This window comes from Desulfovibrio sp. Huiquan2017 (assembly GCF_017351175.1).
In the GTDB taxonomy this organism is placed as follows: Bacteria; Desulfobacterota; Desulfovibrionia; order Desulfovibrionales; family Desulfovibrionaceae; genus Pseudodesulfovibrio.
The window spans coordinates 1-57,671 of record NZ_JAFMPN010000004.1 but is presented as its reverse complement, the minus strand read 5'-3'; the positions used below and the strand labels follow the sequence as shown (position 1 = coordinate 57,671).

At 63.4% G+C, this 57,671-nt stretch carries 48 protein-coding genes and 1 riboswitch (1 of these 49 running past the window's edge); of the genes, 15 read left to right on the top strand and 33 right to left on the bottom strand.

The window, feature by feature from the left end; all coding sequences use genetic code 11:
- The 3 genes in view from J0909_RS04035 to J0909_RS04025 are tightly spaced (at most 9 nt apart) and all read right to left on the bottom strand, a layout consistent with a single transcriptional unit that may run on beyond the window.
- Nucleotides 1-1,243, bottom strand: the 5' portion of a protein-coding gene (locus J0909_RS04035; RefSeq protein WP_207260718.1) for an FtsX-like permease family protein. It extends 3,641 nt beyond the left edge of the window; the window shows 1,243 of its 4,884 coding nt (coding positions 1-1,243); the start codon lies at nt 1,241-1,243; its stop codon lies off the left edge, out of view.
- Nucleotides 1,244-1,246: 3 nt separating this feature from the next.
- Nucleotides 1,247-2,011: an ABC transporter ATP-binding protein gene (locus J0909_RS04030; protein WP_207260716.1), complete on the bottom strand. Its 765-nt coding sequence runs from the start codon at nt 2,009-2,011 to the stop codon at nt 1,247-1,249.
- A 9-nt stretch (nt 2,012-2,020) separates the two neighbouring features.
- Nucleotides 2,021-2,680, bottom strand: a complete 660-nt coding sequence (locus J0909_RS04025; protein ID WP_207260714.1) for an ABC transporter permease — start codon at nt 2,678-2,680, stop codon at nt 2,021-2,023.
- A 423-nt stretch (nt 2,681-3,103) separates the two neighbouring features.
- Between J0909_RS04025 and J0909_RS04020 the strand changes: the two genes are divergently transcribed.
- From J0909_RS04020 to J0909_RS04010, 3 genes are read left to right on the top strand one after another with little or no spacing between them, the layout of a single operon-like run.
- On the top strand, nt 3,104-3,709 hold the full coding sequence (locus tag J0909_RS04020; RefSeq protein ID WP_207260711.1) for a hypothetical protein: 606 nt from the start codon (nt 3,104-3,106) through the stop codon (nt 3,707-3,709).
- 2 nt (nt 3,710-3,711) lie between these two features.
- A complete protein-coding gene (locus J0909_RS04015; RefSeq protein WP_207260708.1) occupies nt 3,712-4,641 on the top strand; it encodes a hypothetical protein in 930 nt (309 codons plus the stop codon).
- Entirely contained in the window at nt 4,619-4,996 is a 378-nt protein-coding gene (locus tag J0909_RS04010) for a PqqD family protein (RefSeq protein ID WP_286181756.1), read from the top strand. The genes J0909_RS04015 and J0909_RS04010 overlap by 23 nt, the downstream gene beginning before the upstream one ends.
- Before the next feature lie 27 nt (nt 4,997-5,023).
- Here J0909_RS04010 and J0909_RS04005 read toward each other — a convergent pair whose 3' ends face one another.
- Both J0909_RS04005 and J0909_RS04000 read right to left on the bottom strand, forming a co-directional pair.
- Nucleotides 5,024-5,233: a DUF4911 domain-containing protein gene (locus J0909_RS04005; RefSeq protein ID WP_353616733.1), complete on the bottom strand. Its 210-nt coding sequence runs from the start codon at nt 5,231-5,233 to the stop codon at nt 5,024-5,026.
- A gap of 142 nt (nt 5,234-5,375) precedes the next feature.
- Nucleotides 5,376-5,768 carry a 3D domain-containing protein gene (locus J0909_RS04000; protein WP_207260700.1) on the bottom strand — a complete coding sequence of 131 codons (393 nt, stop codon included), beginning with the start codon at nt 5,766-5,768 and terminating at the stop codon, nt 5,376-5,378.
- Between the two features lie 120 nt (nt 5,769-5,888).
- On the opposite strand from J0909_RS04000, the gene J0909_RS03995 reads away from it, so the two are divergent.
- Nucleotides 5,889-6,671 (top strand): substrate-binding periplasmic protein, encoded by a 783-nt coding sequence (locus J0909_RS03995; RefSeq protein WP_207260697.1) that lies wholly within the window; start codon nt 5,889-5,891, stop codon nt 6,669-6,671.
- Nucleotides 6,672-6,681: 10 nt separating this feature from the next.
- Here J0909_RS03995 and J0909_RS03990 read toward each other — a convergent pair whose 3' ends face one another.
- The gene (locus J0909_RS03990) at nt 6,682-7,398 is read right to left on the bottom strand and encodes a glutamine amidotransferase (RefSeq protein ID WP_207260695.1); all 717 of its coding nucleotides are present in this window, start codon (nt 7,396-7,398) and stop codon (nt 6,682-6,684) included.
- A gap of 164 nt (nt 7,399-7,562) precedes the next feature.
- On the opposite strand from J0909_RS03990, the gene J0909_RS03985 reads away from it, so the two are divergent.
- Nucleotides 7,563-8,894, top strand: a complete 1,332-nt coding sequence (locus J0909_RS03985; RefSeq protein WP_207260693.1) for a M48 family metalloprotease — start codon at nt 7,563-7,565, stop codon at nt 8,892-8,894.
- Between the two features lie 159 nt (nt 8,895-9,053).
- Here the strand turns inward: J0909_RS03985 and J0909_RS03980 are convergent, their stop codons facing one another.
- Together J0909_RS03980 and J0909_RS03975 are read right to left on the bottom strand one after the other, a co-directional pair.
- The gene (locus J0909_RS03980) at nt 9,054-10,139 is read right to left on the bottom strand and encodes a linear amide C-N hydrolase (protein WP_207260689.1); all 1,086 of its coding nucleotides are present in this window, start codon (nt 10,137-10,139) and stop codon (nt 9,054-9,056) included.
- Nucleotides 10,140-10,435: 296 nt separating this feature from the next.
- Nucleotides 10,436-11,002, bottom strand: a complete 567-nt coding sequence (locus tag J0909_RS03975) for a TetR/AcrR family transcriptional regulator (protein ID WP_207260687.1) — start codon at nt 11,000-11,002, stop codon at nt 10,436-10,438.
- A gap of 119 nt (nt 11,003-11,121) precedes the next feature.
- On the opposite strand from J0909_RS03975, the gene J0909_RS03970 reads away from it, so the two are divergent.
- Nucleotides 11,122-11,655: a dihydrofolate reductase family protein gene (locus J0909_RS03970; RefSeq protein WP_207260686.1), complete on the top strand. Its 534-nt coding sequence runs from the start codon at nt 11,122-11,124 to the stop codon at nt 11,653-11,655.
- A gap of 579 nt (nt 11,656-12,234) precedes the next feature.
- On the opposite strand, the gene J0909_RS03965 is transcribed toward J0909_RS03970, so the two are convergent.
- Entirely contained in the window at nt 12,235-14,487 is a 2,253-nt protein-coding gene (locus J0909_RS03965; RefSeq protein WP_207260684.1) for a vitamin B12-dependent ribonucleotide reductase, read from the bottom strand.
- A gap of 383 nt (nt 14,488-14,870) precedes the next feature.
- Nucleotides 14,871-15,083: a hypothetical protein gene (locus J0909_RS03960; RefSeq protein WP_207260682.1), complete on the bottom strand. Its 213-nt coding sequence runs from the start codon at nt 15,081-15,083 to the stop codon at nt 14,871-14,873.
- On the opposite strand from J0909_RS03960, the gene J0909_RS03955 reads away from it, so the two are divergent.
- A complete protein-coding gene (locus J0909_RS03955) occupies nt 15,082-16,254 on the top strand; it encodes a pyridoxal phosphate-dependent aminotransferase (protein WP_207260680.1) in 1,173 nt (390 codons plus the stop codon). The genes J0909_RS03960 and J0909_RS03955 overlap by 2 nt on opposite strands.
- A 138-nt stretch (nt 16,255-16,392) precedes the next feature.
- Here the strand turns inward: J0909_RS03955 and J0909_RS03950 are convergent, their stop codons facing one another.
- Nucleotides 16,393-17,829 carry a sigma-54-dependent transcriptional regulator gene (locus J0909_RS03950; protein ID WP_207260678.1) on the bottom strand — a complete coding sequence of 479 codons (1,437 nt, stop codon included), beginning with the start codon at nt 17,827-17,829 and terminating at the stop codon, nt 16,393-16,395.
- A 185-nt stretch (nt 17,830-18,014) separates the two neighbouring features.
- On the opposite strand from J0909_RS03950, the gene J0909_RS03945 reads away from it, so the two are divergent.
- Both J0909_RS03945 and J0909_RS03940 read left to right on the top strand, forming a co-directional pair.
- Nucleotides 18,015-20,123 (top strand): glycosyltransferase, encoded by a 2,109-nt coding sequence (locus tag J0909_RS03945; protein ID WP_207260675.1) that lies wholly within the window; start codon nt 18,015-18,017, stop codon nt 20,121-20,123.
- Nucleotides 20,104-21,669 carry a glycosyltransferase family 2 protein gene (locus tag J0909_RS03940; RefSeq protein ID WP_207260672.1) on the top strand — a complete coding sequence of 522 codons (1,566 nt, stop codon included), beginning with the start codon at nt 20,104-20,106 and terminating at the stop codon, nt 21,667-21,669. Before J0909_RS03945 ends, J0909_RS03940 begins: the two co-directional genes overlap by 20 nt.
- Nucleotides 21,670-21,746: 77 nt before the next feature.
- Here J0909_RS03940 and J0909_RS03935 read toward each other — a convergent pair whose 3' ends face one another.
- Entirely contained in the window at nt 21,747-22,076 is a 330-nt protein-coding gene (locus tag J0909_RS03935) for a carboxymuconolactone decarboxylase family protein (protein WP_207260669.1), read from the bottom strand.
- Nucleotides 22,077-22,362: 286 nt separating this feature from the next.
- Nucleotides 22,363-24,891, bottom strand: a complete 2,529-nt coding sequence (locus J0909_RS03930) for an ATP-binding cassette domain-containing protein (protein WP_207260666.1) — start codon at nt 24,889-24,891, stop codon at nt 22,363-22,365.
- A 164-nt stretch (nt 24,892-25,055) separates the two neighbouring features.
- Between J0909_RS03930 and J0909_RS03925 the strand changes: the two genes are divergently transcribed.
- Complete coding sequence (locus tag J0909_RS03925; RefSeq protein WP_207260663.1) at nt 25,056-27,656, top strand: SpoIIE family protein phosphatase; 2,601 nt, start codon at nt 25,056-25,058, stop codon at nt 27,654-27,656.
- 18 nt (nt 27,657-27,674) lie between these two features.
- Complete coding sequence (locus J0909_RS03920) at nt 27,675-28,007, top strand: STAS domain-containing protein (RefSeq protein WP_207260660.1); 333 nt, start codon at nt 27,675-27,677, stop codon at nt 28,005-28,007.
- 253 nt (nt 28,008-28,260) lie between these two features.
- Here J0909_RS03920 and ada read toward each other — a convergent pair whose 3' ends face one another.
- The 7 genes from ada to radA form a co-directional block, all read right to left on the bottom strand.
- The gene (ada, locus tag J0909_RS03915; protein ID WP_207260658.1) at nt 28,261-29,370 is read right to left on the bottom strand and encodes a bifunctional DNA-binding transcriptional regulator/O6-methylguanine-DNA methyltransferase Ada; all 1,110 of its coding nucleotides are present in this window, start codon (nt 29,368-29,370) and stop codon (nt 28,261-28,263) included.
- Nucleotides 29,367-29,735: a hypothetical protein gene (locus tag J0909_RS03910; protein ID WP_207260656.1), complete on the bottom strand. Its 369-nt coding sequence runs from the start codon at nt 29,733-29,735 to the stop codon at nt 29,367-29,369. Before J0909_RS03910 ends, ada begins: the two co-directional genes overlap by 4 nt.
- A 137-nt stretch (nt 29,736-29,872) precedes the next feature.
- Nucleotides 29,873-30,349, bottom strand: a complete 477-nt coding sequence (locus J0909_RS03905; protein ID WP_207260654.1) for a LysM peptidoglycan-binding domain-containing protein — start codon at nt 30,347-30,349, stop codon at nt 29,873-29,875.
- A 52-nt stretch (nt 30,350-30,401) separates the two neighbouring features.
- The gene (locus J0909_RS03900) at nt 30,402-31,172 is read right to left on the bottom strand and encodes a hypothetical protein (protein ID WP_207260652.1); all 771 of its coding nucleotides are present in this window, start codon (nt 31,170-31,172) and stop codon (nt 30,402-30,404) included.
- Between the two features lie 26 nt (nt 31,173-31,198).
- Entirely contained in the window at nt 31,199-32,620 is a 1,422-nt protein-coding gene (locus J0909_RS03895) for a sensor histidine kinase (protein WP_207260651.1), read from the bottom strand.
- A 4-nt stretch (nt 32,621-32,624) separates the two neighbouring features.
- Nucleotides 32,625-33,965 (bottom strand): phosphoglucose isomerase-related protein, encoded by a 1,341-nt coding sequence (locus J0909_RS03890; protein ID WP_207260649.1) that lies wholly within the window; start codon nt 33,963-33,965, stop codon nt 32,625-32,627.
- Nucleotides 33,966-34,093: 128 nt separating this feature from the next.
- On the bottom strand, nt 34,094-35,416 hold the full coding sequence (gene radA / locus J0909_RS03885; protein ID WP_207260647.1) for a DNA repair protein RadA: 1,323 nt from the start codon (nt 35,414-35,416) through the stop codon (nt 34,094-34,096).
- Between the two features lie 123 nt (nt 35,417-35,539).
- Here radA and J0909_RS03880 point away from each other — a divergent pair, with 123 nt between their 5' ends.
- Complete coding sequence (locus tag J0909_RS03880) at nt 35,540-36,235, top strand: AzlC family ABC transporter permease (protein WP_207260645.1); 696 nt, start codon at nt 35,540-35,542, stop codon at nt 36,233-36,235.
- Nucleotides 36,228-36,551, top strand: coding sequence for an AzlD domain-containing protein (locus J0909_RS03875; protein ID WP_207260643.1), 324 nt, complete (start codon nt 36,228-36,230; stop codon nt 36,549-36,551). Before J0909_RS03880 ends, J0909_RS03875 begins: the two co-directional genes overlap by 8 nt.
- Nucleotides 36,552-36,639: 88 nt before the next feature.
- On the opposite strand, the gene uvrA is transcribed toward J0909_RS03875, so the two are convergent.
- The gene (gene uvrA, locus J0909_RS03870; protein ID WP_207260640.1) at nt 36,640-39,402 is read right to left on the bottom strand and encodes an excinuclease ABC subunit UvrA; all 2,763 of its coding nucleotides are present in this window, start codon (nt 39,400-39,402) and stop codon (nt 36,640-36,642) included.
- 370 nt (nt 39,403-39,772) lie between these two features.
- Nucleotides 39,773-39,847: riboswitch (cyclic di-GMP riboswitch) on the top strand.
- 55 nt (nt 39,848-39,902) lie between these two features.
- Here uvrA and J0909_RS03865 point away from each other — a divergent pair.
- The gene (locus tag J0909_RS03865) at nt 39,903-40,913 is read left to right on the top strand and encodes an HD-GYP domain-containing protein (protein WP_207260637.1); all 1,011 of its coding nucleotides are present in this window, start codon (nt 39,903-39,905) and stop codon (nt 40,911-40,913) included.
- Nucleotides 40,914-41,083: 170 nt separating this feature from the next.
- On the opposite strand, the gene J0909_RS03860 is transcribed toward J0909_RS03865, so the two are convergent.
- The 12 genes from J0909_RS03860 to dnaE form a co-directional block, all read right to left on the bottom strand.
- Entirely contained in the window at nt 41,084-42,757 is a 1,674-nt protein-coding gene (locus J0909_RS03860) for a flagellar hook protein FlgE (protein WP_207260635.1), read from the bottom strand.
- A 71-nt stretch (nt 42,758-42,828) separates the two neighbouring features.
- A complete protein-coding gene (locus tag J0909_RS03855) occupies nt 42,829-43,617 on the bottom strand; it encodes a flagellar hook assembly protein FlgD (RefSeq protein ID WP_207260632.1) in 789 nt (262 codons plus the stop codon).
- Nucleotides 43,618-43,629: 12 nt separating this feature from the next.
- The gene (locus J0909_RS03850) at nt 43,630-45,390 is read right to left on the bottom strand and encodes a flagellar hook-length control protein FliK (RefSeq protein WP_207260629.1); all 1,761 of its coding nucleotides are present in this window, start codon (nt 45,388-45,390) and stop codon (nt 43,630-43,632) included.
- 127 nt (nt 45,391-45,517) lie between these two features.
- Nucleotides 45,518-46,924, bottom strand: coding sequence for a glycosyltransferase family 9 protein (locus J0909_RS03845; protein ID WP_207260626.1), 1,407 nt, complete (start codon nt 46,922-46,924; stop codon nt 45,518-45,520).
- Nucleotides 46,925-46,927: 3 nt separating this feature from the next.
- Nucleotides 46,928-48,142, bottom strand: coding sequence for a CgeB family protein (locus tag J0909_RS03840; RefSeq protein ID WP_207260623.1), 1,215 nt, complete (start codon nt 48,140-48,142; stop codon nt 46,928-46,930).
- 34 nt (nt 48,143-48,176) lie between these two features.
- Nucleotides 48,177-49,598 (bottom strand): sensor domain-containing diguanylate cyclase, encoded by a 1,422-nt coding sequence (locus J0909_RS03835; RefSeq protein ID WP_207260621.1) that lies wholly within the window; start codon nt 49,596-49,598, stop codon nt 48,177-48,179.
- 41 nt (nt 49,599-49,639) lie between these two features.
- The gene (gene dtd / locus J0909_RS03830) at nt 49,640-50,104 is read right to left on the bottom strand and encodes a D-aminoacyl-tRNA deacylase (RefSeq protein ID WP_207260618.1); all 465 of its coding nucleotides are present in this window, start codon (nt 50,102-50,104) and stop codon (nt 49,640-49,642) included.
- A gap of 3 nt (nt 50,105-50,107) precedes the next feature.
- Nucleotides 50,108-50,353: a hypothetical protein gene (locus J0909_RS03825; protein ID WP_207260616.1), complete on the bottom strand. Its 246-nt coding sequence runs from the start codon at nt 50,351-50,353 to the stop codon at nt 50,108-50,110.
- A complete protein-coding gene (queD, locus tag J0909_RS03820) occupies nt 50,353-50,733 on the bottom strand; it encodes a 6-carboxytetrahydropterin synthase QueD (protein ID WP_207260614.1) in 381 nt (126 codons plus the stop codon). The genes J0909_RS03825 and queD overlap by 1 nt, the downstream gene beginning before the upstream one ends.
- Nucleotides 50,733-51,092 carry a nucleotide pyrophosphohydrolase gene (locus tag J0909_RS03815; RefSeq protein ID WP_207260613.1) on the bottom strand — a complete coding sequence of 120 codons (360 nt, stop codon included), beginning with the start codon at nt 51,090-51,092 and terminating at the stop codon, nt 50,733-50,735. Before J0909_RS03815 ends, queD begins: the two co-directional genes overlap by 1 nt.
- Nucleotides 51,093-51,125: 33 nt before the next feature.
- Nucleotides 51,126-51,737, bottom strand: coding sequence for a hypothetical protein (locus tag J0909_RS03810; RefSeq protein ID WP_207260611.1), 612 nt, complete (start codon nt 51,735-51,737; stop codon nt 51,126-51,128).
- A 209-nt stretch (nt 51,738-51,946) separates the two neighbouring features.
- Nucleotides 51,947-55,501 carry a DNA polymerase III subunit alpha gene (dnaE, locus tag J0909_RS03805; RefSeq protein WP_207260609.1) on the bottom strand — a complete coding sequence of 1,185 codons (3,555 nt, stop codon included), beginning with the start codon at nt 55,499-55,501 and terminating at the stop codon, nt 51,947-51,949.
- Nucleotides 55,502-55,642: 141 nt separating this feature from the next.
- Between dnaE and J0909_RS03800 the strand changes: the two genes are divergently transcribed.
- On the top strand, nt 55,643-56,887 hold the full coding sequence (locus J0909_RS03800) for an SLC13 family permease (protein WP_207260608.1): 1,245 nt from the start codon (nt 55,643-55,645) through the stop codon (nt 56,885-56,887).
- The last annotated feature ends 784 nt before the right edge of the window (nt 56,888-57,671 follow it).

The following is a 57,671-nucleotide window of genomic DNA, read 5'->3' as shown; positions in this document are numbered from 1 at the left end:
AGGTCAGCCGTTTGAGCTTGATGCGCTCGTCGGCCAGGGTCTGGATGCGTTGTTGGTCGGCGGCTTCTTCTCCGGCCAGGAGGCGCAGGCGCATGAGTTCGCCGGTGATGTCGTCCTCGCGGTTGCGGACCACGGCCTTGAGCGCCCGCTTGAGCCGGGCCGCGTCGTTCGGGTCCGCCAGGTTGGCCGGGGCCAGGGGCTGGGGCGAGCGGAGCAGGGCCAGGGTGCGCTCCGTGCCGGTCACCCGCTCTCGAAGCCCGTCGCGCCGCGCCTTGAGGGCCTTGCCCTTGGTCACCAGGGCCCAGGTGAATTCGCGCATGCCCGCCTGGGCCGAGGACTTGCCCGCCGTGGCCAGGAACAGGACCGAGCGTTTGGGGCGGTGTGCGGCCAGGTCGGCGGCCAGGTCCATGAGGGCGACGATGGAGGCGCCCTCGTCCGCGCCCGGGGAATGCCCTTCCACCAGGGCTGTGGAGTCGTAGAACGCCTCCAGGATTACGGTCTGCCCGGAGAGTTCCGGGTCGGTGCCGGGGATGCGGCAATAGACGTTCTGCAACCGTTCGTTGCGCCACTTGCCCCGGGAGGTCAGCCTGCCCTGGCCGAGTTCGTGGGGCCCCCTGGTCGTGAGGTCTCGCCCGAACAGGGCTTCGGCCCGTTCGCGGGCGAGCCAGAACACGGGAAAGTCCACCGGGGTGAGCTCGAATTTGGAACTGAAGCGAGGCCTGGGGGCCGCGCCGCCGTCCCCGCCCTCGCCCACGAAAATCAACCCGCGTGCGCCGAGCATGGCCGCGTTGTTCCAGTTCTTGCCCGAGTCCATGTCCATGAGGACCAGGGCCCCCTCCACGTTCAGACCGTCGAAGTCGGCCACGGTTCCCGGGCCCGCGTAGAGCAGGGGGCCGTCGATGCCGGGCGGGGCCACGGCGCCGGGGGACAGGGCGTTGGCCCGCAATTGGCGCAGGGACTCGACCGCGCCTGTGGCCTTGACGGTCAGGGTCGCTCCCTCCTGGACCTGCACGGGCAGGTGGAAGGATTGGCGCCCCAAGGTTCCGTCCGGAAACAGGCGTGCGAATTCGGCCTCGACCATGTCCGCGGCCCGGGCCACGCCCGTGCTGCCCGGCGATCGGTCGCCCAGCGCGCTCAGGCGGCGCAGGAAGTCGGCACCGTCGGCCAGGGCCGGGCGCACGGACGCCGCGACCAGGAAAACGGCCAGGAGGGCGGTGAAGAGTTGCGGGCCGCGCCGGGTCATGAACTATGCCCCGGGAGTCCTGTGGCCGGTCAGCTTTTCGCCGATTCCGCCGATGGAGATGTCCAGTTCCTCGCGTCGCTCGACGCGGTCCACCTGGCCGTCGCGCACCCAGACGACGCGGTCGGACACGTTGAGCATTTTGTAGTCGTGCGTGGCCGAGATGACCGTGACCCCGCGCTCCTGGGAGAGCATCTGCAACAGCTCGATGATTTCCTCGCCCGTGGACAGGTCCAGGTTGCCGGTCGGCTCGTCGGCCAGGACGATGGCCGGGTCGTTGGCCAGGGATCGGGCCACGGCCACGCGCTGTTGCTGGCCGCCGGACAGTTCCAGCGGCTTGTGCTGGAATCGTTCGCCCAGCCCCACCAGCTTGAGCAGCTCGATGCCTTTTTCCTGGGCGTCGTCCGCGTTCATGCCCGCGAAGGTCATGGGCAGGGTGACGTTCTCCAGAGCGGTCATCACCGGGATGAGATTGAAGGTCTGAAAGATGTAGCCGATTTTGCGGTTCCTGAGCCAGGCCAGTTCGAAGGCGTCCAGTTGGGAGATGTCCACCTCGTCGATGAAGACCTTGCCCTCGGTGGGTTTGTCCAGGCCGCCGATCATGTTGAACAGGGTGGACTTGCCCGAGCCGGACGGCCCCATGATGGAGATGTATTCCCCGGCGAAGATTTCGAGGTCCACGCCCTTGAGGGCCTGAAGCTCCACCTTGCCCATGGTGAAGGTCTTTTTTACGCCGATGACGCGGACAATGGTGCGTTTGCCGTCACTCATAAGATATCCTCAATGTTCCGCCCGGATGGCCTTGATGGGGTCCATGCGCGCCGCCAGCCAAGCCGGGTAGAGCACGCCCAGCAGGCTCAGGCCGCAGCCCGCCAGGGTGGCCAGCCCCAGGGAACCGAGCATGGACGGGAGCGGCAGGCTCGAAAGGGCCGCGAAGCCGAAGCGCACGACTCCGGCCAACAGGGAAAACAGGCAGCCGAGCAGCGCCCCCGCAAAGGCCCCGGCCAGGCCCTGCATGCCCGCCTCCAGCAGGAAGAGGCGCAGGATCATGGAATCCAGCGCACCCAGGCACTTCATGACCCCGATTTCCGAGAACCGTTCGGTCACGGACATGAGCTGGGCGTTGACGATGCCCACGGCGCAGACCAGCAGGGACAGGATGACGATCCAGCGTTCCTTGGCCGACATGGCCACGGCCCCCTGGGCCAGGTCCACGTCGAAGCCCGCCTGGGACAGGGCCCGGGCCGCATCCCGGCCGCCATGCAGGAGTATGCCTTCCGCGATGTTCAGGTTGACCAGGACGAAGCTCAGGAACGACACGGCCAGAACCAGGCTTGAGACCGTGATCATGGAACGGAAAAAGCGCACCTTCAGGCTCTTGTAACTGATCTCGACGGATTTCGAGAATGGCAGCGAGATGAGTCGTCCCGGTTTGCTCATTGACGTCCTTTGTGTTCGAACTGGCTGGATTCGTTCATTCTCAGCATACTGTTTCGGGCTGTCGGAAACAAGCGGAAAGAAGAATCTGTGGACGGAAATAACACCGTTGTCGCAACGCTGCGGCCGGAGCCAGCCCGCCCTGGACGAAGGGAGCTCGGCGGTCGGGAACAGGAGAAGATGCGGTTGGAATCAAGCTCGACCCACGGGCCGGCCGTGGCCGCCGGTGTTGCCCGCAAAGGGAGAGGAGCCCGGCTCCCGCATGACGCTCTTTCGCCCCGTGCGGCCACAGTGGGAAAAGGGGCGCTTTGCGGTCATGTCCGGTTCGCCTTCGCCTCTTGCGGTTGCCTAGAGGAGCGATCTTGTTTAATCATAAGGAGTGTCCATTTTGCGGACAAGCCTTAATCCAAGCAAAGCGACGTATCTATGCGAAGAATCGTTTTCCTGATCATGACCCTGACGGTCCTGTTTTCGATGCCCGCCCAGGCCGCCGAGGGATTCCCCTCCACTCTGGCCGGGTTCACCCTGGGCGAGCCCGTGGAACACTATAAGAGCTACTGCCGCATGGAGCGGGCCGTCTCCGTGTCCGACGCGCCGTTTCTGTCCGAGGCCCAGCTCAAGCCCGACGCCCTGCCCGGGGTGCGCGGCGGCAGCCTGGCCTTCGGCAACTGCAAGAGTGAAGGACGGCTGGTGCGCATCAAGCTCAAGTTTCACGACCGGGGCCAGGGGCTCTTCAACAAGCTCTACGACCGTTATGAGGCCGCCTTCGGCAAGCCCGACAAATACGAGGGCGACGCCTTCCGCAACGTCATCGCCTGGCAGTGGTCCTTCGAAGACGGCAAGGGCGGGCGCGTCTCGCTGGTGCTCATGTGGAGCCGGGACAGGGAAATACGGCCCGGAGTTTCCATCAAAATGACCCAGGAGACCCTCCTGGACGAGGAATACGCGTGCTACAAAGCCTCCGAGCAGGGAGGCGGCATGGGCAGGGGCATGACCAAGATTCATTCCCTGGACGCCTATATGCCGCATTAGCCATGACCTCCATCGCTTGGAACGGCATCGGACTGGTCGCGCCCTCCGGTTGGGAGCCTTCGGCCGTGGAGCGGGACGGTCTCCTGCTGGCCGACGCGGACGGCCCGGTCTGCGAACTCAAGTGGAACCGCGTCCGGGGAACCTTCTCCTTTGACAAGCATATCGGGAAGTTGACCCGTGGCAACAAGTCCGCCGAGGTCCGGGGCGTGGACGACGCGGAGACCCCGCCCGCCTGGGCCGGAGCCATGGCCCGGCTGGCCGAGGCTGGCCTGCGGTCCAAAAGCTTTCTCTGGCGGGCCGACGGCCATCGCGGTCTGGGCGCGGCTTTGCATCATCCGGGCACGGGGCTGGCCTGTCTGGTCCAGTTCTTCATCCGCCGGGAAGACGACGAGCCCGTGGCCGCCGAGATCCTGGCCACCCTGCGCGACCACACCGGCGGCAAGACCGCGCCCTGGACCTTGTTCGGCCTGACCGCGCGCGTCCCCTCGGATTTCCTGCTGGACACCTTTTCTTTCCGCCCCGGGCATTACCGGGTGGCCTACTGGCGGCCCGCCTCGGGCAGGAATCCCGGACGCGCCCCCCTGGGCAAAGGGCCGGGCGCGCATCTCGATTTCGAACGCTTCGCCCCGGCCTCGGCCCTGCTCAAGGGCACGACCCTGGAGGACTGGTGCCGCGAACGCCTGGCTCATGCCCCGCCCGCCCGCGTCCCCGCGGAGAATGGGCCGGGTGTTGTTTCCTGGCGCGGTGCGGCCAGGACCTCGCTGTTGCGCCGGTCCCTGCGTCGGGAGGTCCGCACCTGCGGCCGGGCATGGCTCACGGATGCGGGCAATGCGCTGCTGGCGGTCACGGCCACGGGCATCGCGTCCCTTGACCCGTCCATCTTCAACGATATCTGCGGGAGTTTCGCCCTTGTTCCGGAAGAAGCGGCCTGAGCCGGTCATATCCCGCGCCGAGGCCTTGAATATGGTTCCGGTGCGCAATCGGGCCGTGGAGGAAACCGGGCAGGCCGACGGGCTGGTGCGGCTGGCCTATCCCCTGGCGGTCAAGCCGTGGTTCGGACGGTTGGCCGACCGGGTGGGGCTGTGGGACGGCAAACCCATGATCAAGCGGGTGGATCTGGACGAAATGGGCGCCTTCGTCTGGCGACGCATCGACGGCGAGCGCTCGGTCGGCGACATCGCCCGGGAATTTACCGAGGCCTACCAGGTTCAGTTGCGTGAGGCCGAATTGGCGGTGACCGCCTTCATCAAAACCATCGGCCAGCGCGGTATCATCGGCTTGAAGTGAGCGCGTCGTATCCGGCGCGGGGCCGCATCAGGAGGCCTTGCGCGGAGAGGGCAGGACGTCCACGTTCATTTCCGTGGCCGCGGCCTTGAGGAATGTCCGCATTTCGCGTCCCAGGTGCGGGCTGTAGCGCAGCAGCAGTATCCCCTTGAATTTGTTGACCACGGTGAATACGCCGAGGTTGTCGTATCCTTCCAGGAGAAAGCGGAAGAGTCCGATGTCCGAGGGGGCGATGCGCACGTAGGTCCGCTCGGACCACGCGGGGGCGGGGGGGCAGACCCGTTTTCGGGGTTTTCGACGGGATGGGGATGCCATGGGGCTGTCTAGCCTTCGTCGGGCGAAAAGGCAAATGCGTTTTCAGCGGCCGTCCGGGCGGCGGTCGTCAGCGCCAGTATATCCGCGCCTTGCGGTGGCCGAATTCGCGGGCGGCCTTGACGTCCTTGCCGAAATAGACATCGATGCGCCGTTCGTATCGTCGGTTCATCTTGTCCATGACCCGGTAGGGGCTGTCGAATCCCTCGATCCAGACTTCGGTTCCGTTGTCCAGGCCGAGCTTGAGCAGATCGCGGGAGACGGCCACCGCCTTCATGCCGGGTTTGAGGCGATTGTTCCAGGCCGCGCGGTGCGGGGTGCCGTCGGTCTGGGCGCGGGTGGAGTTGTAGGCCGTGACCGTGACCTCCATGCTGTCCCAGAACACCCGGTTGGGGCGGATCATGGCGTAGCCGAGCAGGATGAGCAGGCAGGCGGCGAACAGGGGGATGAGAACTCGCTTCATTCGTTTCTTTCTACCCGGATGGGAGCGGATGGGCAAGTCGGCCAGGTTTGCGCGGGAGAGCGGGCCACGGCCCCAAGGTTCTCTTTGCGCGTTCGGCCTTCGGTGTGGTATGTTTCCAAGGTGATCAACGCCGCTTTCCGCCTCGGACGGGCTTTCAGCCATGCCCAGGTCTGCCGATTTCCGCGTTTTGACGCGTCCTTTCTTCTTTGTTTCGTCTTCTGCCTGCTGTGGGCCGCCCCGGGCATGGCCCGGGAGCCGTACCGTATCGGCTTCGCCCAGAACGCGCGCATCCATCAGGAGGCTCGGACTCGGCTCGAAGCGGTCTACAAACGGGCCGGACTGCCCGTGGAGTTCGTGCCTCTGCCCCAGAAACGTTCCCTGCTCCTGGCCGTGGACGGCCTTCTCGACGGCGACGTCGGGCGCATCCCGGGCCTGGAGGAGACATATCCATCTCTGGTTCGGGTGGATGTCAAGCTCCTGGATTTGACCGGCGCGGCCTACGTGGTCCGGGGCCAGGATTTCGGCGACTACCGGGTGGCCTTGCTCGATTCCCTACGCGTGGGCGCGGTGCGCGGAGTCCTTTGGGCCGAAAAGCTCATGGGTGATCGCCCTATGGAAAAAGTCAATAATTATGAGACGCTGTTCGACATGCTCCTGGCGGGACGCATTGACTTGGCTCTGGGCAGCCGGTCAAGCGCCGAGGGGGTCCTGCGCGACGACCGGGCGCGCTACGGCTCCATTCGCATGATGGTTCCAGCCGCGTATCAGACGCCTTTCTACCACTACGTCAACAGGAAGAACGCGGACATAGTGCCGCTGCTCGAAAAAGCGTTGCGCGAACTGCATGCCGAGGGCGGCTGGCACGACGATGAAAGGGCCGCCGAGACGCAGGCCACGCCCTGACGCCTTCGCATCAGCGGGTCAGGCAATAGGCCGCGAAACGCTTGAGCAGCGTGGCCGACTTTGGTGTGTCGGCCGCCTCGATGCGCAGGGCCTCCGGGTTCCGGCCTTCGGCTATGGCCTTGTCGCGCTGGTCCCGGCGGTACAGGCGGATCACGTCGGCGTTGAACTCGGGATGGAATTGGACCCCCCACACATGTTTGCCGACGCGGTAGGATTGGTGCGGCTCGTGGCTTCCCGTGGCCAGCAGGGTCGCATTTTCCGGGAGCCGCAGCACGGTCTGGGAGTGCGCCATATTGCCTTTGAAGGACGGGGCCAGCGGTCCGAGGAGTACATCTTCGCGGCCCGCCTCGGTCACGGCGATGTCCACCACGCCCATCTCCAGGCCGTTGGGGTGGAAGCCCGACTCGCCGCCCAGGGCGGTGGCCAGGATCTGGTGGCCGAAGCAGATGCCGAGCATGGGCAGTCCCGCCTCCACGGCCCGGCGAATCCATGCCTCTGTGTCCCGCATCCAGTCCAGCCTGTCCGTGACCATGTCGTGGGAGCCCGTGATGACGGCCCCGGCATAGCCGTTCGGGGCGGGCAGGGTTCTCCCAGCCTGGACATTGACGCATTCCCATTGGTCGGGCGCAAGGCCCATGCCTGTGGCGGTCCAGTTCTCAAAGTCGCCATGGGATGCCGCATACTCCGCAAAGGTCCCACCCGTCTTCACGATCAGTATTTTTGCCATATTTGTCCTGCAAAAATGTAGTTAAGTTAATGTATTATGGAATGTTGTCATAAGGGGGACAGGTTGTCAACCGCCCCCCCCGCCGGGCGACGGCCGGGGCGGCGCGGGGTTGAACTCGGGGCCGTACCTGCGCTACAGACAGGGCAAAGCATCGGGAGACGCGAATGCAATCGATTAAACGACGTACCGGGATGTCCCGGCGGGAGTTCCTCAAGGCCGGGGCCATGACTGCGGCCGCTTTGGGGGTGACGGGGTGTGCCAAGAATCCGGTCACGGGCCAGAGCCAGTTCATGCTGGTCAGCGAGGACCAGGAGATCCGGATGGATCGCCAGGCCTCGCCGCAGCAATTGTCCAACGACTACGGCACCACCATGGACACCTCGCTGAACGACTACGTGTCCGGGGTGGGCCGGTCCTTGGCCGGGGTCTCCCACCGACCGCAGATGCCGTACAATTTTCACGTGGTCAACGCCAACTACGTCAATGCCTACGCCTTCCCCGGCGGGACCGTGGCCTGCACGCGCGGCATCCTGCTCAACGTGGACAACGAGGCCGAGATGGCCGGGCTGCTCGGGCACGAGATCGGGCACGTCAACGCCCGGCACACGGCCTCGCGCATGAGTTCGCAGATGGTCGTGGGCGGGCTGGCTTCCCTGGGCGGGGCGGCCATCGGGGCCAAGTACGGCGGGACCTTGGGGTCCCTGGCTGGCGGTCTGGGCGGGCTCGGGGCCGGGCTGCTCCTGGCCTCCTACAGCCGCGACGACGAGCGGCAGGCCGACGCCCTGGGGCTGGAGTACATGACCCGCGCCGGTTACAACCCCGAGGGCATGGTCGGGCTCATGGAGATGCTCAACGAACAGCATTCCCGCGAGCCGAGCGCCCTGGAGGTCATGTTCGCCACCCACCCCATGAGTTCCGAACGGTTGGCCACGGCGCGTCAGGCCGTGAGCAAGAAATATTACGGGGCCAAGAAGTACGCTTTCTACCGCGAACGGTACATGGACAATACCGTAGACCTGCGCAAGCTCGGTCCGGCCATCCGGGACATGCAGGATGCGGAAAAACTCGGCGGCGAGAAGAAATACGGTGAAGCCGAGAAAAAGATGGATCGGGCCCTGGGGCTGGCCCCCAATGATTATACGGGCCTCCTGATCATGTCCAAGCTGTTGATAGCACAGGAGAAATATAGTGCAGCCATGCCCTATGCCGAACATGCCCGGGAGGTCTATCCCGGGGAGGCTCAGGCCAGTCAGGTAGCGGGCGTGCTCCAGCTCAAGGCCAAGCAATACGACAAGGCCTACGCCAGCTTCGAGGCCTACGACAAGGCCTTGCCCGGCAACCCCTACGCGGGCTTCTACATGGGCTTCGCCCAGGAGGGCATGGGTCATCGCCGGGAGGCGGCCCAGGCCTACTACAAGTTCCTCCGGCAGGTGAACTCGGGCAGCCAGGCCCAGCACGCCTACAATCGCCTGGTCGAGTGGGGCTATGCGCAATAATCCGGGGGCGGACGTCACCGTCCGCAGAGGGAGCGGAGAGGGAGCCTTTCGGCTCCCTTTTTTTGTGGCGGGTTGTCGCCTGAATCGGTGGAAATTCCGGGAAGGTGGGGCGTTGTTGATGCCCCGCCTTCCCGGTCGTGAGGCGCGGGTCGAGAGGGCCTATTTCGCCTCGGCCTTCAGGAACGGAAACGGTTTCGCCACTTCGCCAAGGCCGGCGGCGTTTCCGGCGAACGGCTTGCCGTCAACCAGCAGCACGGACCCTGCGGTGAGGCGGATCGTCCGCACCGGGGCTTTCGCCGAGAAATCGAGTTCGTCCAACGGAATCCAGAAGATGTACGGGCTGCGCGGCGATTCGAAGTAATAGACCTTGTTTTTCTGGTCGGAAACCGTGCGCCATTGGGTCGAACTGATGTTGGGCTGGCCCGGCGTGGAGATACCCAGGGGAACGGAGACGTTGCGGATCACGCCGAATGCGCTGGCCAGCGCCTCGTTGATGTCGGTGGTTTGCGGAATCGCCTTCACGTAGAAGGAGGCGCGGACGAACCGGTCGCTCGCCCGGTTGGTGCCGGGAAGCATGGTGGTTCCGCCGATGTTGTCCCAGTAAGCGGTCAGAGCCAGCTGCTGGTCGTAGGTCGGGGAGTTCGTCATGACCTGGAACTTGCGGCCGTGGTGGATGACCATGCGGCCGTCGAGGTACTCGAATATGGCGGAGTCCCCGCTCGGGTCGGATATCGACAGGTGCGCCGTCCCGGCCTGGCCGTCGGGGGTGCTGGGCGCGACAATGTAAAACGGGGACTTCTTCATGGCCTCCACCGCCTCTTTCGTGGTGGCGAAGTTGTCCAGCACGTATTGGCCCCAGGCGGACAGGGAGAGGGCCTTTTTGCCGGGGACGGGGCTTCCGTAATCGGATTCGGTCAGATAGAGGACGTTGGCCACCAGGCCCGCCTCGTTCATGCCGTCGATGGTGGTCGCATCCCAACCCCCCACCGTCACGCTGCCGTACTTCGACGTCCATTGCAGCGAATCGGCGCCGGCGTTGCCGTCCCGTTCGAGTCCTTTGGGATAGATCCAGATGTTCGAGTGCTGGGAGCCCAGCCAGTCGTTTGAGCGCGTGGTGATGACGATGTCTTCGGGTCCGAGATAGGTGGCCCGGCTACAGGCCGAAGCCTCGCGGGGGTGGACCACCGAGACGGCGGCAAAGAGGATCAGCCCCGCCAGGATTCCCAGGATTGTCAGGTGATGCATTGTATTAACTCCTTTCATGTTCCGTGGTGAAAAACGCATAAACGTACAAGGGATGCCCGGCGTTTAGCCGAAGGGCATCCCCCGGAAAGAGAATACGTATTGCAACGATGATTATGCAACCGAAGATTCGGTAATTTTGAGATTGGGGAGGCCTCCATGCGGAATCAGGTGCCCGAAGGAGGAAACGCCCGGGGGGCGGAAGAAGGGGAGGGGAAACCCTTTGTAACGACAGTATGTCGGGAATGCACAAATCAAAGAAAATCAAGCGGTAGTCAGCTTGCCAGGTCGATTTTTTGTCACAGGTTTTGGCACGTGGCCAACGCCTTGATATAAAACCGCAAAGGTCCATCCAGCATATCCATGCTCAATGATGCTTCCATGGGAGCACAGTGAGCAGACAGGGTGAAGCCGTGCAGATAATCAGCCAACAAATCCAAACTGTCCTTCTTGCTCTCTTTTGGCAGAGTAAGAGTGGCTGTGATGGTGTTGAACCTGGCAATGAACACATCGGCTGGTCCAGTGTTGGTCATGGACAATACGGTTTCGAGCAACCCGGAATATCGTATCAGCAGGCTCACATAGCTTTGACAGAGCAGCACCAATTCCTCTTTCCATTCCCCATCCGGGCGTGGGGAGTAAATGCTTTCCATTAGATTGACCGTCACGCCTTCAAGCAAGGCGGATTTATTGGGAAAATAGTGATAAATAGCCATGGGGTCCACGTTCAGGTCGTCAGCGATCATACGGATGCTTGGAACCTTCCCGCTGTTCTGGAGAAGATCCTGTGCGCTAAACAAGATCGCTTGCGCAGATAATTTTTGTTGGCCCAGCTTCGGGCGTCCCCTTCTTCTTGCTTTTGACACGTTGACTCCTTGGTTTCGGGATCATATTCTACATAGTAGAAATAAGCGTAAACCATACCAACAATCAAGGCGAAAGCCGCAGCTTTTGACGGCTATCCCCTTCTCAGGAAGGCAGTATCGTGTCGAACAAAGTCTTTGTCGGAACCAGCATGGATGGATACATAGCAGATCGCAACGGCGGTCTTGAATTTCTTGAAACCGTTCCGAACCGTGAAGGCCATGATCTTGGTTTTGTCCCGTTCATGGAGAGCGTGGATGCGATTTTGATGGGACGAAAGACAATGGATGTCGTCCTTGGATTCGATGGTCCATGGCCATATTCAAAACCTGTTTTTGTGCTGAGTTCGTCGATCTCGGCACTCCCCGGCTCTTTGGCCGGTAAAGCCGAGATAGTCTCAGGAGATATTCACGGCGTAGTGGAAAGATTAAACGATCAGGGTTTCACAGACATCTACATCGACGGGGGGAAGCTCATTCAAAATTTTTTGGCCGAAGACATGATTGACGAACTGATCGTGACCCAAGTCCCCATATTGATAGGAGGTGGCACCCTTTTGTTTGGAGACCTTCCCGATCACATGCAATTTGAACTGATCAGCAGTGAAGTGCTGTTGAAAAATCTCGTTCAGTCCCACTATAGGCGCAAGCGGTAAAGTGGATATGTGCATGGTCCCCTTTGATACCGACGACCACGGGAAAAAGAAAAGATAAACTCTTCACCGGGGTTTTGGGATATTGCGGCAGTGGCTTGCCCTTATTGACTTTTCCATGGAGTCGCGCCGTGTAAGAGTCAGCAAAGTCTCTCGGTGACCACAGGCATAATCAACATTTTCCGCTCGAAGCGCGGACACGCAAAATACCCCTTCCGGAAGTCGCGGGGAATGACCAAAGGATTTGCGTCAAGTTGCGGGAGCTGCGGCGGCCCGAGACCGAGGAGGAACCTGCGTGTCCCACGTTGGGGTGTGTTGATTCACCCAACTGCCTACAAACCAGGAAACAGTCTGCCCCTGAAGAAAATCCTGATCGGGTTCGTCGTCTTGGCAATGCCGTCGAGGGTATGCCGACTTTGCCGCTCATGCGGCACATGAACGTCCAGTACAAGACAGCTTGCGCGTTTTAATAGCCATGCCCCCATCGAGATGGGGGCATGGTCTATCATCAAAATGAGCCTTGTGCGGTTCCTGCATGATGCCGCTTTGTAAGGCCTCTCCTCAGCTTTCCAAGCGTCGGCATTAGCCGCCGCACTTGGTGTACGCGCAGGATTTGCAGATGTGGCAGCCTTCCTCGAAGACCAGGGGTTCGCCGCATTCGGGGCAGAGTTCCCGGTTGAGGGAGGCGACCTGGCCGTCCACGTGGTCGCCGCTCAGGTAGCGGGATTCGAACACGTAGGCGATGGCGTCCGGGATGGACTTGACCAGGTGCTTCTTCATGAATTTCGGATTCTCGCCGCCGATGCCCTTGAGCTGCTCGACGATCTCGCGGACCTCCACGCCGGAGCGCAGGGCCAGGGAGACCAGGCGGCCGATGGCCTCGGCCTTGGCGGTGATGGACCCGCCGGATTTGCCGATGGTGGCGAAGACCTCGAAGGGCTTGTTGTCCACCTCGTTGACGGTCAGGAAGAGCATGCCCAGGCCGGTGGGGATCTTCTGGGTGAACCCGTAGATGACGTCCGGGCGGTCTTTGACGATGGAGCGGCTCTTCAGCGCGGTCTGTTCCTTTTTCTTGTCGCCGTCGCCGGTGCACAGGACCTGGGAGGTCTTGGAGCCGTCGCGGTACACGGTCACTCCCTTGCAGCCGTATTCATAGGCCTTCCAGTAGATATCCCAGATGTCTTCCTTGGTGGCGGAATTGGGCAGGTTGACGGTCTTGGAGACCGCGTTGTCCGTGTATTTCTGGAAAGCGGCCTGCATCTTGAGGTGCCAGATGGGCTCGATGTCCATGGAGGTCACGTAGACCTGGCGCAAGTGCTCGGGCAGGTGGTCCATCTTCTTGATGGAGCCGACCTTGGCTATTTCCTCCATGAGCTTGCCGGAATAGGCATCGGCGGCCTTCAGGGCGGCCTCGAAGTACGGGTTGGTCTCGACCAGCTTGTCGTTGTCCATGACGTTGCGCACGAAGGACAGGGCGAAGAGCGGTTCCACGCCGGACGAGCAGCCCGCGATGATCGACAGGGTGCCGGTGGGCGCGATGGTCGTGGTCGTGGCGTTGCGGTACGGCCCGAGGTTGACCTGGCCGAAGGTGGATTCGGGGTAGGCCGGGAACTGGCCGCGCTCGGCCGCCAACTGCTTGGAGGCGCTGCGCGATTCGGTCTGGACGAATTTCATGACCCGCTCGGCCATGTCCACGGCGGTCTGGGAATTGTAGGGAATCTGCAATTGGTAGAGCAGGTCGGCCCAGCCCATGACGCCCAAGCCGATCTTGCGGTTCTTGCCGACCATTTCGGTGATCTGCGGCAGGGGATAGACCGAGGCGTCGATGACGTTGTCCAGGAAGCGTACGGACAGGTGGATGATGCGCTTGAGCTCGTCCCAGTCAATCTCCGAATCCTTGCCGTTTTTGCCCTTGGCGAAGCATTTGCCCAGGTTGATGGAGCCGAGGTTGCACGCCTCGTAGGGCAGCAGGGGCTGTTCGCCGCACGGGTTGGTGGACTCGATCTCGCCCAGCGCCGGGGTCGGATTGTCGCGGTTGATGCGGTCCAGGAAAACGATGCCCGGGTCGCCGGACTCCCAGGCCTTCTGGACCAGGATGTTGAAGACCTCGCGGGCGTTCAGGGTGCCCACGATCTCGCCGGAGTTGGGCGCGATCAGATTGTAGTCGGCCTTTTCCTGCACGGCCTGCATGAAGGGTTCGGTCAGGCCGACGGACAGGTTGAAGTTGTTCAACTCGCCGTCGCGCTCCTTGGCCTTGATGAACTCCATGATGTCCGGGTGGTCGATGCGCAGGATGCCCATGTTGGCTCCGCGCCGGGTGCCGCCCTGCTTGATCTGCTCGGTGGCGCAGTTGAATATCTTGAGGAAGGACAAGGGGCCGGAGGCCACGCCGCCGGTGGAGCCGACCACCGAATCCTTGGCCCGCAGGCGGGAGAAGGCGAAGCCCGTGCCGCCGCCGGACTTATGGATCATGGCCGCGTGCTTGACCGCGTCGAAAATGCCCTCGATGTCGTCTTCCACGGGCAGGACGAAGCAGGCCGCCAATTGGCCCAGGTCGGTGCCCGCGTTCATCAGGGTGGGGGAGTTGGGCAGGAAGCGGTAGGAGGTCATCAAGTCGTAGAAATCCCGGGCCAGCTTGGCGGGCTTGGTGGTGGAATTCTCGTACTTGGCCTCCTCGGCGGCGATGGCCGAGGCCACTCTCCAGAACAACTCCTTGACCGTCTCGTAGACCACGCCTTCCGTGTCCTTGCGCTGGTACCGGCGTTGCAAAACTATCTTTGCGTTTTCATTGATGATCGGGTCTGGAAGATGGGCGGGCATTTTGAATTCTGACATTCGAAAACCTTTGTAACTGTTTGAAATTCTTTGGAATTATTGAAAAGCGCAATGACGAAATATATTGGCGCTAGAGAATATCTAGACTACAGAAACAGGTCTGGAAACGCCAGTCAAAATTCGTTTTGCCGGACAAAAAACCGGGAGCCCGCACGCACCGGGAGCTCCCGGGCAAACGCCAGGTGATAATTAGTCTTGTTTTGTCTCGCGTCGATTCGGGGCGGCGATTCCGTTGCCGGAAGGCCGGGAGGGTTGCTCTTTGGGGAAGGCGTGGAATTCGCATCCGTAGAATCCGGGGAGACGTCGATGGATGCCCATTTCCCGGCGGAGCGGGGGCCAAATGACTTCCGCCGGGCGGGCGAAACGCATTTCGGCCGATACCGTCAGCCGTTCGGGGGAGAATGCCGCCATGGTTTTTTCTCTTTTGCGTTTGGGATTGCGTGACCATGGCTGCCCTGTGAACCTATAGACAGGTCAAGCGTCGCGGCAACTTTTTTCGCCGATGTGGGAAAACCCGATTTACCTTCGATGGGTTTTTGTCTATTGGCAAGCCATCGACCCCGTACATCAATCATACTTAAAGTGAGCTTTCCCATGCGAATTTCCGAACGTCTGGCAAGGATCAAGCCGTCCGCCACATTGGCAGTGAACACCAAGGCTCAGGAGCTCCAGGCCCAGGGGCGCGAGATCATCAGCCTGGCCGTGGGGCAGCCTGATTTCCGTACGCCGGCCCACGTCTGCGAGGCGGCCAAGGCGGCTTTGGACGAAGGCTTCACCCGGTACACGGCGGTGCCCGGCATTCCCGAACTGCGCGAGGCCGTGGCCGGGTATTACGGCCGGTTCTACGGCGCCCGGGCCGAAGCGGCCAACACCATCGTCAGCAACGGCGGCAAGCAGGTCCTGTACAACCTGCTCATGGCCCTGGTGAACCCCGGCGACGAGGTGATCATCCCGGCCCCCTACTGGGTCAGCTATCCGGCCATGGTTCAATTGGCCGACGGTGTGTCCGTGTTCGCGCCGACCACGGCCGAAGACGGCTACCTGGTCACCCTGGAAGGGCTGGAGGCCGTCCGCACGGACAGGACCCGGGTGCTCATCCTCAACTCGCCGTCCAATCCCACGGGCTGCTGCTACACCCAGGCCCAACTGGAGGCCATCGCCGAGTGGGCGCGCAAGAACGGCATCTTCATCATTTCCGACGAGGTCTACGACCGGCTGGTCTACGCTCCGTTCGAACCCGTCTCCCTGGCCAAGACCTGGGAGGCGTATCCCGAGACCATCGCCATCGTGGGCGCGCTGTCCAAGTCGTTCTGCATGACCGGCTGGCGCGTGGGCCAGGCCCTGGCCCACGAGGACCTGATCAAGGCCATGACCAAGATTCAGGGCCAGTCCACGTCCAACATCAACTCCATTACCCAGCGCGCGGCCCTGGCCGCCCTGACCGGTCCGTGGGAGGTGGTGGACGAGATGAAGAAGTCCTTTGTCCGCCGCCGCGACATGGCCTACGAGATCATCACCGGCTGGGGGGCGCCCTGCCCCAAGCCCGACGGAGCGTTTTATCTCTTCCCGGTGCTGGACAAGTTCTACACCGAGGAGATGCCGGACTCGGCGGCCATGTGTACCCGGATTCTCGAAAAGGTGGGCGTGGCCCTGGTGCCCGGCTCGGCCTTCGGCGACGACAAGTGCATCCGCTTCTCCTACGCCGTGGACGACGAAGTCCTGAAGTCGGCTCTGGACAAGGTCGGCTCGGTTCTGTTGGGCAAATAGCCCGGTCCGCTTCCGGGAATCGGAAACGAATCTGCAAGGCCGTCCCTCGGGGCGGCCTTTTTTGCGCGGAGCGGACAGCCCGGTGCAGGCGCGGACAAGGCCCGTTGCCCAGCATCCGGGGCGGCTTCGGCCGTCGGCCTAGATTTCCAGGCCCTGTTTTTTGTATTCGTTGAGCTTGTTGCGCAGGGTGCGCACGGAGATGCCCAGGAGTTCGGCGGCCCGGGTGCGGTTGCCGGTGGTCTCCTCCAGGCTTTTGAGGATGAGCCGTTTTTCCATCTCGTGCAGCGGCATGACCGACATGGCCTCGTCCGGCGTGGCGGGCGGCGCGGTCTCGCAGGCGGCCTGTTGATCGGCGTCGATGGCCGACAGGTCGTCCGGGGTCCATTGCTCGTCGCCCATGAGGAAATGGCGCGGCCGGATGGGACCCGCGCCCGCCAGGAGCACGGCTCGTTCCATGAGGTTTTGCAGCTCACGCACGTTGCCCGGCCAGTCGTAGTTCATGAGCCATTTCCTGGCTTCATCGGTGAAGGCGAGGCCGCCCAGGCCATAGGCCGCAGTGAATTTTTTGGTGAAGAATTCGGCCAGCAGGAGTACGTCGTCGCCCCGGTCCTTGAGGGCGGGCAGGGCCAGCGGGATGACGTTCAGCCGGTAATAGAGATCCTGGCGGAATTTGCCTTCCTTGACCGTTTCCTCGATGCGTCGGTTGGTGGTGGCCAGGACGCGCACATCCACCTTGACCGTGTCCACGCCGCCCACTCTGTCGAACTCGGACTCCTGCAACACGCGCAGCAGCTTGGCCTGGAGCCCCAGGTCCATCTCGGTGATCTCGTCGAGCAGAATGGTTCCGCCGTCGGCCAGTTCGAACTTGCCGAGCTTGCGGTTGATGGCCCCGGTGAACGCGCCCTTTTCGTGGCCGAACAACTCGCTTTCCAGGAGGTGTTCGGGCAGGGCCGCGCAGTTGATGGCGACGAACGGCTTGTCCGCGCGGTCGGAGTTGTGGTGCAGATAGCGGGCGAACATCTCCTTGCCGGTGCCGGACTCGCCGGAGATGAGTACCGTGGCCTTGGATCCGGCCACCTGCTTGGCCAGGGCCAGCACGCGCAGGACGGCGATGTGGCGGCCGATGATCTGGAACCGGCCTTTGGGCGAGCCGTTGCCGGACGGCCTGTGCTCGGCCTTGGGCGGGCAGGGCGCGGTCGCGGGTTCCGGTTCGGGCTCGGGGGCGTCGGGGGGCAGGATGAGTTTGATCTTTTCCCAAACCAGGGGTTCGATCCAGTAGTCGCGCGCCCCGAGTTCGAGAAATTCCGTGGCCTGCTCGGCGCTGCCGGAGGCCGCGAAGACGACCACCGGCGGGAACTCGTCGATCCCGTCCGCCTTCTCCAGGAGCGCCCTGGCGTCGAATCCCTGCAGCTTCGGGCGGCAGAAGACCAGGCAGGGGTTGGACTTTCGGATGAATCCCAGGGCACCGTTGAGGTTGTCGGCCAGTCCGGCCTGCAACCCGGCCTTTTGCAAGGTCGGGAAGATGGCGGTCACGGATTGTGGTTCCGCTATGAAAAGGACTGTTTTTGCCGACATGGTCATTCCTATTATCGGCAAGTTGGAAAGTTTACAAGAGGTTCGCGTGGTTGTCCCCAAACCGGGCTTGGGGGGGGCCGCCAGACACGCCCTGGCCGCTGTCCGCGCCCGCTCTTCCTTTCTTGCCCCGGTCCCGCCCATCTGCTACTTCTCGGGGGCTTGAGCGCAAACGAGATAAGAGAACGATGAGCATATCCATACCTGTCCTTTGCTATCACAACGTGTCCGACGTGAACGGGCATACGCCCGAAATGTTTCGCGAGCATCTCGACGCCATGCTCGACGCGGGCTGGCGGACCATCTCGGCCCGTGATCTGTTGGCCGTGACGCGCGGCGAGATGCGCCCCCCGAAGCGGTCCCTGGTCCTGACCTTCGACGACGGCCATGTATCCAACTGGATCACCGTGGTCCCCGAGCTTGAGAAGCGGGGCATGACCGGGACGTTTTTCGCCCTCACGGACTTTACCTTGCCGGGTGTCGTCCGTGACGCGAAGACGGCGCCCACGATGCTGCGCATGCGGGAGGCCTTCCTAACCGCCTTCCGGGACGGCGATCTTTCGCAGTTCCTCAACGAGGCCGAGATTGGGGCCATGCTCGGCAAGGGCATGGAGGTCTTCGCGCACGGCTGCCGCCACCAGGCCGCGTACCGGAGCCTGGAGCCGGACGGACGGCTCGGGGACGGGATAACGCACTGGGGCGGCTGGGCCATTTACCCCGGCTATAATGACGAATGGCCGACCTTCAGCCCGGGCAGCGCCTATGTCTATGACGGATTCTGGCCGAGGTTCGACGGGACCGGCGGGCCGCGTTTCGTCAAGCGCTCCGAGGAGGAACGCCGCCAGTTCTGCCGCCGGGATCTGCGCAAGAGCCTGGAGCGCATCCGTGAACTGAACGGCTGGGACGAGCAGCTTTTTTGCTGGCCGTGGGGACAGTTCGACCCGGTTTCCGAGTCCGAGTTGAAGGCGGCCGGGTACGTCGGGGCCTTCACTTTGGAGCGCGGGCCCAACGCCCGGGGCACGGATCCATTCCGGCTCAACCGTCTGGGGGTGGCCGCCCACAAGGACGGCCGTTGGGTCCAAAACCGGTTGCGCATGTACTCGGGCACCGTGTCGGCGCGCATCTTTTTCAAGAAATTCCGCAAGAAGCCGGAAGTCGATTCCGTGCTCTATGCCACGGACTCCACCAAGCTGTCCGGGGGCAGCCGCCAGATGGTCAACAACATCGAGGCCATGGCAGGCATGGGCGTGAAGGTCTATGCCCTGGTGACCCCGGATTCGGCCATCAATGGGGCCCTTGACGGGCTGGACGTGGAGGTCATTCGCTTCGACGGTTTCCAACAATACGCCAAGGCCGGGAAGTTCCTCAAGGAACTGGTCCGGGACAAATCCATCGACGTGGTCCACACCTTCCACAACCGGGCGTACAAGATGGGCGTGCTGGCACGGCTCCTGGGCGCGAAGTTCAAGCTGTTCATCAACCGGGGCGTCATATCCCGGCCCAATGCCGTATTTTTCCTGTGGACCGCGTTGTCCGACGGGGTCATCGCCAATTCGGCCCGTTGCGCCGAGATCCTGCGTCGCCATTGGGTGCGCGGCAAGCTCCTGAACGTGGTCTACAACGCCTACGCCGGGCCGGATTTTGGCGAGCCCAAGCCGCGCAAGAAGCGTGGCACGCGGTATGTCTATGTGGGCAACGGAGCGGCCATCAAGGGCTTCGACGTCTTCCTGAAGGCCGCCGACCGTCTTTGCGAGGAGGGCGCGCGCGACCTGGAGTTCGTGGGCGTGGGCGTGACCGACGTCCAGCTCCGGGGATTCGCGGACGTGCTTACCCCGCGGGTCGCGGAGCGCTACCGCAATACGGGCAAGCTCGGTCATGGCGAAGTCCTGGACGAATTGCGCTTCGCCGATGTTCAGGTGATCTCCTCGCGCATGGAGAGCCTGCCCAATTCGCTGCTGGAAGGGTTCGATCTCGGCCTGCCCGCCGTGTGCACATCGGTGGGCGGCATCCCCGAGGTGGTCCGTGACGGGGTCAACGGTTTTCTCTGCGCCTCCGAGGATGCGGACTGCCTGGCCGAAAAGATGCGCCTGCTGGCCGAGGACCCGCTCAAACGCTACACCATGGGGCTGGCGGGCCGCCGGGTGGTGCGCACGCTGCTTACGCCCGAGGCCAAGGGACGCAACCTTATGCGCATCTATATGGGCGAGCGCCTGTACGAGCCTCTGGCCGTGGAGGAAGCGGCCGTGCCCGGGCCCGCCGACATCGAGGAGCATCCTTATGAGCACGAGGCGCACTGATTCATCGACCGCCTTCTGGCGCGGCCTGCCCGACGACCTCAAGGCGCTGTTGCGCCTGGGATTCGTGGGCAAGTCCCATCTGCTCGACGTGGCCGGGCACTGCCTGCGTACCGGTCGGGCCGAACTGGCTCCCGTGGCCCGCGACGCCTTGTGCGTCCTGGCCGGGGAGCATCCCCTGGATGGCGGACTGGCCGCCGAGATCCTCGGTTCGGCGCCCGCCGCCGCGCTCCTCACCCCGGAAGCGGTGGCCCGGCTGCGCGTCCTGTCCGCCCATTGGCGCCGTCCCGCCGACGCCACACCGTTTCTCGGGCTGCTGGGGGCCCGCGACTTTGTCCGAACCCGTAATTTCCTGGAAAAGGCCGTGGCCGGCGAACCCGGCAACCTGTTCTGGCGCGAGCAGGCCGTGACCGTCGGCTCGGTGGATAATGACCCGGATTTCGTCTTCCGCTGCCTGGAAGCCGCTGCCCCCGAGGCCGTCCGGCCATCCCTCGACGCCGCCTCGGCCCGCGTTCGGACCCTTTTTTCCCGGCCCGAGCCGTCGCCCGAGGCGCTTCTGGCGGCCGCCCGCCGGACTCCGTGGAACGCCAACCTGATCCTGCGCGCCTTCGACGCCCTCGACGGCGTGGCCTCCTTGCGCGTGCGCCTGCCCGGGCGCGTCGCCGTGCTGCTCTATTCCTGGAACAAGGCGGAGGAGCTCGACGCCACCCTGGCTTCCCTGCTCGACGCCGATCTGGCCGGAGCCGACGTCTTTGTCCTGAACAACGGCTCCACGGACGGCACCGCCGAGGTCCTGGCCCGCCGGGAGAGGGCATTCGTAGACCGGCTCGGCACAGGGCGCCTGACCGTCGTTTCTCTGCCCGTGAACGTGGGCGCGGCGGCCGCGCGCAATTGGCTGTTCCACCTGGACGCGGTCCGGGCGTACGAGTTTGTCTGCTACCTGGACGACGATGTGGCCCTGCCGCCGGACTGGCTGGAACGGCTCGGCGCGGCGGTTGCGCGCTATCCCGAGGCGGGCGTGTGGGGCTGCAAGGTGGTGGATCACGCCAACCCCCTGTGCATCCAGAGCGCTGACAGCCATTTGGTCATGGCCCCCGAGGCCCGCGTTGATCTGACCCGGTTGGACCCCAATCCCTTCAGTCTGAGCGGCCTGCATGTCCAGACCTTGGACGCCGGGGACTTCGACTTCCTGCGCCCCGGTGCCTCGGTCACGGGGTGCTGCCATCTTTTCCGCACGCGGACGCTCCTCGATTCCGGGGATTTCGCCCTTCATCTCTCCCCATCCCAATATGACGACATGGAGCACGATTTGCGCCTGTGCGAGGCGGGCCGTTTCCCGGTTTGCCAGGGACACCTGGCCGTGCGCCACCGGAAGCGCACCGGCGCGGCCTCCCTGGTCTCGGCCCCGGAACTCGGCAACGCCTTGGGGAACAAGTACAAGATGCAGGTCATGCACTCCCGCGCCGACATCGCCGCCTCCCTGGCGGCCGAACAGGCCCTGCTCGAGGCCGACCTTCTCGCAAAGCTCGAATTTCTGGACACCCTGTAGGGACGCGGTGGACAATAAAAAAACGGCGCGCCATGCCCGAGCATGGCGCGCCGTTTCGTCGCGTGCGGATTCGCCTTCTATTCGTAGAGCTTGTCGAGCTCTTCGTAGACGTAGCGCATGTGCATCATCTTGGGGGAGCCGCCCATGGCCACGGCCAGGAGTCCGGCATCGATGATTTCGTCCTTGGTGGCCCCGCAGGTTACCGCGTTCTGCACGTGGAGCGAAATACACATGTCGCATTGGGTCAGGATGGAACAGGCGATCAGGATCAGGGACTGGTATTTGTCCTCGATGGCGCTGCCTTTCTTGATGGCGGCGGTGAACCCCTGGTACGCCTTGAAGACGTTCCGGCGGTTCTTGTTCATTTGACGGAAAAGTTCGGTTGCTTTCTCAGCAGGTTCCGGCATCGCTATGTCTCCTTGGTAAGTAGAGTCCGGTCCAGGAGACGTTCTCCTGGACCGGGCCTATGAGAGGGAGAGAGTCCCGATTGGGTTGCCCTTGGGGTACATTCAAAAAAACGACCTGTAAAGTGGAAAAAGAGAGAAAAAAATTTCACTTCTGAAGAATTCCATTGCTGTTTTTGACAAATGAGCAACCTATTCCGCGCGTTACCGCAGGCCCGTGGCGGGCAAGACCGCGCCCATGGAGCAATAACGGGATGCGTGGGGCGAGGCCCTTCGGGCACAACGTCGGTTACTCTTCCCTGCCGTGGATCAGGGCGTACAGCGCGCCCTTCTTGTCAAGAAGCTCCTGATACTCGCCTTGTTCCACGATGCGGCCCGCCTTGAGGACCACCACCTTGTCGTAGTAGGGCAGCATGTCCAGCCGGTGGATGACCGCCAGGACCGTGGACTTGCCCTTCCAGTTGGAGGTCAGGATATTCTGCACCCGGGCCTGGGATTTATTGTCCAGGGCGGCCGTGGCCTCGTCCAGGATGAGCACGGGCGGCGCCTTGAGGAAGGTTCGGGCCAGGGCCACCTTCTGGCGCTGGCCACCGGACAGCCGGTCGCCCATGGACCCCACCTGGAAGTTGAGGCCCATCTCGACCACGGGTTCCAGGGCCCCCTGCATGATCAGCGCCTGCATGATCCGGTGGTTGATCTCCTCCTCGGCTCCCTGGGCATCGGTGCGCACGCGGCCGAACAGGATGTTGTCCTGGATGTTCAGGGCATCGATGTACTTGTCGTGGGTGAAGAAGGTGAATGCTCCGGGGTAGCGTTCGGTGACCAGGGTCATGAAATCCTCGCGGGAGCGGACCACGCGGTTGACGAAGCCCTTGTCCAGGGGGACCCCCTTGTGGATGCCCGGGGTGTAGCCCAGGGCCAGCTTGAGGATCAGCCCCTTTTCCTCCTCGGACAGGGGTTCGCCCGAATCCAGCCGGTTGGCCACCTTCAGGTAGTCGCCGTACTCGGCCTCGGGGATGGGGCTGGTCTGGAAGGCCTCGTGATCGGGCTCCGGGCCGAGTTCGTCCGTGATCACCCTGGCCAGGGTTTCGCCCATTACGGTCAGGTGGGCCATCAGCCCGTGTCTCTCAAGAAATTCCAAAAATTCCCAGTGAATGTGCAGGTGCTCCTGGTCGAAAGGCTCGGCGTTGGACGCGCCGAAGGCGATGTTTTCGGCCACGGTCATGTACCGGGAATAGGAGTCGGTGTCGAAGATCTCGATGTGCTCGGCCACGTCCGCGTACATGCCCGCCTCGCCTTCCTGGAACTCCTTGCGCGAGGCCAGGATGGCCTCCTTGAGGGCTTCGCTGTCCATTTCGGGGGCCAGGCGGGAGCGCAGGGCGAAGGCCAGCACGTCGGTGAATAGCCCCACCTGTTGGGTTATCTTGATCAGGTCGTCCAGGCTCGGCTCGTCGCCGCCCGGACAGTGCCCGCCCTGCATGGCCAGGGAGCGGCAGGAGTAGAGCAGGTTCTCCTTGACCGAGCCGTCGAAGATGAACGGGTGCTGGGCGACCATGCCGAGGTTGTAGGAGATGTCCTGCTTGGTCAGTTCCGAAACTTCGCGGCCGCCGAGCAGAACCGAGCCGCCCGTGTATTTGTAGAGCTGGGCCACGCACAGGGCCAGGGTGGATTTGCCCGAGCCGGAAAAGCCGACCAGGGCCACGTGCTCGCCGCCCTTGACCGACAGGGATACGTTGTCCAGGAGCCGGACGTTGCCGCCGATCACGAAGGACAGGTTGCGGATCTCCACGTCGTTGTCCAGGTGGTAGGGGTCGCGTCCTTCGGTGACCTGCTTGAACTCGGGCGCGTGGTCGAAAGCGCGCATGATCTGCTGATAGCGGACCGAGCTGTCCTGGTAGACCTGCCAGAACTCCATGAGCTCCTTCCACGGATCGTAGAGCTTCTCGTAGGCCGACAGGAAGGCCACGATGGCGCCCACGTCGAAGCGGCCCTGGATGGCATACCAGCCGCCGATGAGGAAGAGGACGAACGGGCCCAGGCTCATGAAAAAGTTGTTCACGAACTTGATGGCGAACTTGATTCCGTTCTGGAGCACCGTGTCCCTGTAAAGCTTGTTCAGGACTCTGGAAAAGCGTTGTTTCTCCAGTGGAATGGAGGCATTGGAGTGGACCTCGTGCACGCCGGAGACCGCCTCGCCCACCAGCCCGGAAAGGGCCTGGGTATGTTTGATGCGGCGGCGGTTGGCCCGGCGGAAATACTTCTGGATGCGCGGCAGGACGAAGAGCTCCACCGGGTAGATGGAGATGGAGATCACCCCGATGGTCGGGTTCAGGTTGATCATGTATCCGGCCATGGCCAGGAAGGTCAGGATGTTCACCGCGGGCACGGCCACGGCCTGGCCGATGAAGCTGGCTACCGGGATGAACTCGGTGATCAGGTAGGAGATGACGTTGCCGGGCGAGGTGCGGCGATAGAATTGCACGGGCAGGGACAGAAGGTGTTCGTAGAGCCGTTCGCGGATGGTCTTCAGCGCCCGCTCCCCGATATGGACCTGCATCAGATTGATGGCGAACTTGAGCACTCCGGCCAGGGTCACGGACCCGATGTACAGGGCGCAGTAGCGCCACAGGGCCGGGACGTCCTTCATGCCGATGGCCTGGTTGATGATCCGCTTCTGCATTTCCAGCGGGAACACGCGCATGGCCACGGTGATCACGATGATGCCCACCACGGCCAACTGCAACGGGATGCTCTTGTACAACACCCAGGAATAAAGGGAGGTTTTGGTGATGCGTTTTTGGTCGTTGGGGTGAGGCATGGCCCATCCGTTTTTGGGGTTCGCAATAGCTTGGGTATAAACGCTCCGGTTGGCTTTTCCAAGCATTATAATGGAAATGGGGGCCCGGGCGGTGGACATTCTCCCCGCATCTGTGCTCAAACTGCAAGCGGGACGCAACGGCGGCGAAGCAGTCCGGAAAACGTATGAAGATATCCCTTCGAGTCAAATTCTTCGTGGTCCTCCTGGCCTTCAGCCTGGGGCCTATCGCCATTTCGCGTACGCTCATGAGCCAGGCCTCCCAGGACGTCCTGAAGAAAACCGGGGACCAGACCCGGCAAGAACTGCTGGGCATCATGTCCGACGAGTTCAAATATACGGCCTCCTCGCTGCTCACCCTGCTGGAGCGGAGTTCCGAGGTCATGCGTCTGGCGGTCATCGGCGTGGCCCGCGAGGTGGACGGCACTTTGTCCGTGAGCCCGGCCGGGGACGATTCACCGCTCTTTTTGGCCAACGACTTCGGCGACCCGGACCTGACGCCGCCCGATGCGGCCCGGCGCCAGGGGTATGCCCGACGGACCATGGGCCAAGGTCAGCAATTCATCCAGGTCAGCTTCGACCACCCCACCTTTCATCTGCCGCAGACGGTCGACGAGCGGGCCGTGGAGCCCGAGATGCGCCGTTTGCTCAAGGCCGCGCCCGCTATCCGGACCATCTTCCAAAATCTGCCCCCGGCCCCGTTCTGGATCAACGTGGCCATGGAGTCAGGCGTGATGATGACCTACCCGGGACACGGCCGGTTGCCCGCCATGTACGACGCCAGGACGCAGGAGTGGTACGCCGGGGCCCGCGGGTCGCACAAGTGCGAGTGGTTTCACAGAGTGGACCCGGCCTCCCGGTACATTGTCAATACGGTGGCCTATCCCTTGCGCGACGCGACCGGGCGCTTCCTCGGGGCCGTGTCCATCGATATCCCGGCCCACGCCATGATGCCGGACCACCAGCTTGAAGCCCGCTGGGGGGGCAAGGTGCGCACCTTCCTGGTGGAGCGTCTCGCCGAGGGACTGCCCACGGACAAGGGGTTGCCCATCCTGGTCCAGATGGAGCCCAACGAGCAGGGCCGCCGCCACTGGATGAGCGCTGTGGAGCAGGAATGGCTGACCTTTGACGAGCCCGTGGGCTACGCAATCCTGCTGCATGCCATGGACACCCGCGACTCGGGCGTGGTGGATGTCACCTTTCGGGGCAAACCCTCGCTGTGCGCCTTCGCTTCCGCCGAGTCCTTTTCATTTTTGGTCATCGCGCCCAAGGCCGTGGTGGCCAAGCTGCCCAACGAAGTGAACGCCACCCTGCAAGGGCTGTTCGACGAAGTGCGCGCCCTGTCCTCGGTGATCTCCGGCGTCATGCTGCTCATCACCGGGCTCATCGCCTGGTTTGGCTCGCGGGCCATCACCAGGCCTATCTTCGCCATCGTCGAAGTGGCGCGGAAGCTGACACGGGGCGACTTCGGCGCGCGCATTGACCACTACACCGGGGACGAGCGCGACGACCTGATCAACTCCATCAACGAGATGGGGCCCCAGCTCAAGGAACTCATGCATCTCAACCGGATCATGGAAGTGGCCCAGGAGGTCCAGCGGCTGCTGCTGCCCGGTGCGGAACCGGAGTTGGACGGGTTCGACATCTCGGGCGGCATTCTCTACTGCGACAAGACCGGCGGCGACTACTACGATTTTCTCAAGGTCTGCCCGGGCCATGAGCCGCCGTGCCTGGCCGTGGTCCTCGGTGACGTGTCCGGCCACGGCGTGCCCTCGGCCCTGGTCATGGCCACGGCGAGGGGGCAACTGCACACCCTGACGGACATCGAGATGAGTCCGCACCAGCGGGTGGGGACCATCAACCGGGTGCTCAGCCGCGACCTGGACGGCACCGGCCGGTTCCTGACCCTGTTCTACCTCCAGCTCACGGCGGGCTCGAATCGGGTGCGCTGGGTCCGGGCCGGACATGACCCGGCCATTCGCTACAACCCGGCCACGGACGAATTCGGCGAGCTGCACGGCGAGGGCCTCCCGTTGGGCGTGATTGAGGACTACACCTATGAGACCAACGAGACTTCTCTCGAAGAGGGCGAGGTCCTGGTCATGGCCACGGACGGGGTTTGGGAAGCCCGGAGCGCGACCGGCCAGATGTTCGGCAAGCAGAGAATGCTTGCCATCATCAGGGAGAACGCCCATAAAAGAGCCGAGGATATTCGTCTGGCCATGATGGCCGCGGTGAAATCCTTTCAGGGCAACGGCCAGGAGGACGACATCGCCGTCGTCGTGGTCAAGAAGGGAGCAAGCGGCAAGCCCATGGCGCGGCATTCCATATCCTTCCGCATGACCAACAAGGAAAATTGCTTCAAGTGCTTCCAGCCCAAGGTGGAGGCCTTCGGGATGGAACATGGTCTGCACCCCAAGATTATCTTTCACCTGACCCTGGTCCTGGACGAATTGATCACCAACATCATTTCTTACGGATACGCCGACTTCGACGAGCACCCCATCGACGCGACCATCGCCCTTGAAGGCGATCAACTGACCATCCGGGTGGAGGACGACGCCGAGCCCTTCAACATCCTGGAGGCCCCGCCTCCCGAACTGGATATACCCCTGGAAGATCGCACCAAGCCCGTGGGCGGCCTGGGCATCCACCTGGTCAAGAACATGGTGCACGGCATCCAATACAAACGGGAAAACGGCAAGAACGTCCTGACGCTGCGCAAGGGCATGGACATCAGCAAGACCCATTGCCCGATGCAGGGCTAGGGCTTTTGGAGGGAGAGCATGGCATTGAATCAGATCGAAGAGGGTGGAGTGGTCATCCTCGCCGTGGACGGCAATCTCGACGGCGAGGGAACCCAGACCCTGGAGGACACGGTCGTGGGTTTGCTGGAGGACGGCACCACCAAGCTGCTGTTCGACTTTTCCGGCTTGGACTACATCAACAGTTCGGGCCTGCGCGTCCTGGTTTTGGCCTATCAGCGGCTCAAGAAGAACTCGGGCACGGTGGCCATCTGCGGCGTGAAGGACTACATCCAGGAGGTCTTCGAGGTCTCCGGCTACGACAAGATCTTTCCCCTCTACCCCACCCGCACCGAGGCTTTGGGCGCGGTGTAGCGGTTTTCGAGAGCGGGCCATCCGCATATTTCTCCCGGGATGCTTTCATCGCAGCCTAGCCGCCTGCGTGAGGATGAGAGCCCCTCTGGAGGAGATGCGCGGCTGCCCCATTCTCGAAAGCTCCGGGGAGTGCAGGCGCGGCGGGGGAGCCGCCCGTTCCAGATAGGAAGAAAGGTTTTTTGCGGCCCTGCCGGGATTCGGCGGGGCCTTTTTTCGTGGGGGGAACCACCTGACGTTCACCGGGGAGCGGCGGTTACTTCTCCGCGTTTTTTCCTTCCCCGCTCCCGGTTGCCGGAGAGGCTTCCTCCCGTTCCCTGTCGAGCAGGGCCTGCTTCCGTTCCACCCCCCATCGGTATCCGGCCAGTTCGCCGGATTTGCGCAGGACGCGATGGCAGGGGACGGCCACAGCCAGGGGGTTGGCGGCGCAGGCCGCAGCCACGGCCCGGGCACCCTTGGGTTGGCCCAGGGCGCGGGCCACGTCGGCATAGGTGCGGGTCTCGCCCGCCGGGATGCGGGCCAATTCCCGCCAGACGCGCTGTTGGAAGGCGGTGCCCAGAATGTCCAACGGCAGGTCCAATCCCTGGCCGGGACAGCCGATGAAGTCGGCCACCTCAGCCAGAAGCGGGGTCAGCTCGGTCCGGGCGTCGCGCAGTTCGGCCTCGGGAAAACGGTCGCGCAGGGCTTGGACCAGGGCTTCGGCGGTCTCGCCGAACTCGATGGCGCAGACGCCCCGGTCGGTGACCCCGGCCAGGATCGGGCCGAGGAAGGATTCGGCCACGGCATGGCGGATGACCAGGCCACGGCCGCCCTTGCGGTAGACGGACGGGGACATGCCCAAGGTCCGCTCGGCGCGCTCATAGAAGCGGCTGGCCGAGCCGAAGCCCGCCTCAAAAATGGCCTCGGTCACGGACAGACCTCGGGTCAGGGCGGCGCGTACGCGATCATCGCGCAGGGCCAGGGCGTACTCCTTGGGAGAGACCCCCGCGCGGGCCTTGAACAGGCGTTGGAAGTGGGCGGGACTTAAACCCGCGTTTCGGGCCAGGTCGCCCAGGGAGGGCGGCTCGCCGCCTTCGTCGAGGGTCCGTTCCATGGCCCGGCAGGCCTGGACCACGCGGTCGGAGTCGATGTCGCGGTGGACGGGGTCGTCAGGGCGGCAGCGTTTGCAGGGGCGATATCCGGCGGTCTCGGCCTGGGACGGGGTGTCGAAAAATTCGATGTTTTCGGGACGGGGCGTCCGTGACGGGCAGCCGGGACGGCAGTAGACGCCGGTGGTGCGCACGGCGTAGCGGAAGGCGTCGGCGGCCTCGCGGTCGCGTTGGAGCACGGCCCGTAAACGGGCGTCGCGGTCGGTGTAACGGGTCATGATTGCCTCCGGGACGGCCGGAGACGCCCGTCGATGAGCAGGGCGGCCCCGGACACGATGAGTATGCCGAAAAAAAGGCAAGGGGTGAAGGGGGCGCCCGGGAAGACAATACCCAGGGCTGTGGCGCTGAACGGAATGAACAGCGTGACTAGGCTGGCGTTGGTCGCTTCGCTACCGAGGATCGGGAACTGTGGCTGGCTACGCAAGTGGGGCCGGACGGCCCGATGCAACGCGGCGGTCAGGGCGGCCAGGCCGCGCAGGGCTATGGCGTTCAGAGAGAACGACCCGCCCCAGATGGCGGAGAGGGTTGGGAGCAGGGCCCGGTCACCGGGGTGCATTGGGCTGATGGCTGTCTCGGTACGCATGGGGTCTTGAATACCCCAGGCCCGTACACCTAACCATCCGTTTCTTGCGTTGCAATCGGAAACCGCCCCGCCCGCCAACAGAAAACCCGCCCGTCCGGAAGGGACGGGCGGGTCTGTATGGCTGGTGAGGCGGGCCGTTAGAAGCTGTAGCCGAGCGCGGCGCGCATCTCCGCAGGAATGACGGCGTCCTGTCCGGGCTCAAGAGCCTGCCAGGGGGCACCGGCCTGCTTGCGGGAGGCCTTCACTTCTTCAAGGTCGAACCCGTAGCGGGGCACATCAAACTGCTGGCCGGGGTAGATCAGGTCGGGATTCTTGATCTTGTCGCGGTTGGCCTTGTAGATCAAGGGCCACATGAAGGGATCGTTGTACACATGCTTGTACTCGGAAATCCACCACAGGCACTCGCCCTTGGTCACAGTGTGGGTCACGGGCAGGGCATCGTATTCGGCCTTGTACACGGCCATGGGATCAACCACGGGCGCGGGTGCGGGCTGCTCGACGACGACTTCCGTTTCTTCGACCACAACCACTTCGGGTTCGGTCTGAACTTTTTTGGAACAGCCCCAGGCGAACACGACGCACAGGGCAATTGCCAGTAAAAACAGCTTTTTCATTCACGGCCTCCTCATATGAATCACGGTTCACATTTCCCGGCGAAAGACCGGGTCATGTAGTTGTTCTATCGGACCAATTATCAATAATTTTCTTTTCTTGCAACACCATTTTGCTGGTCGGATTCTCCCGGACGGCTTCATCCACGGCCTGGGCCGCTTCCTCCACCCATCCGCCCAGCCGCAGGGACTGGCTGGCCAGGATGTACATGCGTTCGGGCTCGTCCCCGTAGATGGCGGCGATCAGGCCGTCGTATTCGTCGGCGAACACGGATCGGACCAGTTCGTTCTGCGAGAAGATGTAGCGGGCGAGCAGCATGTTGTCGCTGTAGCGGTGCAGGTAGTAGGGCAGCAACTGGCGGCCTTTGGCGATGATGAACCGGATGCGGTCGATCTCGCGGCGCATGGACTCCTCGGTCTGGTTGAGGACCTGGAAGAGCTGTTGGGTGACGTCCTTTTCCGAGGTGTTCAGGTCGCCTTCGTAAAGACGGTGGAACCAGGGCGCGTAATTCTGTTTCTGGTAGGCGTCCTCCTTGAGCTTCAGGGTCTCGTGGAAGATGTAGCCCAGGGCCCAGTCCAGGAACTGCCCGCCCAACTGGGCGTGGGGGTCGTTGCGGAAAACGTGGTGGGCCGTGTCCTTCATGCGCCAGAGCAGTCCCTTGTTCATCTCGTCGCCGACCAGGTCCTTGAGGACGTCGAATTCCACCGTGCCGTCCTCGTCGAAGCGGATGAACTGCCGTTCCAACTGGTCGCACGCCTGGCAGAAGAATTTGAACAGGTCCCGGACGAATTCCGAGTGCTTGGCCTGTATCCATGCTTTGGACATGTTATGTATCTCTCCTGGTTGCGGACTTAGGCGGGGAAGATGACGTCCACCCGGGCGCCGCCCTCTTCGGCGTTGCTCAGGGCCATTTCCGCGCCGTGGCTCTCGAAGATGGTCGAGACCAGGGCCAGCCCCAGGCCGGTCCCGGTGTCCTTGGTGGTGAAGAACGGGTCGCGCACCCGCTCCAGGTGCTCGGGGGCGAAGCCCGGGCCGGAATCGACCAGGGTTACGTGCAGCCCCTCTTCGCCCCTGGCCGCGCTGATGGACAGTTCGCCCGGGCCGTTCATGGCCTGGAGCGCGTTGGCCACCAGGTTGTAGAAGGCGCGGTAGAGCAGGTCCTTGTCGCCCCGGGTCGTCATGTCGCCGTCGTAATCGCGGTCCACGGTCACGCCGAGTTTCTCGCACTCGGGCTCCATGAAGACCACCACCTGTTCGAGGATGGACTTGACGTCCACGTCGTGCAGGGTCGGTTTCTTGGGTCGGGCGTAGTCCAGAAATTCCGTGACCGTGCGCGACAGCCGTTTGGCCTCCTCGTGCAGGGCTTCGAGGATGCGCACGTGCGAACTGTTTTCCTTTCTGGCTTTCTTGAGGATCAGTTCGGAGCTGGAGCAGATGATCCCCAGCGGATTGCGGATTTCGTGGGCCACGCCCGCGACCATGCGGCCCATGCCCGCCAGCTTCTCCTGTTGTTGCAGCTCGAAGATGAGCCGCTCCTGTTCGCGCAATTGCTTGTTGCTCAGCCGCTCGGCCCGGCGCAGCACGGTCAGGACCAGGAAGAAGAGAACCAGCGAGGTGATCAGGGAGAAGGCGATGATCAAGCGCTCGAAGTTGAGGGTGGCCAGGTAGTCGGCGGTGATGTCCTGCTGGAATTCCAGGATGCCCATGATCGGGTTGGACTCGATGTCGGTCAGGCTGCGCTCGACCCGCAGGGGGTAGTAGGCGCGCAGGACCATGGAGCCGGGATCGAGGCTGACCCGGAACAGGGAGGCAATCTTGGAGACCTTGGACAGGATTTCCGCGCTGAAGTCCTCGGTGTCCCAGGTCTTCCTGACCATGTAGTCGGCATTGCCGTCGCTGCCGATCTCGTCCTTGTTCAGGGAATAGGTAATGTTCCCCTCGTGGTCGTAGATGCGCAGGGATGAGACGTGGAAGCTGTGGATGGTCGAGCGGACCACCTTGTCCATGGCGTTGGCCTGGTCCTCATTGCGCAGCCGGATGGCCCCGAACTTCAGCACCGTGGGGATGACGAAGCGGGTGAACAGTTGGTGGCTGACGTTTTCGGCCAGGAGCAGGGCGAAGGCCTCCTGCTTTTCGAGCAGGGTCTGCTCCGCATATTTGGAGATGAAGAGCGACAACAGCAGACTGAAGCTCAGAATGATGACCAGCAGCGACCAGGAGATGACCCGGACGAACTGGAGCGGGCTGCCGCTTTCCTCTCGATTATTCAGCAATGGCTCAGAACTCCCGTATGTCTCGTTCGGCGTTCAGGAAGGCGTTCAGGTCCGCCTTTTCCTCCGCCAGTCCGTCGGCGTCCATGCGCGCCTTGGCCAGCCGTTTGCCCAGCTCCACGGCGGGCTGGTCCAGGGGGTTGATGCCCATGAGCCAGCCGGTCAGGATGGTGGCCGCGCCGAGCATCCCGATGAGCTTGCCCGCCTGCCGGGGGCCGTCCTCTCCCACCTGGATTTCCACCAGGGGCACGCCGTTTTTCGACAGGGCCATGCGTGTGCCCAGTCCCTCGGCCCGGATCAATTCCCCGAAGGGTTTGCCCCGAACGTAGGCGAACTGGTCGGGCAGATCCGCCGGAAAGCTCGGCCCGTCGGGCAGGGCCGGGCAGGTCAGGAAGAGGCACGCCTTGTTGCGCACGCCGTCCATGAACATCTGGTTGACCGAGTGCTGGTCGGTCACGCCCACGGCGGGCACGGGCTGGCTGCCTCGGCCTTCCTTGCCCAGGGACTCGGCCCACAACTGGGCGAACCAGTCCCCGAAGCTGGCCCACAAGGGGATATAGGCGAAAAAGATCATCTCCGTAAAGCCCTTGTCCATGAGGGCCGCGCCCCAGGCGGCCAGGCGGAAGGCCTGGGTCCGGGCCAGGGTTGCGCCGGTCAGGGACGGGGCGGCCAGGACGTCGGCCACCTCGCGCGCCCCGGCCATGAGGGCGTCGATGTCCATGCCCAGAAACAGGGCCGGGATCAGGCCCACGGCCGAGAGCACGGAGTAGCGCCCGCCGAGATTGTCGGGCACGGGCAGGGCCGTGATGCCGTAGGTATCGGCCTCGCCGCGCAAAAAGCCTTTTTCCGCGTCGGTGACCAGGAGCATGTTGTCGGCCCACTTGTCGCCGAGCCGTTCCTTCATCCATTCCTTGACGATGAAATACTGGCCCACGGTCTCGATGGTCCCGCCGGACTTGGACACCGTGACCACCACGGTCTTTTCGGGCGGCAGCTTGTCCATGTAGGCGGCCAGGGCGTAGGCGTCCACGTTGTCCGCGATCCACAGGCTCCGGCCCCGGTGGCCGGGCCGGTCCTGCTCGGGGTAAAAGGCTTTTTGCAGGGCGCGCGCGCCCAGGGCCGAACCTCCGATGCCGAGCAGGAGCATGTGCTCGAATCCGCCGAGGCGCTCCTTGAGGCCGGCCAACTGCTGTTTCAGCTCCGTCGCGTAGGGCATGGTCAGGAAGGGCAGCCTGCCCGCGCCGGTTTCCTCGCGCAGCCGCGCGGCCATGTCGTCGGCTCTGTCCGCATAGGTCGCCGTGTCCAATCGGTCCAGGTCCGCGTTGGTCCAATCGAGAATGTCGGTCATGTCTTCCTCCGGATTGAGGTCGGTGTTCGTCGCGCCGGGGCGCGGTGCGCTTGCGTCCGTTGGCCGCGCCTCGGGCGGCGCGGTCGGGGTGAGCGTATCACTGTTTTGGTGAAAATGTCATGGGTCCGCTATCGCCTGCCGAAGAGCAGCCGTTGCAGGTCGGCCAGGGTCGGGGCCGTGCCCGAGTGGCAGACCGGGCCGTGGCCCAGCCGTCCGGCCTGCTTGAGGCGCACGTCGTGGGCGGCCACGGGGCGCACCTGCCCGTTCAGGTCGATTTCGCCCCAGAAGACCGAGGCTTCGGGCAACGGCTGATCGTAGAAGGAGGACATGAGCGCGGCCACCACGGCCAGGTCCAGTCCGGGGTCGCGCGAGGCCAGCCCGCCGGAGATCTTGGCGTAGATGTCGTGTCCGCTCAGGTTCAGCCGGAGCCGCTTTTCGAGCACGGCCAGGAGCAGGTTCAGTCGGTTGGTGTCGAAGCCCAGCGCCGTGCGCCGGGGGATGGTCAGGAAGGATTTGGAGACCAGGGCCTGGACCTCCACGGCAAAGGGCCGCTGTCCGTCCACGGCCAACGCCATGGCCGTACCCGACAGGGACGGGTCCCGCGCACCCAGGAAAAAGGTCGCCGGGTCCTCGACCACTTCGAGGCCCTGTTCCTTCATGGTGAAGACGACCAGCTCGTCGCTCGGCCCGAACCGGTTCTTGAGCACGCGCAGGATGCGCGAGAAATGCTTGCGGTCGCCCTCCAGGTACAGGACCGTATCAACCATATGCTCCAGGAGCTTGGGCCCGGCTATCTGGCCGTCCTTGGTCACGTGGCCCACCAGGATGAGGGTGGTCCCGGTCTTCTTGGTCTTCTCCACCAGTTCGCTCGACACGGCGCGCACCTGGCCCACCGAACCCGGGATGCCCTCGGCGAGGGGCGAGGCCAGGGTCTGGACCGAGTCCACGATGAGCAGTTCCGGCGGGTTGATCCCTTCGAGGATGGCCAGCCCGTCCTCGACCTTGTTGGTGGCCATGGCCAGCAGGCCCGGTCCGAGCAGGCCCAGGCGTTCCGCCCTGGCCTTGAGCTGGGGCAGGGATTCCTCGCCGGACAGGTAGACCGCCGTGTGTCCCAGCCGAGCTTGGCTGCCCGCCAGTTGCAGCAGCAGGGTGGATTTGCCGATGCCCGGCTCACCGCCGAGCAGGATGGCCGCGCCCGGCACCAGCCCTTCCCCGAGCAGGTGGTCCAGGGAAGGCAGTCCGGACGAACGGGCCCCGAGGTGCTCGCTTTCCAGGTCCTCCAGGACCTGGGGCGCGGATTGGGCCGCGGCAGCGCCCACCGGGCGCGAATCCTTTTTGGTCACGGTCACGGCTTCCAGCGTGTTCCATTCCTTGCACGACGGGCATTGCCCCTGCCAGCGGGGCGCCTGCGCGCCGCAGGCGGCGCAACGGTAAGTTTCTTTGGTTTTCATGGTCTTGAGTATCCCGTCATTTGTCATCAAAAGTCCAGCGCCGCGCACCGGACGGCCGATAAATTAATCCGTTGACGGCGACCGTGCCGGGCAGTAACTCCACCGGGCGGCGGATCAATACATATGAAAGACAGACGACAATCCTTTCTGGCCGGGATGCGCGACAGCATCCCCATCCTTTTGGGTATGGTTCCCTTCGGGCTCATCTGCGGCGCGGTCAGCGCGGGCGTGGGCATGCCCCTGTGGGGCGCCCTGGGCTTCACCTGGGCCATCAACGCCGGGGCCAGTCAACTGGCGGCTCTTCAGCTTATGACTCACCACGCCTCCCTGGCCGTGGTCGTGCTCACCGGGCTGATCATCAACCTGCGCTTTTTCATGTACTCGGCGTCCATCGCCCCGCACCTCAGAACCGCCCCCCTGCCCATGCGGGCGGTGTGCGGCTTCATGCTTTCCGACCAGGCCTACGCCCTGGGCATTGCCCGCTTCACCCGGCCGGACGGCGGCAGCGTGGACAAGCCGTTCTACTTCTTCGGCGTGGCCGTGGTCGTGTGGGGATCCTACTCCATCGGCGCGGTGCTCGGAGCGTCCGTGGGCGCGTTCATTCCACCCGCCTGGGACCTGGGCTTCGCCGTGCCCCTGACCTTCATCGCCGTGGTCGTGCCCGCCATCCAGGACCGGCCTACGGCCCTGGCCGCTCTGGCCGCCGGAGCCGTGGCCTATTTCGCCGACGGGCTGCCCTACAACCTCGGGCTCATGGCCGGGGCCGTGACCGGCATCCTGCTCGGCTATCTGGCCGAACGGAGGCTGACCCGTGCCTGATGCCGTGAACTGGTGGCTGGTGGGCGTCCTGCTCGGGCTGGGCACCTTCGTCATCCGATTCTCCTTTATCCTCGTCGTGGACCGGGTGACCTTTCCCGAGGCCGTGGTGCGCATGCTCCGGTTCATTCCGGCTTCGGTTCTACCCGCCATCATCGTGCCCACCGTTCTTCTGCACGGCACGGCCGGGGCCCCCGTCGGCCTGGCTCGGCCCGTGGCCGCCGCCGTCGCCGTGCTGGTGGCCTGGAAAACGCGCAGCATCCTGTGGACCCTTCTCGGGGGGATGGGCACGCTCTGGCTCCTGCGGGCCGTGCTGTAGATTCCGTTTGCGGCGGACCATGCGCGTTCCCTTGAACGACGAAAGGGGCGCAATGCGCCCCTTTTTTTCATCCCGGGCCTTTGGCCGCCTACAACAGAAACTTGCCGGTCACGCTGTCCGGGTTGGCGATGATCTCCTCGGGCGTGCCCGAAGCCACGATCCGGCCGCCGTGCTCCCCGCCGCCGGGGCCGAGGTCGATGACGTGGTCCGAGGCCATGATGACGTCGGTGTTGTGCTCGATGACGATGACCGTGGCGTTCTTGTCCACGAGTTGGTGGAGCACGCGGATGAGCTTGCCGACCTCGTGCATGTGCAGGCCGGTAGTGGGTTCGTCCAGGATGTAGAGCGCGCCGGGCAGGCTGCGCTTGCCGAGTTCTCGGGATATTTTGATGCGCTGGGCCTCGCCGCCGGACAGGGTGGTGGCGGGCTGGCCGAGGCGCAGGTATTCCAGGCCCACGTCGGCCAGGACGTCGAGCTTGCGCATGAGGGCGGGATGGTTGGCGAAGAACTCGCGGGCCTGGCGCACGGTCATGTTCAGCACTTCGGCGATGTTCTTGCCCCGGTATTCGACCTCCAGGGTCTGGGCGTTGTAGCGCTTGCCCTTGCAGGTTTCGCAGGTGACGTAGACGTCGGGCAGGAAGTGCATCTCCACCCGGATCTGGCCGTCGCCCTTGCACGCTTCGCAACGGCCGCCCTTGACGTTGAACGAGAATCGGCCGGGCTGGTAGCCGCGTTTGCGCGACTCCTTGGCCCCGGCGAATATCTTGCGGACCTCGTCGAATATCTTGGTGTAGGTGGCCGGGTTGGAACGCGGGGTACGGCCGATGGGCGACTGGTCGATGGAGATGACCTTCTCGATCTTGTCGATCCCCTGGATTCCGCCGATCTTGCCGGGGTCGCTGGCCTTCTGGCCCTGATGCAGGAGCAGGTGCTTGTACAGGGAGTCCATGACCAGGGACGACTTGCCCGAGCCGGACACGCCGGTCACGCAGGTCATGACCCCGAGCGGGATGTCCACGTCCAGATCCTTGAGGTTATTGGTCTGGACCCCCTTGAGGGAGATGTGGCCCGCGGGTTTGCGGCGCGTCTCGGGCGGGGCGATGAACAGGTCGCCGCGCAGGTACTTGCCGGTCAGGGAATCCGCCTTGAGCAGTTGATCCACCGGGCCCTGGAAGACGATCTCGCCGCCCAGCCAGCCCGAGGACGGGCCGATTTCGATGACGTGGTCCGCCTCGCGGATGGTCGGCTCGTCGTGCTCGACCACGAGCACTGTGTTGCCGCGCCGTTGCAGCGAGCGCAGGGTGTCGAGCAGCCGCTGATTGTCGCGCGGGTGCAGGCCGATGGAAGGTTCGTCCAGCACATAGGTCACGCCCACCAGGCCGGAACCGAGTTGGGAGGCCAGCCGGATGCGCTGGGCCTCGCCGCCGGACAGGGTGGCCATGTTCCGGCCAAGCGAGATGTAGTCCAGTCCCACGTTGACCATGAAACCGAGGCGGTGGGTCAACTCCTTGAGGAGCGGTTCGGAAATGAGCGTGTCGTGGCCGGAGAATTCGAGGCCCTGAAGCCATTCCAGGGCGCGTTGGATGGACATGGAGGTGAACTCGACCATGTTCTTGTCGGCCACGCGCACGGCCAGGGCTTCGGGCTTGAGACGAGCGCCGTTACAGGTCGGGCACGGCCTGGTCTGTTGGAACCGCGCGGTCCAGTGGTCCCAGACGCCCGCCTGCTCGCGGCCGTATTCGAGGATGGGGACCACGCCGGACCAGCCGGATTCGCGGTCACCATAGAAGAGCGCGGCCCAGGCCTCTTCGGAAAAGTCGGCCAGGGGCGTGTCCAGGGTGAACCCGTGGCGCGCGCCGAGCTTCTTGAGCTGGGGGCCGTACTGGCGCTGGCGGGTGGCGTTGTTCCAGGGGATGACGCCGCCCTCGTTGAGGGACAGCCCTTTGTTGGGCGCGATCAGATCGGGCTCGAAATATTCCACGGCCCCGATGCCGTTGCAAGTGGGGCAGGCCCCCTGGGGCGAGTTGAAGGAGAAAAGCTGCGGGGTCAGCCGGGGCATGGAGATCTTGCACGACGGGCAGGTGGACAGGGTGGACATGAAGGTGTCCCCGGCGTTGTCGCCGCCGACCACGGACACGATCATGCGCTCGTCGCCCTTTTCCAGGGCCAGCTCCACGGAGTCGGCCAGGCGCTTCTTGATGCCGTCCTTGAGCACAAGGCGGTCCACCACCAGGTCGATGGTGTGTTTCTTGTTCTTTTCCAGCTCCGGAACCTCGTCCAGGGAATGGAGTTCGCCGTCCACGCGCACGCGCACGAATCCGTCCTTCTTGAGCTTGGCGAAGAGGTCCTTTTGCGTGCCTTTCTGGTGCTCGACCAGCGGGGCCAGGAGCATGAACTTGGTGCCTTCCGCCATGTCCAGGACGGTCTCGACGATCTCGTCCGTGGTTTGGGCCTCGATGGGCTTGCCGCAGGACGGGCAGTAGAATTTGCCCAGCCGCGCGAAGAAGACGCGCAGGAAGTCGTAGACTTCGGTCACGGTGCCCACGGTGGAGCGCGGGTTGCGGGTGGCGGTCTGCTGCTCAAGCGAAATGGCCGGGGAGAGCCCCTCGACCTTGTCCACGTCCGGCTTGTCCATTTGGGGCAGGAACTGGCGGGCGTAGGCCGAAAGCGATTCGACGTAGCGTCGCTGTCCCTCGGCGTAGACGATGTCAAAGGCCAGGGTGGACTTGCCCGACCCGGACGGACCACAGATGACCACCAGCTTTTCGCGGGGAATGTCCAGGGTCAGGTCCTTGAGGTTGTGGTGCCGGGCGCCTTCTATATGTATGGATTTGGAGTCGGTGGTTTGCATCGGCAGAGAGTAACCATTCCTGAAGCCAAGGCAAGCGCAGAGATGTGACGAATCGGGGCCGGGCCGAGAGGCGGAATACCCCGGTTGGCGATGGCGCGTTTCCCCGCCATTGTGCCCATCATGACGGATGCGCGCAGGCAGTCTCCTCGGGCCCCTGGCGCGGCTGGCGGTCGCGGCCCATGGCTTTTGCGGCAGGCTTCTGGCGGGCCGCCGGAACGATCCGGGACTGGCCGCCACCCTTGCGGCCATCATGGCCGAGGAGGTCCATCACCCCGCGAGATTGAGATCTCCGACTCTCTGTCCCGACCTGCGGCCTTCCCCGGTTTGGCCCGGCCTTTACAGCCCGGGCGGCAGCGCGTATAGGCGCGAATAGAGACAATGCCAAACCCGTCGCGAGACGGGGACGGAAAGCCACGGGCCTCACGCAGGCGGCCGGGTTGCCGACGCGCTCATCGACATTCCGAGTCCTGCGCACCCCCGGCTCTCGGCAAGGAGAATGCATGGACACCCCACCCCCCGCCGGGAACGGCGCACATAACGGCAAGCGAGGCCGCGCCCGGGCCATGGTCAAGGTTTCGCCCTACATGGTCATCCCTTCCCGGGTGGGCGGCTTTTCCCTGTATCTCAAGCAAGGCGACCGACTGGTCCTGTACGCGGAAAAAGGCGAGCTGTTCACCGAGGAGCACAAACAGCGGCTGGGCTTGCTCGGCGTGGACCATCTCTATGTGCGGACCGAGGATTACGCGCTCTTTACCCGCTACCTGCAGGATAACATCCTGGAAATTCTGGACGACGAGTCTATTCCCGTAGGCGAGCGCGCCCGGGTGTGGAGCGACGCCACCACCTCCCTGGCCCGCGAGGCCTTCGACCGCTCCCTGCCCGCGCCCGTGGACAAGCGTCGCTTCCAGCGCATCCACAAGCTCATCACCGATTCATTGAGATTCCTGTCGCGCGAGGATGCCCTCAAGGAGTTGGCCCGGTTCATCCGCGAAGGCGAGGAACTCTTCCAGCACGGCGTGGGGGTCATGGTCCTGACCGTGACCACCCTGTGCTCGTTCATGAAGGAGGACTCGGACCTGATTGTGGCCGTGGGCATGGGGGCCCTCCTCCACGACATCGGGAAGTTGGAGCTGCCGCCCGAAATTTTCGCCAAGAAATTCGAAACGCTGAGCCGCGCGGACAAGGACCTGGTCAAGTCGCATCCCGCCCTGGGCGTGGGCGTGTGCTCGGCCTTGCCCCTGCCCCAGGAAACCCTGCAGTGCATCCTTTTCCACCATGAGCGCGAGGACGGCCTGGGGTATCCTTCGGGATCCACCGGGGCCATGCTGCCGTCCTACGTCAGGGCGCTCGCCCTGTGCAACGAGTACGACAATCTCACGCGCGGCCGCACGGAGCGGCGGTTGACCCCGTTCGAGGCCCTGGTGCGGATCAAGTCCATGCGCAGCGCCTTCGACATGGACATGCTCCGGCGGTTGATCGAGGTCCTGGCGAAGGCCGACCTGACCTCGTAGGCGGCGCCGCGGCGGTCGTCCGCCCGTTTCCCTCCCGCGCCACAACCCGAACGGCCCCGCGATGCGCAATGCATCGCGGGGCCGCCGGGTTTTCGTTGCCCCCTGGTGGGTGGCCTGGGGGCGCTTGGAGAAGGACGTCTATCAGTATGGGTTACTTGAGACCTTTGTGGTTACCGCTTCATGGAGATCACTTCGCCGAGCATGGAATCCACGGTGGTGATCATTTTGGTGTTGGCCTGGAATCCGCGTTGGGTGGTGATCATGCTGACGAATTGGGAGGCCATGTCCACGTTGGACATCTCCAGTTGGTTGCCGTCGATGGTGCCCTTGCCGGATCTGCCCGCCTGGCCGGTCAGGGCCGGGCCGGAATCCAGCGTTTCGGAGAACAGGTTGCCGCCCTCGCGGCGCAGGCCGTGCTGGTTGGTGAAGGTGGCCAGGGTCACTGCGTAGAGTTCCAGCACCTGCCCGTTGGAATAGTGGCCGGAGATGATGCCCTCGCGGGAGACCGAGATGTTCTGCAGAATACCTGCGGAGTAGCCGTTTTGGCTTTGGAACAGGGTGGAGAAGCCGCCCCTCTCCACGCTTTGGGTGGCCATGGCCGAGATGGCGGGATCCTTGAAGTTGGCCAGGTAGTTGGTGTTGCTGATGTTGTTGCCGACCATGGCTGCCGTGGTGGGGATGGTGCCCAGGCCGCCGGCCCAGCCGATGGTCCCGGGCCCGCCGTTGCTCGACAGGTTTTTGTTGGAGATGCCAAAGTCGATCTGGAGGGGCGTTGCGTTGACGGATTCGGCCGTGCTGGCGTTGGACTTCCCCAGGAAGTTGGCCGTGCAGACCGGGAGGCCGCTGGTGGAGAAGTCCGCCAGGTCCCAGTTGTTCAGGTCCTTGACGTTGCCGTTGCCGTTGGACTTGAGCGTGTAGGCGCTCATGCCCGCCAGGCGGCCGGTGCTGAAGGTCAGGGTGCCGATCATGAGCACGCCCGCGGCCGATGTCTTGCCGTCGCCTATGGTAGACGGTATGCCGTTGGCGCCGGACAGCATGCGATGGTCGTCGTTGGGGTCGCAGGTGACCATGAACTCCCACACCGTGTCGCCGCCCGCGTTGCTCAAGGCCACCTTGTCGAAGTACACGGTCAGGTTGTGGGCCGTGCCTATTTCGTCATAGACCTTGAGCGTGGTCGAGTAGCCGTACCGGGTGGATTCCAACGGGGTTTCGTCCTCGCCGTGCCAGTTCTTGAACATGGCGAAGTAGGGATTGGTCGAATCGGTCGACTTATCCGAGGCCGAGGGGTCCAGGTTGCTGATGATGGTCACGCTGGAGGTCGCTTTGGGATCGGATTGGAAGTTCTCCATGCGGATGTCGGTCGGCGTTCCGATTATCCGCGCGGAACTGGTCGTCGGCTCGGAATTCGAGGTACTTTTGGTCACGGATGTGGAATTGTGCTCCACCTGCCATCCCTGGAGGATGTAGCCGTGGGGATCGACCAGGTAGCCGTCGTTGTTGAACCGGAAATTGCCCGCCCGAGTGTAGTACTTCATCTCCTCGCCCGGGGGGGAAACCATGAAGAGGCCCTCGCCGGAGATGGCCATGTCGGTGGCCGCGGTGGACGCTTCGAACGCGCCCTGGCCCCAGTCCGAATAGACGGAGGAGACGCGCACGCCGCGTCCGACCTGGCCCACGCCGTGGACGGTAGAGAAATTCGAGCTGGCGAGGTCCTCGAATTGCATCATGGCGCCCTTGAATCCCGTGGTGTTCACGTTGGCCAGGTTGTTGCCGATGACCGTCATGCGTTCCGAGTGTACCGTCAGGCCGGAAATGCCCGAATACAGTGATGCTCCTAAACCCATAATAACCTCCTAATCTCTTCTCCAAGAGCGCCGGACCGCCTTCGGCCCGGCGTGAAATGATCGTTCGTCGTCTAGGCGTCGCCTTTGTTGTCGCCGTCGCCCGTGTCGTCGTCCTTGCCGTCGTCATTGCCCGTGTCGTCACCCTTGTCGTCATCCGTTTTCGTCGGGGACGCGCTGGGATCGACGACTTCCTTGACGTTGAGCATATTGACGTATCGGCCATCCTCCAGGCGCAGGAACTGGGTGCCGTTTTCGGTGACCACGCCATCCACCTTGCCGGCGATTTCCGTCTGGACCATGACGTAGCCGCCATCCATGTCCTGGCCGATGATGCCCACGCCGTATTGGCCGTCGGGCAGCAGCACGTTGTTCTCGTTCTTGCCGTCCCAGGTGTACTGGTAGGTGCCGGCTTCCTTGCTGCCGAGCTCCACGGTGCGGACGATGGCTCCTTCGGAATCGTAGATGTTCATCATGATGCTGGTGACGCTCTCGCCGAAGCCGTAGTAGATGGTCGAGGCGTTGCCTTCGTTCAGGCTGACCTTGTAGCCCTCGGCCTTGATCTCCTTGCCGATGAAGCTGACCGCCGTGAGGATGTCGTTCTGGGACATGGTCTCGTTCAGCGTGGAGATTCCCTTGTTTATGCTGGTCAATTGCTCAAGGCTTGAGAATTGGGCCAACTGGGAGGTCATGTCGGTGTCCTCCATGGGATTGAGGGGATCTTGGTGCGTGAGCTGAGCCACCAGGATGTTCAGGAAGGCATCCTGGTCCAGGCTGGTCTTATGTTCTTTCGGCGAGTTCGAAGCGGCAAGTCGGTCCTCTTGCTGCCCCAGATAGACGCCTGTTGTATCTACGTAACCCATGATGGACCTCGCTTATGCGATAAGGTGCAAACCCTGATCGGAAGTAATTACCCGTTCACCGACGGATTGCACGTCCTGGGCCATGCCGTTCATTCCTTGGGACCGCATGCTCCGCATGTGGTTGCGCATGGCGACCATGGCCTCCCGTTCCCGGGACAGATTGTGCTCGCTTTCGCTGAACCAATTGTTGGAATTCTGGTTGTCGGCGAGCCCTGCCTGGACGTCGAGCTTGTCAACTTTCAGGCCTTGTGATTCTAAAGAATTCTTAATGATGTGAAGGTTTTCCGTGATGATCTTGTGGGCATCGGAGTTCTCGGTGCGGATGGTCGCGCTGACTTCCTTGCCGTGGACCGAGAGGACGATGGACAACTTGCCCAAGTTCTCGGGAGTGAGTTGCAGGGTAAGCTGCTTGGCCCCGTTGCGCAGGGTCTTGAGCATGGCCTGATCCACCTGCTTGAGGACCTTGGGGGCGGAAACTTTTTCCCACGCCTTGGCCTTGGCGCCGCCAGCGACGGTCGTCTGCTGGGAGAGGACGGTCTTGGTTTCGCCCGTCTTCGCCTCGGCGGAGACCTTGGCGGCGGTGTCGCTCCGGCCGGTCCCGTCCTCGCGCACCCGGTCAACGAAATTGTTCCACTTGCGGTCGTGCTCGGCGTCGGGGTCCAGGTCACGGTCGTCGGCCTGGTCCCGGCTTGATTCCTCGGGCGAGATCGCCGCCTTGTCGGCGACGGATTGCCGGGCCTGGCGCTGGACCGCGTTGTCGGACGGGGCGTCCTTGCGGTCGCGGAAGGCCTGGGCCAGCTCCTCGCGGACTGCGGCGTCGGACGGGTCCTCGGCCACGCGCGGCTTGAGGTCCACGGCTTCCTCCACCTGGAGGGCGGCCGAACTCGCCTTTTGCGTGTCGCCCATGGCCGAGGCAAACGCCTTGCCCACGGCCTTGACCAGCTTCTGGTCCTTCTTGTCCAGGCCCGCCAGCTCCTGGTTGATCTTCGTGAAGGCCTGCTTCATATCCTTGGGCAGGGCGTTGGAGGCGAAGAGTCCCTGGACCTGGGTGACGAATTCCTTGGACAACCCCATGGAGGAGATGAAAGCCTCGACCTCGTCCTTGGTGAACAAGATCCGCTGGTCCTCGGGCATGGCGTCGATCTTGGCCTGCACCTGTTGGAGAACCTTGTCCGTCCGTCCGTCCTGCAACTGCTTGATGAGCTTGCCGGACTCCGTTTCATTGAAGCCGAGCTTGGAGAAAAAGCTCGCCAGGGAGGCCTTCTGTTCGTCGTTCATCTCGGCCTTGCGGTTCTCGGCCACCTTCTTGGCGATGGTGGAGACGAACTGGCCCCAGGTCATGCCTTCCTCGGATTCGACCTGCTTCTCGATGGCCGCAATCTCTTCGTCGGACATGCCGTATTTCTTGAGGTCGTCCCGGACCGCGTCCAGGTCTTCGCTGGTCATGCGGCTCTCAAGGTTCTTTTCCTCGGCCTTTTCTTCGGCTTTGCGGGTCTTGGTCCCGGCCGCGCTGGAGGTCTTCTTTTCGTCGTCCTCCTTGTCGATGCCGGGGGCGGAGTTGAGCATCTTTTCCTTGTGCGCCACCGGGGCCATGGACAGTTCTTCCTCGACCATATCGGTGTGTTCGTTGAACAGCTCGGCGAACAGGGCGCTCTTGTCACCCTCGGCGTCGGCGCGAGCGGTCTGGACCGCGCTCTTGCCCGAAGTGGCCAGCTTGACCAACTGAACGGCTTTCGAAGCTGTTTCGATGGGGATGCCGGGAATATTTTGCATGCTTTTCTCCTCCGACACGTCTTCAATCAAAAGGCGTGCCAAGAGGAAAAAGGCGTTATATCGCGCGATTGACGTCGTTTACGAAGGGGAAGAAATGACCACTTTGGCGGTGTCGCGGCCGTATTCGCTAGGCGCAGACTCCGGCCAGCCGTTCCAGGAGCGCCAGGGCGTGGGTCCAGGCCTTGCGGGAATAGTCCCCGTTTTCCAGGTACATGTGTACGAACCCGGTGAACGGCCGGGCCATGGCCGGGCTGTCGGCCCAAAACGACGGGGCCAGGGCGGTCCCGACTCGCAGGCCATGCGTGAACCTCCGGCCCATTTCGGGGATGTGCGCGAGCAGGTTTTCTGCCTCTTCGGGCGCGTCCCGGAGGAGGTCGGCCCACGCCCCGGCGGCCCGGTCGTCTTCCCAAAGGCCGAAGAGCGCACCGAACAGGCGCTGCCAGAACCGGGAGGCGAGGCGTTCGGCGTCGGGCGGGGCCTGGTCGAGCCGTTGCAGATGATATAGGCCGAGGGCCGACCGGCCGGTCGTGAACAGGGACAGGCCCGGCAGGTCCATGCGGGCCAAAAGGGCGCTGTCGCTGGATCGGACCAGCCGCTTGGCCAGTCCGGCCACTCGGCTTGGCCGAAACGGCTCGTGGCAGGACAGGGCGTCCCGGGTACATTGCCAACATCCCTTGGCGCAGGGCAGATCGGCGCGGAGCACGTAATGGCCGGGCTGGAGCGGGCCGGTCTCCCACGGGTTGACGTTGCCCATGGACAGGTTCAGGCACTTGAGCCCGGTCCAGGCGGCCAGGTGCATGGGGCCGGTGTCCGGGGTGATGAACAATCCGAGCGTCTGGCCCACGGCCCCGAATTCGTCCAGGGCCAGGGTGCCGCACAGGTTCAGGGCGGGCCCTTTGGCCAGCCGGATCACCTCGGCCCCGAGTGTCTTTTCCGCCGGGCCGCCGAAGAGTACGGTGCGCAGGCCGCGTTCGTGGAGTTCGTCCACCAGGGCGGCCCAGAATCCGGCGGATGGGCGCTTGGCCGCGTCGCTGGCCCCGAGAAACAGCCCGACCTTGTTGGAACCGGGCAGGGTGCGCGGCCCGGAGAATCCCGTGGCGGCGATGTCCGTGAAGGGCACGGCGTCCAGCCCGTTCAGCTCGCCCCAATGGAAACGGTTGTACAGGTTGTTGCGCACCAGGGAGGTTCGGTAGAGTTGCCAGTCTCCGAGTACGTGCCGGGCGCCGTCCGGGGTCCGGACCGGCCCGAGTTTGGTTTCGGCCCGAACCTTGCCCGCCAGCACGGCGGCCTTTTCCTGGATGGACAGGTTCAGAACCAGCTCGTAGTCGAGCGTTTCCAGGTGGCCGACTCCGGACCACGGGAAATAGGTGGCCGGAGGGGAGAGCCGCATGAGCGGTTCGTAAAAGGCTTGTTCCGCGGCCACGTAGATGGGGTGCCCGGGATGACGGCGGGCCAGCCAGAGCATCAGCGGGTAGGAGAGGATCAGATCTCCCATGCGCTGCATCTGCAATATGAGGATGGGTTTGTTCGCCATGGCCTATCCGAAGGTGGCGCGCATAGTCTCCATGATGGAGCGCATGCGGTGGTCGTAGGTGTGCTCGGCCAGAACCCGTTTGCGCGCGGCTTCGGCCACCTTCTTCCGGGCCGCCGGGTCGTTCAGGTAGCGTTCGGCCAGAGCGGGGATTTCCTCGGGGGTCGCGTAGCAGACGATCTCGGAGCCGGGCTCGAACAGGTCTTCGATGCGGTGGCGGCGGTCCGTGAGCAGGAAGCCGCCGCAACAGGGCACGTCGAAGACGCGTTGGTTGACTGCGCCGGTCATCTGGCGGCTGGTGCAGTTGAAGTTGATGTCGCTTGCCGGGTAGAAATCGGGCAGATCGTCGTAATAGGAAAGTTCCGGATGGTAGCGCCAGCCGGTGTGGGCGGAGAAAAATTCCTGCCAGCCGGTATCGCCGACGATGAGGGGCCGAAGCGGCAGGATGCGCGAGACGCACTCCAGCCGGTAGAGCAAGGTGGCCTGCCAGGTGACGAAAGTCTCGAAGGCCAATTCCCGCTCGGGATCGTTGAACGCCTTGTATGCGGCCCGGACCTCGGGGAAGTGTTCGGTCATGAATGGTCCGGCCAGGGGCGCGTCGGCCGAGGCGAAGGCCTTGGCCACTTCCATGCCCGCCCGGAACAGGGCCTCCGACGGGTTGGCCGCCTGGGCGCGCATCAGGGTCTTGGTCAGCATGGAGTTGCCCACGAAGGAGATGGGTGCGCGCCAGGCCGCCACGGGCTCGGTCCGGCGGGGTTTGAGCCGGGAGGGGTCCGCGCCCAGCGGCAGGTGGAAGACATGGCCGAAGCCCATCTCCCGTAGCGGCCCCACGGTGTCGAGGTCCCAGGTGAACAGGGCGGCGCGGGGCTCCAAAAGATGCTTGTAGACCCCGAGGATGAGGTGCGGGTTGTCCACGAACCAGGAAGCCAGGGGCAGGTTGTAGCGGTTGAGCAGTTCGGCGAGAATACCTTCACGGTCCACGCCCAGGTGATTGACCGTGAGCACGAAGTCCGGCCGGAACGTCTCGAAGGCTTCGGTCATGGCGGCCACGAACTGGTCGAGGTCCATTTCCCTGGTGCCGAAGTCCAGGAGCAGGTGATCCACGCCGAGCCGTTTGCAGGCGGCCTCAAGCTCGCCGATGAGGAAATATTGGCTGGTGAGCAGGAGGATGCGCGGGGTTGCGCCCCGGAATTTGGGCCAAGTGGTCGGGGATTCTTGCATGCTTCCCTTTTCTATCGGCCGGGTGCGCTTTTGTCTACAGGGCCTGGTCGCGGCAGGTGTCGTGCTTGGCGCGGTACATGGCCTGGTCCGCGCGATGGGTCATGGACTCCAGGGTATCGCCCGTCCGGAACCGGGCCAGACCGTGGCTGAAGGTCACCTTGATGCCGCGCTTTTCCTCCGCCAGGGCGTTGGCCACGCGGCGGGCCAGGGCTTCCGCCTCTTCCCTGCCGCCGTCCAGGAGGATGAGAAATTCGTCCCCGCCCCAACGGGCCAGGATATCCGTGGGCCGGATGATTCGCCGGGTGGTGGCGGCCACTTCCTTGAGCACGTTGTCCCCGGTCAGGTGCCCGTACCGGTCGTTGATGACCTTGAATTTGTCCAGATCGAGGATGACCACCGAGAAGGGCGATCCGTAGCGGGCGGCCTTGTAAGCGAATTGCTCGAAGGCCTCGTCCAGGGCGCGGCGGTTGGCCGTTCCGGTCAGCGGGTCGGTCTTGGCCAGTTTTTCCAGGCGGCTCTGGTAGTGATTGATGGTGAGGGTGCAGAGGACGATGATCAGGATGGAGGCCAGCAGGCCGACGATCACGGTGCGTATCAGGTTGTCGCGGGCCGAGGCCAGGGCCGATGATTCGCTCTGCTCCACGACCAGGAACCATTTCAGCTCCGGGATGTACCGGGTGGACAGGAGATAGTGCTCGCCGTCCCAGTCGTACTGGAAGCTGCGCGCTTCGTCACGGGGCACGAGGATGGCCTCGGCCACGTCGCGGATGCCGCCGGCCTTGGTGATGTAGTAGCGTTCGATGCGGGACTTGTCGCGATGGACCTGGACCAACCCGTCCTGGTCCACCAGATAGACCTCGCGGTGATAGTCCCGGCGGGCTTTTTCCAGCAGGCCGGTGACCCGGTCGATGTTCACTCCCACCCCGGCCACGCCCAGGAGCCGCCCGTTGTCGTCTTCCACGCGGAAGTTGACGAAAATGGTCAACTGCCCGTTCTCGGCCTGGTTGGTGTCCACGTCCAGGGCGAACTCCACATCCTTGCGCACGAAGGCGAAATACCACACGTCGTGGGGGTCGCGGGCCCCGATCTTCTTGAGGATGCCATTTTGGCAATAGTAGTTGTCGCTCTTGGCCGAGACGAAGAACGTGGTCAGGAAACCGTATTTGTCCCGCAGGTCCGCGAGGTACCGGGTGATGGCCCCGAGGTCCGTTTCACCGGACTTGATCCAGTTCTTGAGGAAGGCGTCGTTGGCCATGGAGGTGGAGGCCAGGATGGGCCGGAGCATGTCCGCCTGCACTTCGGAGTAGATGTTCCTGCCGGTCAGGGGCAGGGCGGAGTGGAGCAGTTCGGCCCGGACCGAGGCCCGGGTGAAGGCGTAGTTGACCAGGCTGGTGGCCAGGAAGGCCACGAGCAGGATCAGGGTCAGGGCGGTGATGAGTTTGGTCTTGGCGGACATGGTGGGGAATGTAGGCGAGGGATTGCCCGGAGGCAAGCCGATTACAGTTCGTCGGAATCCAGGATGATGGTCACCGGGCCCCAATTGGTGAAATCCAGGTGCATCTCGGCTCCGAAACGGCCCGTGGCGAATCCGCCGGGTGCGAGCTTGCGGGCGTCCTCAACGAACCGCTCGTACAGGGCTTCGGCGATGTACGGGTGGCAGGCGTTGGTGAACGAGGGGCGGCGTCCCTTGCGGCAATCCGCGTAGAGGGTGAACTGGGAAACGAGCATCAGGTCGCCCCGGATGTCCGAGAGCGATCGGTTGAGCTTGGCCGCGTCGTCCGGGAAGATGCGCAGGTTGAACAGCTTGTCGAGCATCTTTCGCCAGACCGGGGTTTCGGGGAGGTCCGGCTGATCCGCGCCGCCGAAGCCCAGAAGTACGAGCAGGCCGGTACCGATCTCGCCGACCGTCGCGTCCCGAACCAGGACGCGCGCGTCGGACACCCGTTGAATGACCAGGCGCATGGGCTAGCCCCCTTCGCCCGGGGTGTGCGGGGCGGACTGCTCCACGCCGGGCGGACGGCAGAAATCCTCCTGGGCGCAGCCCCGGTACAGGGTGCCGAAGACGAAGAAACAGACGAAGGCCAGGAAGGCGATGCCGCTCAGGATGCGCCTGGGGTTGGTCCGGGAATCCTTGGGAATGAGCAGGGATGTCATGATCTTCCCGTAGGACATGCCGTTGATGGTCCCGCGCTTCTCGTTGGGGTCCTCCATTACTCTTCCCAATAGGTGGCCCTGGACGAACTGTTCTCCGAAACCGAGACCTCCACCAGGGAGACGTTCCCGGGCATGTTCGCTTTGAGGTTCCGGTAGATGAACATGGCCAGGTTTTCGGAGGAGGGATTGATTTCGGTGAAGCACTCGACCTCGTTCAGGTGCTTGTGATCGAGCTTGTCCAGCACGGTCCGGGTCAGTCGCTTCAGTTCCTTGAAGTCCACCAGGTACTGGACCTTGGGGTCCAGGGTATCCCCCTCGACGGCCACCTCGACACCGAAGTTGTGGCCGTGCATGTTCTCGCATTTGCCGCCGTAGTTGCGCAGTTGGTGCGAGGCCGAGAACTCCTGGGTAATGGTCAATTTCCATTTGCCGGGCATTATCTGGACTCCTTGTATTCGTGCGGCCGGAGATCGCTTCCCTGGAAGGCTTCGGCCGGGTACTTTCTCTCGTTGATTTCGCATTTTTCGTGGGCCGCCGCAACCAGGTCGATGCCCATCTCGTCGGCCAGCCTGACCAGATAGATGAGTACGTCGGCCATTTCCTCGGCCACGGCCTGTTTGCGGTCGCCCGAGACAGCGCGGCTCTCCTCCGGGGTCAGCCACTGGAACAGTTCGACCAGCTCCCCGACCTCGCCGGTCAGGGCCATGACCAGGTTCTTGGGCGTCTGGTGCTTCTGCCAGTTGCGGTCCGCGACGAATTGGCGGTGGCGTTCGTTCAGTTCGGCAAGTGAGTCCATGCGTTTTCTCGTTTTCGGGCGCGGGTCGGCCCGTTATTTGCGTTTCTCCAGCAGCTCCTCGCGCAATTTGCGGGCGAGTTCCTTGCGGGCCGGGGCCAGTCCTTCGCGGTAGCCCTTGGCGTCACCGTATTCGAAGAAGGTCCGGTAGTGGCCGTGCACGGATTTCACCGGACGGGCGTGGCGCACGGGGCACCAGTACTGCTCCGTGCGCGCGGCGACCTCGCGGACGTAGGCGATGACGCCGTTGAAGTAGCCGCAGTACATGCAGTTCATTTTTTCGAGCCAATTCAGGTAGCCCAGGTTCTGGCGGTCGATGATCACGTAGTCGCGCCGCCGGGCGAAGGGAATACCGTAGATGGGGAAGCAGAGGAACTGGTAGATGGTGACCACCACATCCAGGATCAAGCAGGGGATGAGCGCTCCCCAGATGATCGGCACGGTCAGGATGATCAGCGGCCCGGAGTCGTAGACGTAGTCCAGCCACTTTTTCAGAAAGACGCGCTGCCGGGCCTTGACCTCGCGGCTGAAGCGGACTTTGCGTTGCTTGATCGTGTATTCGATGCCTTCACGTTTGGTGCGGAGTTCCTGTTCCAGTTCGGTTTGGAGTTCCTCGATCTTCTGCAGCAGTTCGTTGATTCGTGTCATGCGTCCTTCCGGGAATTGCTGGGTTGGATGTGGGCGTGGGGCAGGGCGGGGAACGGGACGGAGCGCCCGTGTCCGGCCGCGTTTTCGCGGCGTCGCCCCGGGAATCGTTATTCGGGCATGGTGGGCGAGCGCGGCCCGGTTTGTCAACCAACAAAAACGGCCCCGCCGGGAGCGGGGCCGCAAAGGACGGGACAGGGCGGCCGGGCCGCTCAGGCGGGCTGGGCCTCGGTCTCGGCTCGGTAGGCCTTGGCGTCGCCGTTTTGCCAGGCTTCGACCTCCTTCCAGAAGTCGCGGCCGGGGAAGACCTTCCAGCCGTTGCCCAGCCGCATGTTGATGACGGCCTCGGGGGTGATGATGCCCAGGTTCACGCCGGTGGTGCCGGGGTAACGCTTGAGGATCGCCTTCAGCGCGTTGAGGTGGGCGTCCACCGCGCGCTTTTCGCCGATCCACAGGGACACGGGCTGGTCCGAGCCCTGGACCGCGTCGGCCAGGAACTGGACCTTGTCCGCCAGGATCTTGGCGGATTTGGGCGCGCCCTCGGGACCGGGCTGGTCGTCGCGCTGGTCGATCTTGCCCTGGATCAGCAGGGGGCGGTCCGCGTCGAGCAGCTCGCGCGCCTCGGCGTAGACGTTGGGCAGCATGGTGACTTCGCCGTAGGTGGTCAGGTCCTCGGCGTTGCAGAACGCCATGGGATCGCCCTTGCGGGTGATGAACTGTTTGAAGTCCGGGATGATCACGGCCACGCGGACCTCGGTGCCGTTGGGAATGGTCTTGCATTCCTCCAGGGTCACGGTGCGCAGCCGCTGCATGTCGTGGCGGTAGGCCAGCAGCGGATGGCCGGACAGGAAGAAGCCGAGGACCTCTTTTTCCAGCGAAAGCTTTTCGCGGTCTTCGAACTCCTCGCACAGGGAGCAGGTGGGCGTGTGGGGCGCGTCCTTTTTCTCGCCGCCGCCGAGCATGTCGAGCATGTTGAGCATGCCCGATTCCTTCTCCTTGGCCTTTTTCTGGCCGAGCGCCACGGCCTTGTCCAGATCTTCGAGCAGGGCGGCTCGGGAACAGGAGAAGCAGTCCAGCGCGCCCGCCTTGATGAGCGATTCCAGGACCCGTTTGGTCACCCGCCGCAGGTTCACCCGCTCGCAGAAGTCGAAGATGCTGGAGAACGGGCCGTTTGCGGCGCGCTCGACCACGATCTCGTTGATGGCTTCCTCGCCCACGTTTTTGATGGCCGCCATGGCGAAGAGAATCTCCCCGTCCTTGACCGAAAAGCGCGCCTGGCCCGCGTTGATGTCCGGCTGGCGGACGGTGATCTCCATGTCGCGGCAGGCGTTGACGTACATGATGATCTTGTCGGTGTTGTTCATTTCCGTGGACATCAGGGCGGCCATGAATTCCACCGGGAAATGGGCCTTGAGGTAGGCGGTGTGATAGGAGATGAGCGCGTAGGCGGCCGAGTGGGACTTGTTGAAGCCGTAGGCCGCGAATTTCTCCATGGTGTCGAAGATGTCGTTGGCCACGGCGTCGTCGATATTGTTCTCGCGCGACCCCTCCAGGAACCGGGACCGCTGCTTGGCCATCTCCTCGGCGATCTTCTTGCCCATGGCCCGGCGCAGCAGGTCGCCTTCGCCCAGCGAGTAGTTGGCGATGACCATGGCCGTGGCCATGACCTGTTCCTGGTAGACCATGACCCCGTAAGTGGGCTTCAGGGTCTCCTCCAGGGACGGGTGCGGGTAGGTGACTTCGATTTCGCCGTGCTTGCGCATGATGAACTCGTCGACCATGGACACGCCGTGGGAGCCGATCATGCCCAGGGGGCCCGGCCGGTACAGGGCGAGCATGGCCACGATGTCCTCGAAGCAGTCCGGGCCGAGCATGCGCAGGTACTTGCGCATGCCCGACGACTCCACCTGGAAGATGCCGTCCGTGTCGCCCTTGGCGAAGATGGCGAAGGTGTCCGGGTCGTCGAGGTGCAGGGTCTCCAGGTTCGGGGCTTGCTTGCCCTGCTCCCGGATGATGTCCAGGCAGTCCTCGATGACCGTCATGGTGCGCAGTCCCAGGAAGTCGAACTTGATCAGGCCGACCTTTTCGACCTTCTTCATGTCGAACTGGGTCACGATTTCACCCTTCTTCCCTTTGTAGAGGGGAAGGTATTCGATCATGGGCTTGTTCGAGATGACCACGCCCGCCGCATGGGTCGAGGCGTGTCGGCACAGGCCTTCGAGGCGCGTTGAAATGTCGATGAGCTTGGCGACCTTGGGGTCGGTGGCGACCATGTCGTCCAGCTCGGTCACGGCCTTGACGGCGTTGGGAACGGTGATCTTGGCCTTTTCCACGCCGAGCAGCTTGGCCATGACCGCCGGGTCGTCCGGGATGAGCTTGGCGATGCGGTCGGTCTCGCCGAAGGTCATGCCCAGGGCCCGGCCGACGTCCTTGATGACCGCCTTGGTCTTCATGGTCCCGAAGGTGGTGATCTGGGCCACCCGGTCCACGCCGTACTTTTCGGCGCAATACTTGACCACCTCCAGCCGGCGGCGCTCGCAGAAGTCCACGTCGATATCGGGCATGGACACGCGCTCCACGTTAAGGAAGCGTTCGAACAGCAGATCGTAGGGCAGCGGGTCGAGGTTGGTGATCTTGAGCGACCAGGCCACGATGGAACCGGCGGCCGAGCCTCGGCCCGGCCCCACCGGGATGCGGTTGTCCTTGGCCCAGTTGATGAAGTCCTGGACGATGAGGAAGTAAGCCGGGAAGCCCATCTCCTTGATGACCCCCAGTTCGTAGTCCAGCCGCTTCCAGTACTTCTCCTCGTCCACCTCGTAGGTGATGGTGTTCAGGCGGCGCCGGAGGCCCTCGCGGCACAGGCGGTCGAACTCCTCGTTCATGGACACGCCTTCGGGCAGTTCGTATTCCGGGAAGTAATAGTTGCCCAGCTCGATCTCGAGATTGCACATCTCCGCGATGCGCTGGGTGTTGGCGATGGCCTCGGGCACGTGGGCGAACGCCTTCTCCATTTCCTCCGGGGTCTTGAAATACAGCTCCCTGGTCTCCATGCGGAACCGTTTTTCCGCGTCCACCGTCGTCTGGGTCTGGATGCACAACAGGGTGTCGTGGGCCTCGTAGTCTTCGGCGGTCAGGTAGTGGCAGTCGTTGGTGGCCACCAGGGGCAGGCCGGTCTCCTCGGCGCACTTGATGAGCAGTTCGTTGAGCCGTGTCTGCTTGGCGATGCCGTTGTCCTGAAGCTCCAGGTAGAAGTTGCCCGGAAAGATGGATTCGTAGGTTCGGGCCATGGCCGCGCCCGCTTCGAGCCCTTCGTTCATGAGCGCGCGGGGCACTTCGCCCGCCAGGCAGGCGGACAGGGCGACGAGCCCGTCGGCGTGTTGCTTCAGCAGGTTCTTGCACACACGCGGCTTGTAGTAGAAACCGTTCAGGTAGCCTTCGGAGACGATCTTGATCAGGTTCTTGTAGCCGCGTTGGTTCTTGGCCAGCAGGATCAGGTGGTAACCGCCGCCATGGTCCTTCTTGTGGTGCGCGTCCACCTCGTCCACGTCGCCGGGAGCCACATACACCTCGCAGCCGATGATCGGCTTGATGCCCAGCTCCTTGGCGGCCATGTAGAAGACCACGGCCCCGAACATGCATCCGTGGTCGGTGATGGCCACCGCGGGCATGCCCAGGTCTTTGGTCCGTGTCAGCAGATCGCCGATGCGGATGGCGCCGTCCAGCAGGCTATATTCGGTATGAACGTGAAGATGAACGAATTCGGCCACTTGATTAAACTCCTTGTGCTGAGTTTTCGATGATAGCGTAAAGCGGGGGGGACTTCCACCTGGAAAAGGAGGCCGAGATACGGTTGACATTATCCTGCGAAAACGGTCCATTGCAGTGACGAACCCTGACCCGGAGCCGTTGTGGAATCATTGACCGACATCTCCGCCTACCTGTGGGGCCGATTGCCCCTCATCCTGCTCTTCGTGTGCGGGTATTTCGTGTACCAGCTCATGGCGGCCACGCGCATCACCGACGGGTTCGTGGCCTGGGCGCTCCGGCGCAGCAAGGGGCGCCCCCGGCGGGTCCTGTTCTACATCATCGCCGCCGCGGCCGTGCTCTCGTCCTTCATCCCCAATACCATCACCGTCCTGACCCTGGTCCCGGTGCTGAAGAAGCTGGACCGCGACTTCGCCGACCGGGGCGTGCGCGGCATGACCACGGTGCTCATGTGTTCGGCCATCTACGGCGCGGCCATCGGCGGCATGGGTTCCATGATCGGTTCGCCCGCCAACGCCGTGCTCTTCGCGGCCCTGGATCTGTTTCAGGTGGCCGGGCGCGACCATCTGACCTTCTTCAACTGGTTCCTGTGGTCCGTGCCCCTGGTGGCCGCATTCGTGCTGGCGGCATGGCTCGTGGCCGCGGGGCTGGGGCTGCCCCGGGCGGCGCGCGGCGTGACGCTCGACCTGTCCGGCCCGATCCGGGCCGGGGCGGACGCCCGCCAACGCTACGGGGCGCTCCTGTTCTGGTTGTATATGGGATATTTCGTGGCGGAAGCCGTGGCCCGGGAGAACGTGCCGGGGTTCGCGGCGATCTCGCCCGTGGTCAGCCTGGGCTTTGCCGCGCTTTTCCTCTGGCTGCTCTTCGTGCGCCGCGCCCCGGACGGGGGCGGGCGGTCCGGGCCGTTGCTGAAGGCGGGCGGTCTGCTCAAATCCGTGCCGCGCCGGGGACTGGCTTTCATCCTGGTTCTGGCGGTGCTGGTGGCGGTGGTCCACTGGACCGGCCTGGATCAGGCAACCGTGGTCCTGGCGGGCAGGCTGCTCAAGGGCGAGATGGACCCGCGCCTGCTCTTCCTGTTGACCATCCTGGCGGTCATCTTCCTGACGGAGGTCTTGTCCAATACCGCCGTGGTGGCCGCCTTCTTCACCATCGCCTACTACGCGGCCAAGGGACACGGCATGGACCCGCTGCCGCTGATGATCGCGGTGGGCGTGGCCTCCACCTGCGCCTTCATGACCCCCATCGCCACCACTTCCAACGCCCTGGCGTTCGGCGAGATGAAAGGCGCGTCCCTCCGGGGCATGCTCGGCCTGGGGCTCGCGCTCAACATCCTGGGCACGCTGCTCATGACCGGTTGGCTTTCCTGGGTGCTGCCCCGCCTCTACTAGTGGGGCTGGCAACGGACGTTTAAGGCGAGGAGGGGAGGGCTCATCGGGACTCACCTATATATAATGAAAGGGACCACCCGGGCAGTCGTTAAACCACTCAAAAAAATAGTGTGATATTTCGACGTTTTAGTTTTTAATGCGCATTTTTTTGAAAAAAGCCCTTGACCCTCGTGAGGGTTTACCCTAGAACTCCTCTTCGCCGCTGGGGAACACCCCGAGGGAGTCACCCGGCAGCTTGTTCTTTCTCAGAAATATCGAACGGTTAACACCATTCAAATCAACCGGAAAAAAGTTGAAAAAAGGTGTTGACGAGGCGAAGCGAAACACTTAGCTTGCCCCTCCTGCCTCCGGGCAGGGTCCGCATCGGACTCAACGGAAAAAGTTGAAAAAAGATGTTGACTTGGGGAACACGAAAGCATAGCTTGCCCCTCCTGCCTCCGGGCAGGGTCCGCATCGGACTCAACGGAAAAAGTTGAAAAAAGATGTTGACTTGGGGAACACGAAAGCATAGCTTGCCCCTCCTGCCTCCGGGCAGGGTCCGCATCGGACTCAACGGAAAAAGTTGAAAAAAGATGTTGACTTGGGGAACACGAAAGCATAGCTTGCCCCTCCTGCCTCCGGGCAGGGTCCGCACCGGGATCGACGAAAAAAAAGTTGAAAAAGGTGTTGACGGGAACAAGCCAAGAGCATAGCTTCCCACTTCCTGCCTGACGGCGGGACGTTCTTTGAGAAACAAGACGTATATGGTCTTTGACAATTAAATAGCGAGTTGAGCAACAAAGAT

Bases quoted from the DNA above. Each gene is read 5' to 3' on its own strand.
- J0909_RS03845 (WP_207260626.1), bottom strand. From the start codon at position 46,924: ATGGCGAACAAACCCATCCTCATATTGCAGATGCAGCGCATGGGAGAT.
- J0909_RS03835 (WP_207260621.1), bottom strand. From the start codon at position 49,598: ATGTCCGCCAAGACCAAACTCATCACCGCCCTGACCCTGATCCTGCTC.
- J0909_RS03950 (WP_207260678.1), bottom strand. From the start codon at position 17,829: ATGTCGGCAAAAACAGTCCTTTTCATAGCGGAACCACAATCCGTGACC.
- J0909_RS03850 (WP_207260629.1), bottom strand. From the start codon at position 45,390: ATGCAAAATATTCCCGGCATCCCCATCGAAACAGCTTCGAAAGCCGTT.
- J0909_RS03985 (WP_207260693.1), top strand. From the start codon at position 7,563: ATGCAATCGATTAAACGACGTACCGGGATGTCCCGGCGGGAGTTCCTC.
- J0909_RS03955 (WP_207260680.1), top strand. From the start codon at position 15,082: ATGCGAATTTCCGAACGTCTGGCAAGGATCAAGCCGTCCGCCACATTG.
- ada (WP_207260658.1), bottom strand. From the start codon at position 29,370: ATGACCCGTTACACCGACCGCGACGCCCGTTTACGGGCCGTGCTCCAA.
- radA (WP_207260647.1), bottom strand. From the start codon at position 35,416: ATGAAAACCAAAGAAACTTACCGTTGCGCCGCCTGCGGCGCGCAGGCG.
- J0909_RS03825 (WP_207260616.1), bottom strand. From the start codon at position 50,353: ATGGAGGACCCCAACGAGAAGCGCGGGACCATCAACGGCATGTCCTAC.
- J0909_RS03920 (WP_207260660.1), top strand. From the start codon at position 27,675: ATGGCATTGAATCAGATCGAAGAGGGTGGAGTGGTCATCCTCGCCGTG.
- J0909_RS03855 (WP_207260632.1), bottom strand. From the start codon at position 43,617: ATGGGTTACGTAGATACAACAGGCGTCTATCTGGGGCAGCAAGAGGAC.
- J0909_RS03890 (WP_207260649.1), bottom strand. From the start codon at position 33,965: ATGACCGACATTCTCGATTGGACCAACGCGGACCTGGACCGATTGGAC.
- J0909_RS03960 (WP_207260682.1), bottom strand. From the start codon at position 15,083: ATGGGAAAGCTCACTTTAAGTATGATTGATGTACGGGGTCGATGGCTT.
- J0909_RS04030 (WP_207260716.1), bottom strand. From the start codon at position 2,011: ATGAGTGACGGCAAACGCACCATTGTCCGCGTCATCGGCGTAAAAAAG.
- J0909_RS03965 (WP_207260684.1), bottom strand. From the start codon at position 14,487: ATGTCAGAATTCAAAATGCCCGCCCATCTTCCAGACCCGATCATCAAT.
- J0909_RS03900 (WP_207260652.1), bottom strand. From the start codon at position 31,172: ATGTCCAAAGCATGGATACAGGCCAAGCACTCGGAATTCGTCCGGGAC.
- uvrA (WP_207260640.1), bottom strand. From the start codon at position 39,402: ATGCAAACCACCGACTCCAAATCCATACATATAGAAGGCGCCCGGCAC.
- J0909_RS03865 (WP_207260637.1), top strand. From the start codon at position 39,903: ATGGACACCCCACCCCCCGCCGGGAACGGCGCACATAACGGCAAGCGA.
- J0909_RS03905 (WP_207260654.1), bottom strand. From the start codon at position 30,349: ATGAAAAAGCTGTTTTTACTGGCAATTGCCCTGTGCGTCGTGTTCGCC.
- J0909_RS03860 (WP_207260635.1), bottom strand. From the start codon at position 42,757: ATGGGTTTAGGAGCATCACTGTATTCGGGCATTTCCGGCCTGACGGTA.
- J0909_RS03925 (WP_207260663.1), top strand. From the start codon at position 25,056: ATGAAGATATCCCTTCGAGTCAAATTCTTCGTGGTCCTCCTGGCCTTC.
- J0909_RS03810 (WP_207260611.1), bottom strand. From the start codon at position 51,737: ATGACACGAATCAACGAACTGCTGCAGAAGATCGAGGAACTCCAAACC.
- J0909_RS04020 (WP_207260711.1), top strand. From the start codon at position 3,104: ATGCGAAGAATCGTTTTCCTGATCATGACCCTGACGGTCCTGTTTTCG.
- J0909_RS03980 (WP_207260689.1), bottom strand. From the start codon at position 10,139: ATGCATCACCTGACAATCCTGGGAATCCTGGCGGGGCTGATCCTCTTT.
- J0909_RS03945 (WP_207260675.1), top strand. From the start codon at position 18,015: ATGAGCATATCCATACCTGTCCTTTGCTATCACAACGTGTCCGACGTG.
- J0909_RS03815 (WP_207260613.1), bottom strand. From the start codon at position 51,092: ATGGACTCACTTGCCGAACTGAACGAACGCCACCGCCAATTCGTCGCG.
- J0909_RS04000 (WP_207260700.1), bottom strand. From the start codon at position 5,768: ATGAAGCGAGTTCTCATCCCCCTGTTCGCCGCCTGCCTGCTCATCCTG.
- J0909_RS03910 (WP_207260656.1), bottom strand. From the start codon at position 29,735: ATGCGTACCGAGACAGCCATCAGCCCAATGCACCCCGGTGACCGGGCC.
- J0909_RS03940 (WP_207260672.1), top strand. From the start codon at position 20,104: ATGAGCACGAGGCGCACTGATTCATCGACCGCCTTCTGGCGCGGCCTG.
- J0909_RS04015 (WP_207260708.1), top strand. From the start codon at position 3,712: ATGACCTCCATCGCTTGGAACGGCATCGGACTGGTCGCGCCCTCCGGT.
- J0909_RS03880 (WP_207260645.1), top strand. From the start codon at position 35,540: ATGAAAGACAGACGACAATCCTTTCTGGCCGGGATGCGCGACAGCATC.
- J0909_RS03935 (WP_207260669.1), bottom strand. From the start codon at position 22,076: ATGCCGGAACCTGCTGAGAAAGCAACCGAACTTTTCCGTCAAATGAAC.
- J0909_RS03930 (WP_207260666.1), bottom strand. From the start codon at position 24,891: ATGCCTCACCCCAACGACCAAAAACGCATCACCAAAACCTCCCTTTAT.
- dtd (WP_207260618.1), bottom strand. From the start codon at position 50,104: ATGCGCCTGGTCATTCAACGGGTGTCCGACGCGCGCGTCCTGGTTCGG.
- J0909_RS03990 (WP_207260695.1), bottom strand. From the start codon at position 7,398: ATGGCAAAAATACTGATCGTGAAGACGGGTGGGACCTTTGCGGAGTAT.
- queD (WP_207260614.1), bottom strand. From the start codon at position 50,733: ATGCCCGGCAAATGGAAATTGACCATTACCCAGGAGTTCTCGGCCTCG.
- J0909_RS04025 (WP_207260714.1), bottom strand. From the start codon at position 2,680: ATGAGCAAACCGGGACGACTCATCTCGCTGCCATTCTCGAAATCCGTC.
- J0909_RS03840 (WP_207260623.1), bottom strand. From the start codon at position 48,142: ATGCAAGAATCCCCGACCACTTGGCCCAAATTCCGGGGCGCAACCCCG.